34 protein-coding genes, 1 tRNA gene and 1 other annotated feature are annotated in these 41,493 nt (G+C 28.1%); of the genes, 28 read left to right on the forward strand and 7 right to left on the reverse strand.

Features of this window, described 5'->3' with window-relative positions; all coding sequences use genetic code 11:
- The first annotated feature begins 377 nt into the window (after positions 1–377).
- The 4 genes from ilvA to KGF38_RS17755 all read left to right on the forward strand — a co-directional run bounded on the left by ilvA (position 378) and on the right by KGF38_RS17755 (position 3,762).
- Positions 378–1,595, forward strand: a complete 1,218-nt coding sequence (ilvA, locus tag KGF38_RS17740) for a threonine ammonia-lyase (RefSeq protein ID WP_054271112.1) — start codon at positions 378–380, stop codon at positions 1,593–1,595.
- Between the two features lie 94 nt (positions 1,596–1,689).
- Positions 1,690–2,070: a RidA family protein gene (locus KGF38_RS17745; protein WP_003416451.1), complete on the forward strand. Its 381-nt coding sequence runs from the start codon at positions 1,690–1,692 to the stop codon at positions 2,068–2,070.
- A 167-nt stretch (positions 2,071–2,237) separates the two neighbouring features.
- Positions 2,238–2,996 (forward strand): helix-turn-helix domain-containing protein, encoded by a 759-nt coding sequence (locus tag KGF38_RS17750; RefSeq protein ID WP_074178458.1) that lies wholly within the window; start codon positions 2,238–2,240, stop codon positions 2,994–2,996.
- A gap of 46 nt (positions 2,997–3,042) precedes the next feature.
- Complete coding sequence (locus KGF38_RS17755; RefSeq protein WP_074178457.1) at positions 3,043–3,762, forward strand: transglutaminase-like domain-containing protein; 720 nt, start codon at positions 3,043–3,045, stop codon at positions 3,760–3,762.
- A gap of 137 nt (positions 3,763–3,899) precedes the next feature.
- Here KGF38_RS17755 and KGF38_RS17760 read toward each other — a convergent pair whose 3' ends face one another.
- Complete coding sequence (locus KGF38_RS17760; protein ID WP_074178456.1) at positions 3,900–5,300, reverse strand: MDR family MFS transporter; 1,401 nt, start codon at positions 5,298–5,300, stop codon at positions 3,900–3,902.
- A gap of 3 nt (positions 5,301–5,303) precedes the next feature.
- Positions 5,304–6,194, reverse strand: a complete 891-nt coding sequence (locus KGF38_RS17765; RefSeq protein ID WP_074178455.1) for a TetR/AcrR family transcriptional regulator — start codon at positions 6,192–6,194, stop codon at positions 5,304–5,306.
- Between the two features lie 278 nt (positions 6,195–6,472).
- Between KGF38_RS17765 and KGF38_RS17770 the strand changes: the two genes are divergently transcribed.
- Together KGF38_RS17770 and KGF38_RS17775 are read left to right on the forward strand one after the other, a co-directional pair.
- On the forward strand, positions 6,473–7,120 hold the full coding sequence (locus tag KGF38_RS17770; protein ID WP_054271107.1) for a D-alanyl-D-alanine carboxypeptidase family protein: 648 nt from the start codon (positions 6,473–6,475) through the stop codon (positions 7,118–7,120).
- 324 nt (positions 7,121–7,444) lie between these two features.
- Complete coding sequence (locus KGF38_RS17775; RefSeq protein WP_074178454.1) at positions 7,445–10,084, forward strand: cation-translocating P-type ATPase; 2,640 nt, start codon at positions 7,445–7,447, stop codon at positions 10,082–10,084.
- A gap of 51 nt (positions 10,085–10,135) precedes the next feature.
- Here the strand turns inward: KGF38_RS17775 and KGF38_RS17780 are convergent, their stop codons facing one another.
- A complete protein-coding gene (locus tag KGF38_RS17780) occupies positions 10,136–11,239 on the reverse strand; it encodes a pyridoxal phosphate-dependent aminotransferase (protein WP_074178453.1) in 1,104 nt (367 codons plus the stop codon).
- 359 nt (positions 11,240–11,598) lie between these two features.
- On the opposite strand from KGF38_RS17780, the gene KGF38_RS17785 reads away from it, so the two are divergent.
- From KGF38_RS17785 to KGF38_RS17795, 3 genes are all read left to right on the forward strand, one after another.
- A complete protein-coding gene (locus KGF38_RS17785; RefSeq protein ID WP_074178452.1) occupies positions 11,599–12,420 on the forward strand; it encodes a Cof-type HAD-IIB family hydrolase in 822 nt (273 codons plus the stop codon).
- 79 nt (positions 12,421–12,499) lie between these two features.
- Positions 12,500–12,710: a binding site (T-box leader), on the forward strand.
- A gap of 87 nt (positions 12,711–12,797) precedes the next feature.
- The gene (gene argH, locus KGF38_RS17790; RefSeq protein WP_074178451.1) at positions 12,798–14,114 is read left to right on the forward strand and encodes an argininosuccinate lyase; all 1,317 of its coding nucleotides are present in this window, start codon (positions 12,798–12,800) and stop codon (positions 14,112–14,114) included.
- A 251-nt stretch (positions 14,115–14,365) separates the two neighbouring features.
- Positions 14,366–14,704, forward strand: coding sequence for a DUF2325 domain-containing protein (locus KGF38_RS17795; protein WP_021385441.1), 339 nt, complete (start codon positions 14,366–14,368; stop codon positions 14,702–14,704).
- A 135-nt stretch (positions 14,705–14,839) separates the two neighbouring features.
- On the opposite strand, the gene KGF38_RS17800 is transcribed toward KGF38_RS17795, so the two are convergent.
- Positions 14,840–16,135 carry a D-alanyl-D-alanine carboxypeptidase family protein gene (locus KGF38_RS17800; protein WP_074178450.1) on the reverse strand — a complete coding sequence of 432 codons (1,296 nt, stop codon included), beginning with the start codon at positions 16,133–16,135 and terminating at the stop codon, positions 14,840–14,842.
- Between the two features lie 79 nt (positions 16,136–16,214).
- Here KGF38_RS17800 and KGF38_RS17805 point away from each other — a divergent pair, with 79 nt between their 5' ends.
- From KGF38_RS17805 to KGF38_RS17825, 5 genes are all read left to right on the forward strand, one after another.
- Positions 16,215–16,919 (forward strand): helix-hairpin-helix domain-containing protein, encoded by a 705-nt coding sequence (locus KGF38_RS17805; RefSeq protein ID WP_074178449.1) that lies wholly within the window; start codon positions 16,215–16,217, stop codon positions 16,917–16,919.
- Positions 16,920–17,010: 91 nt separating this feature from the next.
- Entirely contained in the window at positions 17,011–18,057 is a 1,047-nt protein-coding gene (gene selD, locus KGF38_RS17810; RefSeq protein ID WP_079739767.1) for a selenide, water dikinase SelD, read from the forward strand.
- 50 nt (positions 18,058–18,107) lie between these two features.
- Complete coding sequence (gene selA / locus KGF38_RS17815; RefSeq protein WP_214516480.1) at positions 18,108–19,487, forward strand: L-seryl-tRNA(Sec) selenium transferase; 1,380 nt, start codon at positions 18,108–18,110, stop codon at positions 19,485–19,487.
- A gap of 74 nt (positions 19,488–19,561) precedes the next feature.
- Positions 19,562–21,445: a selenocysteine-specific translation elongation factor gene (gene selB, locus KGF38_RS17820; RefSeq protein ID WP_054277214.1), complete on the forward strand. Its 1,884-nt coding sequence runs from the start codon at positions 19,562–19,564 to the stop codon at positions 21,443–21,445.
- A 105-nt stretch (positions 21,446–21,550) separates the two neighbouring features.
- Entirely contained in the window at positions 21,551–24,289 is a 2,739-nt protein-coding gene (locus KGF38_RS17825) for an ATP-binding protein (protein ID WP_074178446.1), read from the forward strand.
- Positions 24,290–24,407: 118 nt separating this feature from the next.
- On the opposite strand, the gene manA is transcribed toward KGF38_RS17825, so the two are convergent.
- On the reverse strand, positions 24,408–25,352 hold the full coding sequence (gene manA, locus KGF38_RS17830) for a mannose-6-phosphate isomerase, class I (RefSeq protein WP_054271097.1): 945 nt from the start codon (positions 25,350–25,352) through the stop codon (positions 24,408–24,410).
- Positions 25,353–25,524: 172 nt separating this feature from the next.
- Between manA and KGF38_RS17835 the strand changes: the two genes are divergently transcribed.
- The 7 genes from KGF38_RS17835 to KGF38_RS17865 all read left to right on the forward strand — a co-directional run bounded on the left by KGF38_RS17835 (position 25,525) and on the right by KGF38_RS17865 (position 33,400).
- Positions 25,525–26,886 carry a Sapep family Mn(2+)-dependent dipeptidase gene (locus tag KGF38_RS17835; protein ID WP_176702454.1) on the forward strand — a complete coding sequence of 454 codons (1,362 nt, stop codon included), beginning with the start codon at positions 25,525–25,527 and terminating at the stop codon, positions 26,884–26,886.
- An 87-nt stretch (positions 26,887–26,973) separates the two neighbouring features.
- The gene (locus tag KGF38_RS17840) at positions 26,974–28,863 is read left to right on the forward strand and encodes a BglG family transcription antiterminator (RefSeq protein ID WP_054271095.1); all 1,890 of its coding nucleotides are present in this window, start codon (positions 26,974–26,976) and stop codon (positions 28,861–28,863) included.
- Between the two features lie 14 nt (positions 28,864–28,877).
- Positions 28,878–29,333 (forward strand): PTS sugar transporter subunit IIA, encoded by a 456-nt coding sequence (locus tag KGF38_RS17845; RefSeq protein ID WP_074178444.1) that lies wholly within the window; start codon positions 28,878–28,880, stop codon positions 29,331–29,333.
- A gap of 58 nt (positions 29,334–29,391) precedes the next feature.
- Positions 29,392–29,709, forward strand: coding sequence for a PTS fructose transporter subunit IIB (locus KGF38_RS17850; protein ID WP_003416512.1), 318 nt, complete (start codon positions 29,392–29,394; stop codon positions 29,707–29,709).
- 24 nt (positions 29,710–29,733) lie between these two features.
- The gene (locus tag KGF38_RS17855) at positions 29,734–30,996 is read left to right on the forward strand and encodes a PTS fructose transporter subunit IIC (protein WP_054271093.1); all 1,263 of its coding nucleotides are present in this window, start codon (positions 29,734–29,736) and stop codon (positions 30,994–30,996) included.
- Positions 30,997–31,094: 98 nt separating this feature from the next.
- Positions 31,095–32,159: an aminopeptidase P family protein gene (locus KGF38_RS17860; protein ID WP_074178443.1), complete on the forward strand. Its 1,065-nt coding sequence runs from the start codon at positions 31,095–31,097 to the stop codon at positions 32,157–32,159.
- A 62-nt stretch (positions 32,160–32,221) separates the two neighbouring features.
- A complete protein-coding gene (locus tag KGF38_RS17865) occupies positions 32,222–33,400 on the forward strand; it encodes a MalY/PatB family protein (protein ID WP_074178442.1) in 1,179 nt (392 codons plus the stop codon).
- Positions 33,401–33,697: 297 nt separating this feature from the next.
- Here the strand turns inward: KGF38_RS17865 and KGF38_RS17870 are convergent, their stop codons facing one another.
- Positions 33,698–34,753: an FAD:protein FMN transferase gene (locus tag KGF38_RS17870; RefSeq protein ID WP_054271090.1), complete on the reverse strand. Its 1,056-nt coding sequence runs from the start codon at positions 34,751–34,753 to the stop codon at positions 33,698–33,700.
- 66 nt (positions 34,754–34,819) lie between these two features.
- Here KGF38_RS17870 and KGF38_RS17875 point away from each other — a divergent pair, with 66 nt between their 5' ends.
- The 5 genes from KGF38_RS17875 (at position 34,820) to KGF38_RS17895 (ending at position 38,189) form a co-directional block, all read left to right on the forward strand.
- Positions 34,820–35,191, forward strand: a complete 372-nt coding sequence (locus tag KGF38_RS17875; protein ID WP_054271089.1) for a NusG domain II-containing protein — start codon at positions 34,820–34,822, stop codon at positions 35,189–35,191.
- A gap of 36 nt (positions 35,192–35,227) precedes the next feature.
- Positions 35,228–35,902 (forward strand): uracil-DNA glycosylase, encoded by a 675-nt coding sequence (locus tag KGF38_RS17880; protein ID WP_021385356.1) that lies wholly within the window; start codon positions 35,228–35,230, stop codon positions 35,900–35,902.
- A gap of 249 nt (positions 35,903–36,151) precedes the next feature.
- Positions 36,152–36,991 (forward strand): G5 domain-containing protein, encoded by an 840-nt coding sequence (locus KGF38_RS17885; RefSeq protein WP_074178441.1) that lies wholly within the window; start codon positions 36,152–36,154, stop codon positions 36,989–36,991.
- A 241-nt stretch (positions 36,992–37,232) separates the two neighbouring features.
- Positions 37,233–37,329, forward strand: a tRNA-Sec gene (locus KGF38_RS17890).
- 152 nt (positions 37,330–37,481) lie between these two features.
- On the forward strand, positions 37,482–38,189 hold the full coding sequence (locus KGF38_RS17895; protein WP_074178440.1) for a ThiF family adenylyltransferase: 708 nt from the start codon (positions 37,482–37,484) through the stop codon (positions 38,187–38,189).
- Positions 38,190–38,311: 122 nt separating this feature from the next.
- Here KGF38_RS17895 and KGF38_RS17900 read toward each other — a convergent pair whose 3' ends face one another.
- Positions 38,312–39,148 (reverse strand): ComEC/Rec2 family competence protein, encoded by an 837-nt coding sequence (locus KGF38_RS17900; RefSeq protein ID WP_074178439.1) that lies wholly within the window; start codon positions 39,146–39,148, stop codon positions 38,312–38,314.
- 183 nt (positions 39,149–39,331) lie between these two features.
- Between KGF38_RS17900 and KGF38_RS17905 the strand changes: the two genes are divergently transcribed.
- Together KGF38_RS17905 and eis are read left to right on the forward strand one after the other, a co-directional pair.
- Positions 39,332–40,237, forward strand: a complete 906-nt coding sequence (locus KGF38_RS17905; RefSeq protein WP_054271085.1) for a DUF2156 domain-containing protein — start codon at positions 39,332–39,334, stop codon at positions 40,235–40,237.
- An 8-nt stretch (positions 40,238–40,245) separates the two neighbouring features.
- Positions 40,246–41,430, forward strand: coding sequence for an enhanced intracellular survival protein Eis (gene eis / locus KGF38_RS17910; RefSeq protein ID WP_074178438.1), 1,185 nt, complete (start codon positions 40,246–40,248; stop codon positions 41,428–41,430).
- Positions 41,431–41,493 lie beyond the last annotated feature (63 nt).

Raw genomic sequence — 41,493 nt, forward strand, 5'->3', positions numbered from 1 at the left:
GTAAAACTTTCTTTTAAATAGAAGTTGTTTAGTAATATATGTTTATTATTATTTTGTTAACTTTAATAAGATTAAAAAAAGCCAAAAAAATAGTTTGTAAGTAAATAAAATAATATAAAATACAAATTTTAATAAAAATAATAAAGAATACATTGTTATTTTGATAAAATTGTAAAATATATTTTTAAATTATCATTTAATGTAATTTAAACGAATTGAAGATATGTGTTTATTGTATTCAATTGTTGTATTTTTAGTTTTTTTGTGATTAATTAAAAAATTATAAAAATCGTTTACATGTTGATTTTTAAAAAAAAAAGATATAGAATTATATAGAAAGTAATAAACAAAAATTGGATTTACGGGAGTGGAATAAAATGATAAACGTTACCTTAACAGATGTGAAAGAAGCTAGAGAGACCATCAAAAACATAGTAAAAAGAACTGACTTACTTGAAAGTGTTAAACTTAGCGAAAAAACAGGAGCAAATGTGTTCTATAAATGTGAGAATCTTCAAAAAACAGGTTCTTTTAAATTAAGAGGAGCTTGTAACAAAATAGCGAGTTTAACAGATGAAGAAAAAGCAAATGGAGTTATAGCTTCAAGTGCAGGAAATCATGCTCAAGGTGTTGCATTAGGGGCAAAAATGACTGGTATAAAATCTACAATAGTAATGCCAGCAACTGCACCTTTAGCAAAAGTTAGTGCAACTAAAGGTTATGGAGCAGAAGTAGTTTTAAATGGTGCAGTTTATGATGATGCGTATGCAAAAGCTGTTGAAATACAAAAAGAAACAGGAGCAACTTTCTTACATCCATTCAATGATAAATATGTTATAGCAGGACAAGGAACTATATCTCTTGAGATTTTCGAACAATTAGACAATAAAGTTGATACTATATTATGCCCAGTTGGTGGAGGTGGAATCATCTCTGGTGTAGCTGTAGCTGCAAAAGCATTAAATCCTAATGTGAAAATAGTTGGTGTTCAAACTGCAAATATACCTTCAATGAAAGAATCAGTTAAAAATGGAAAAGTAACAACAGCATTTAATGATACTACAATAGCTGATGGTATAGCTGTTAAAACTCCAGGAGATTTAACTTTTGAAATAATAAACGAATTAGTTGATGAAATAGTTGTGGTTGAAGAAACAGAAATTGCAGAATCAATATTATTTATGATGGAAAGTCAAAAAATAGTTTCAGAAGGTGCTGGAGCTGTATGTACAGCTGCTATATTAAGTGGTAAGTATGTACCAGCAAAAGATGAAAATGTAGTTTGTATAATATCTGGTGGTAACATAGACATAAATACATTATATAGAATAATAGGTGTTGCTTTAGCTAAAGAAGGAAGAAGATATTCATTTAGTACAATTATGGAAGACAAGCCAGGAAACTTTGCTGAATTAACTAGAATAATAAGTGAGAATGGTGGAAACATTTTAAGTGCTAATCAAGGTAAATTATCAGCAGGAGAAGCTCTAGGAAAACAAAGTGCGGAATTTATACTAGAGACAATAGATTATGACCATATAGCTAAAATAAAGAAAGCTATAGAAGACAAAGGTTTTAAAATTATAGAATTATAGTAAAAAGTGTATATAATATACAAGAAAAATAGTATAATAGTGTATGAAGATACATTTTATATGTATCAGATTAACGAATTAGGAGGATTTTAAAATGAAACATGAAGTAATACATACTAATGATGCACCAGCAGCTTTAGGACCATACTCTCAAGCTATAAAAGCTGGAAACTTATTATTTGTATCTGGACAAGTTCCTCTTGTACCAGAGACTATGGAAGTAGTTGAAGGAGATGTACAAGCTCAAACTGCTCAATCTTTAAAAAATCTTAAAGCTATATTAGCTGAAAGTGGAGCTGATTTTTCAAATGTAGTTAAAACTACAGTATTTATAAAAGATATGAATGAATTTGGAGCTATAAACGAAGTTTATGCTGAATATTTTGGAGAAAATAAACCAGCAAGAGCTTGTGTAGAAGTTGCTAGATTACCAAAAGACGTTAAAGTTGAAATAGAAGTAATAGCTGTATTATAAGAATATATAATTTGGAACATGTAGCTATTAGATTAGGCATGAATTCTTGGGTATTTTTATCCTAAGGATTCATGCCTTTTTGCAGGTCTTTTATCAAAATGTATTCACAAATATAGGACAATCTATTAAAATAAAGAGTGATATTTTTAGAAGAAGGAAGTGATACAATGAACATTATAAATAAAATTTTTTGGCAAGAAGATAGAATTAGTATGATTACAAATCATTTAGAGGCAGATAAACATAGCCATTGGATGTTACAACTATTTATAGGGATAGAAGACAGCATTGAAATAACAGTCAATGAAAAATTAGTTAAATGTAATTGTATCGTAGTAGATAAAAATATCTCTCACTCATTTTCAGCAAGAAAAAAAGTTTATTATTCTGCTCTTATTGAACCTACATCTATATTTGCAGAACAGCTTACCTCAAAAATGAATGATTTTGGATATTGGATATGTGAAAAAGATGGATTAGATGAATTACGTCAACAAGGAACTTTTTTGATATATCAATCTAGTGAAGAACAGTATTTAAAGTTTATGAAAATGCTTAACAACTATTTGAATTTCCCTGAAACTATCAAATACTATGATGATAGAATTACAGAATTGCTTCAATTATTACATACTTGTAATTGTGATAATCATACGATTTCAAACTTTGCAGATAAAGTGGCACTATCAGCAAGTAGATTATCACATTTGTTTAAAGAGCAAATTGGGATACCTTTAAAAAGCTATATTTTACTTCATCAAATGGAGTGTGCTTTTGGAGAATTGCTTTCTGGAAAAAATGTTACTGAAGCTTCTATGATTGCTGGATTCGACACTCCATCACACCTTGCAGGAACAGTTAAGCGTATGATGGGAATGCCCGTTTCTTTATCTTTAAAAGATAGCGAGTTTTTGAAAGTATATTAAATATTCTCGTTATATAATGAAGTTGTATTAAGAAAGGGGATTTATTATGAATAAAGAATATTTAGAAGAAACAAAAATGCTAAACTATAGTGACCCACAACTTAAGTTCTTGGTATCACTTAAGAAGTGGTTAGATTTAGATGATTTTCATAAAATAAAATCTATTTATGAGTTTGTCCAAAATGATATTTTATTTGGCTATAATGCTTCTGATATGTTGAAGGCAACACAGGTACTAAATGAAGGTATGGGACAATGTAATACAAAAGCTACTCTTTTAATGGCATTATTGCGTTCAGTGAATATCCCTTGTAGGCTTCATGCTTTTAATGTAACAAAAGACTTTCAACGAGGCGCTACATCTAAATTGATTTCATTATTAGCACCAAAATATATTCTTCATACTTGGGTAGAGGTATTTTATCAAGATAAATGGATTGCTCTAGAGGGAGTAATAACTGATAAAAAATATTTAGAAGCAATTCAGAAGAAATTTATTAATCAGAATGGAACATTCAAAAAGTATGCAATAGCCACAAATGATTTGAAAAACACATCTATTGATTGGGATGGTAAAGATACTTTTATTCAAAAAGAAGCTATAGCATATGATTATGGTGTTTTTTCTTCACCAGATGTATTTTTCTCTACTCATTCACAACATCTATCAAAATTAAAAAACTTCATCTATGTGCATCTTATTAGAAAAATAATGACAAAAAATGTATGTAAGATTAGAAACAATTATTTTGGTAAAAATAACTGAGTGTTCAATGTATAGAGCCTATATAGGAAAATATAGCATAATTAAAAATATGATAATTAAAATAAATAAAAAGGAGTTATCACAGAGCAAACTTAAACTGTTCATGTGACAACTCCTTTTTTATTAACTTCTTTTTGTTAGCCTCTAATAATTTGACGTTCTTTTATAAAACATATAGAAATAACTAAACCAATAAATGCAAGAGTAGCAGCTGTTGAAAATGCAACATCCATTCCATGTATGTTAGACAGAATAGCTGAACTCATATGAGCTTTTTTTGTAGCAGATGTCATTATAGTAATAAGTACAGCAGAGCCTATAGCACCAGATATTTGTCTAAGTGTACTATTTATTGCTGTAGCATGAGATATAAGTTCCCTATCCAGAGTTTTAAGTCCCCAAGTAGTTAATGGCATTAGAACTAGTGAAATACCAATCATACGTATACAATACATTAATGATACATGAATTAAAGACGTATCTTTACCTAAAAAAGCAAAAGACAAAGTTCCTAAAAATAAACAGCCAGTTCCTAATATTGATAAAGCTTGAGGTCCATATTTATCTAAATGGCGACCTGCAATTGGATTTAATGCAACCATCAGTATAGCACCTGGCATCATTAAAGAACCTGAAACTAGTGCAGAAAAACCTCTTACAGATTGTATATATAGAGGAATCATTAATGTGGCAGACATCATTGAAGCATACACAATCATAATCAATACTGTAGAAATTAGGAATGGTTTGTTTTTGAAAACTCTTAACTCTAAAAATGGTTCTTTAGATTTTAATTGACGTAATGTAAATAATATTAATGATATAATTCCTATAATTATTGGTAAATATGTGGCAATATTAGTCCAGCCATAATTACCTTGATTAGTAAATCCAATCAATAAACCACCAAATCCTAGAGAAGATAGTATTATTGAAGGTATATCCAATTTTAGTTTTTGAGCTTCTCCAACATTTTTCAATAGAACAAATGAAAGTATAACATCTAATATAGCTATAGGTGAAAGAAGTAAAAATAAACTATGCCAACCAAATGAATCTACCAACCATCCAGATAAAGTTGGTCCTATAGCTGGAGCAAATCCTACTGTAATACCAACTAAACTCATAGCTGTACCACGTTTTTCAACAGGACATAAATAGAGTATAATGACCTGTAGTAGTGGCATTAAAGAACCAGAACCAACTGCTTGTAATACACGAGCAACTAGCATAGTTGAAAAGCTATTAGAAAAAAGTGCAATGACACATCCTAGGGAAAATATAGTCATTGATGTAATGAATAATTTTCTAGTACTAAACCTATTTATCAAGTAAGCTGTTGTAGGTACAATAATACCTGCAATAAGTAGATAAATTGTTGTTAACCACTGACCAACATCAGCAGTAATTTTAAAATCTGACATTATATTAGGTAATGCAGTTGATAATAATGTCTGGCTAAGAGAGCTTATAAAAGCACCAGTCATTACGATTGCTATTATTAAATTTCCTTTTTTGTTATTACTTTGGGTTTCCATGATTTATAACGTCTCCTTTTTTAATTGATTTTTAATACTGTTCAACAAAAGTACTTTTGGTCTCAAAATGTCTTCTTTTTCTAAGTATGTAATCATTGCATCCATGATTAAAGAATCATATTGTTGATTTTTTTCCTCAATATATAATTTTTTTGTTGCCTCTAGTAGCTTGGGGTTTTCAAGGAGTGAAGTATCCGTTTTTATTAGTTCCTCTATATCTTGTATCGTTTTAAAAAATAGCGATTTATTATGAATGGAAAAGTAGGCTTCATCTTCTTGTTCATATAAAAACATTGATTTTTCAATTAAAGGATTTAGATTATTAATATTTTCTACAACTAAATCTAAAATTTGTATAGTGAATTCAGCAATAAAGTATACATTCACTTCTCTTTTTTGTATGTGAATAATATACGTAAACTGATGAATTAGTGCATCCAATAAGAAAACTAAATCGAATATATTGTTTTCTATTTTATCCCCATAGTTATCGAATAAACTGAGTTTGTATTCATTCAATAAGTTAGCTCGAGTTTTTTTTTGTAATTTACTCGTAGTATTACGTTGCGCCTCAGAAAAGTTTTCTCTTATATAGGTGTTTATAGTAGTTCTAGAAAAAATATTTTCCCATACAGCAATTATCTTTCTTCTTAACTTCTCAGATGATGGAATATCCTTATTTTCATTAATGGAATGTATAATTTCCAAGAATTTTTCATCATAATAATTGATTATTTCGCAGATAAAAATTTCTTTAGTTTCAAAATGTTTATAAAAAGTAGCTTTAGACATTTTACATTCTTTTACAATATCTAGTATCGAAGTATTTTGAAAACCTTTCTGGTCAAAAATTCTTTGTGCAATAGTTATAATGAGTCTTTGTTTATCCGTCACTTTACTATCTCCCTTCATATAAAAATATAAAGTACTAAAGAGTACTTGAGAGTTTCTATAGATATATTATACACTATTTGGAAAAAAAATCAATATATGTACCATTAACCTGAGAATTTTGAAAAATTTGTTGTTGTTTTTAGTCATATAGAGAAGAAATTAAGAATTTCGTAAGAATACTTTAAATATATTGCAATAAATTAGTGGTATGATTATACTAAGAAAGAAAATGTCTTGAAATTTTTCTGTATCAAATACTAATTATGGAGGTGTAGTATATGAAAAAGAAAACTTGTATAGCCATAGTTTTTGCTCTATTTATAGTTTTTATAGGAATGTTTATTGATAGTTCTAGTGCAGGAAAGAAAATCATAACATCTGAATTAAGTAAATACAGGAAGGGCGTAAATGTATTATCAATAAATAATATTATAGTAGCAAATAAGGAGTATAGCTTACCTAAAGAATATTCTCCACAAGAAAGTAGTGAAGCAAAAGATGCTTTTTATAAAATGAATAAAGACGCTCAAAAGTCAGGTTTAAATTTAAAAGCTTTTAGTACATATAGAAGTTATGAATATCAAGATAAATTATTTAAGTCGTATGCAAAAGAACATGGTGAAAAAGAGGCAAATAGATTTTCAGCTAAGCCTGGAGAAAGTGAACATCAAACTGGACTTGCTTTTGATATTGGAGGAAATGACCAATCTAGTTGGGCAAATCAGAAGTTTAATAATACAAAAGAAGCTAAGTGGTTGTATGAAAATGCATATAAGTATGGTTTTATACTTAGATATCCAAAAGGCAAAGAGAATATAACTGGATATATGTATGAATCTTGGCATTATAGATATGTTGGAACTGAACATAGCAAAAACTTTGCAATGAATGATTTGACTTTAGAAGAATACTTACATTTAAATTAAATTATAGTTTGTTAAATTTAGGTTAAAATAAAAAATAAGCTAGACTATTAATTACATAAGGTGATATAATGTAAATACAATTTAAGATAACTACTCGAAGGGGAGTAGCTTACACGAAAGTGGTAATTAATCGTCAAGACAGTAGAAATACTCGGTTAATTAGCAAGGAATTCCTTGATAGCAAGACCTTCAAAATAAGCATTAAGTATGTTTGTTTTGGGGTCTTTTTTTATTCAAGGAATTTTTATTTAAAAAAATTTAAATTTCAAGTATACATAAGAGCCCCCAAACATAAAATAAATTTATTAAAGAGGAGGGCAACAAATGTCTTACAAAAGTACTTATCAAGAAGTAATTAAAAATTTAGACTCAAGCTTATCTGGTTTGAGCAAAGAAAAAGCAGAAGAGCTGTTAGAAAAAAATGGAGCTAATGAATTAAAAGAAGCAGATAAAGTTCCTACGTATAAGCTTTTCTTAGAAAGTTTTAAAGACCCACTAGTAATAATTCTATTAATAGCTGCTTTAGTACAAATATTTTTAGGTGAAACTGTAGAGTCTATAATAATTTTTGCAGTTATTATTATAAACTCAGTTTTAGGTGTCGTACAAACGAAAAAAGCAGAAAGTTCATTAGAAAGTTTAAAAAATTTATCTGCACCAAATGCAAAAGTAATAAGAGACAATAAAAAAATGACAATTCCAGCAAAAGATTTAGTAGTTGGAGATATTGTATTCTTAGAAGCTGGCGATTACATACCAGCAGATGGAAGACTTATAGAAGCACAATCTCTAAAGGTGGTAGAAGGTATGTTAACTGGAGAATCAGAGCCAGTTTTAAAGCATACAGAGCAAATAAGTGAAGATGTAAGCTTAGGCGACCAGAAAAATATGGTATTTAGTGGTGCTGTAGTTGTTTACGGTAGAGGTTCTTTTGTAGTAACTGGAGCAGGTATGAATACTGAAATGGGTAAAATAGCTGGCCTTTTGGAAAGTGCTGAAAATAAACTTACACCATTACAACAAAAAATAGAAGACTTTAGTAAAAAACTTGGTGTAGGTATTGTAATACTTGCTCTTTTAATATTTATAATTCAAGTGGCAAGAAATTACTTTATGGCTGGAAATGGTGAAATGACACAGATAATTCTCGATTCATTCATGTTCTCTGTAGCAGTGGCAGTAGCAGCTATACCAGAAGCTTTATCATCGATAGTAACTATCGTATTAGCTGTTGGAACAAACAGCATGGCAAAAAAACAAGCTATAATAAGAAAATTACCAGCAGTAGAAACTTTAGGTTCAACAAGTGTTATATGTACTGATAAAACAGGTACTCTTACGCAAAATAAAATGACAGTTGTTGATTATTATATGTATGGAACTAATAATGATGAGTTAAATAAAGAAAAGGTAAACTATTCTTATCATGCTAAATTATTGACTATGGTTTCCACACTTTGTAATGATTCTCATATAACTAGTGATGGTAAAGAAGTTGGTGACCCAACAGAAGTAGCATTGATAAATTATTCAAGTAAAAATGATTTAGATTATGATAAATTAAGAAGTAAGTATGTTAGAATCAATGAAATTCCATTTGACTCAGATAGAAAGCTTATGTCTACTGTAAATAGCATATATGGAGATTATATAATGTTTACAAAGGGTGCACCAGATATTGTATTTAGTAGATGTAAATATGCTTTAAAAAATGGTTCAAAAGTAGATATAACAGATGAGATAATAGAAGAATATAAGCATAAAAATGAAGAATTTTCAAATAGAGCACTTAGAGTATTAGCTTTCGCAATAAAAGATGTTCCAGAAGAAGGCTTTACACCTTCAATTGATGATGAACATGATATGACATTGGTTGGAATAATGGCAATGATAGACCCACCAAGAGAAGAAGTGATGGATGCTGTAAAAGAAGCAAAGAGTGCTGGGATAAAAACTGTTATGATAACTGGTGACCATAAAACAACAGCAGCGGCAATTGCAAAAGAAATTGGTATAATGGAAGATGGGGACTTAGCTCTTACTGGAAAAGAACTTGATGCTTTGAGTGAAGAAGAATTATATGAAAAATTGGAAAATATAAGTGTGTATGCCAGAGTATCACCAGAAAATAAAATTCGTATAGTAAAAGCGTGGCAACATAAAAACAATATAACTGCTATGACTGGTGATGGTGTAAATGATGCACCAGCATTGAAACAAGCAGATATAGGTATAGGTATGGGAAGTGGTACTGATGTAGCAAAAGATGCCTCTGCCATGGTACTAGTTGATGATAACTTTGCAAGTATAGTAAATGCTGTTGAAGTTGGTAGAACAGTATACAGCAATATAATAAAAGCAATTACTTATTTATTTGCAGGAAACTTAGGAGCTATAGTAGCTATATTGTTTGCAGTATTTGCAGGTTGGTCGAATCCATTTACAGCTTTACAACTTTTATTTATAAACTTAGTAAATGACTCTTTACCAGCAATTGCGTTGGGGTTTGAAAAGTCAGAAAAAAATATAATGGATAAACCTCCTAGACATCCAGATGAAAGTATACTAGCAGGAGGGACATTGAAGGCAGTAGCTATAAGAGGTTGTATAATAGGTGTAGTTACAATTATTGCACAATATATAGGATTACAAGTATCTCCAGAACTTGGAGTAGCTATGGCATTCTCAACATTGATATTAGCTAGAATAATGCAGACATTACCTGCACGTTCTAATAATCAAACCGTAATAAAGTTAGGTTTTTTTAGTAATAAGTATGTTATAGGAGCAGTTGTAATTTGTTTTGGACTTTACTCTTTAACGCTAATACCAGTATTAAGAGGCATATTCTCTATACCAGAAGTGTTTGGACTATATCAATTAGGAATTTGTCTAGGTCTAGCGTTGATTTCATCAATACTAATGGAGCTTAATAAGTTAATTAACAGAAATACAGTAAAATAATTTAAAAATTAAAGGGGCATATTGATTTTAACAATATGTCCCTTATATAATTTACTCTATATTATCGATTATTTGGAACGCTTTTATAACTTCAGGAAGTTCATTTTCTTCTGGCATTCTAAATCTTATAAAATTTTTATCAAGTCCAGTGAAGTCACTACCAGATATAACTCTTATTTTTAACTTTGCAAATTCTTGTTGTAAATCTATGTCTTTGTTTTTATGTTCAACTGTCATTATTGATACAGTATCATTAGTTTCAGCTATATTAAGGTTTTTCCAAGGAATTAATAATTGATTTTTTATAGCTTGTGTTTTTTCCTTTAATTCTTCTATAAATTGAACATCATCTAGTAAATTGGCTGCAATACTACGAGATATTTCAGATACTTCGTAAGGAGTAGAAATCTTTTTAATAGGGTCAACAAGTTCTTTTGGAAGAACTGCATATCCTGCTCTTAGTCCTGCTAAACCAAAACCTTTTGAAAATGTTTTTAAGACAATTACATTATCATAATTATTTAGAAGTTTTACAGCTGAATTTTCTTTTGGCATGTATTCACCATAAGCTTCATCTACCATAACTGCGATATTATATTTAGATGCTTCTTTTACTATATTTTCAATTGATGATAAAGGTATAATTTGTCCTGTAGGATTATTTGGATTGTCTATGTAAATTACTTTATATTCTGGATTTATTTTTTCAATAAATTCTTTTTCATTAAATTTGAAATTATCCTCTTTCTTTAAAAGAACATAATCATAAGTAGCGCCATGCATTTTTATATCTGTTTCATATTCAGAGAACTGAGGAGAATATCCTAAAACCTTATCTCCTTTTTCAATAAATAGTCTATTTAAAAGGTAAATAACATGTATAGAACCATCTGCCAAACAGATTCTATCAATATCTAATGTTATAAAGTCTTTCCAATAATCAACTATATTGTCTTTTAAGGCAATTGAATGAGGGTATCCTCTTATCATATCAAATTCTAAAGCATTAAAAGCTTCTACAGCTTTATTTGAGTAAGAAACTGTATTTATACCTTCACCACAGTCTATCTCAAATACATCTTCTGAATGCCCAGATTCTATTGCATAACTTTTTTTCAACTGCATTTCAATAGCTTTGTTAATTTTTAATTTCATAGTTCATCACTCCTTATTTAGTCAATAATAAATGTTACAAAAGTCGCTAGATTTAAAATATTTTGAAAATATATAACAGTAAAAAATGAATATAAATATTATAATAGCTCACTTTATTTAATATGATTATATATCATATATTGTAAAATTTCTAGCATTATAAGACTATAAATTGAAAATATTCAGAAAAATACTACAAGAAACGATTTATTTTTCTCTTAAAAGGGTTAAATGAATGTTATTAATTTTGTAAATTGAAATAGTTTAAGTAGAAAGTTATGATATAATTTAATAAGGGTAATTCTTTAGATTATATTAAGGAAATAGAGGTATACAATAAAAAGTTATGGAGTTGGATTATGGGATATAAATTAATTGTAACAGATATGGATGGAACTTTATTAGGAAATAATCATAAAGTTACAGATGAAAATAAAACTGCACTACAAGAAGTTATAGAGAGTGGTATTAATGTAACTTTAGCAACAGGAAGAGCCTTCGATTCAGCTAAATGCAATGTAGATTTTCTTAAAGAAGATATGCCAATAATAGCTTGTAATGGTTCATTGATAAGAGAGCAAAATGGAAATATAATATATTCAAATAAAATTGACACAACAACGTGTTTAAATATCTTAGATGTATTGGACAAATACGATATTTACTATCAGTGTAATAGTATAGATTCCATGCTTTCAAGAAAAATAGAGGGACGTGAGGACAAGTTAAGTATATTTTTAGGTAATGAGACAAAAGTAATTGTAAAAGACGATTTAAGAGAAGAAATCTTAAAAAATGATATACTAAAATTTGTAATCATAGAAGAAAAAAATCCGTCTATTTTAGATGATATAAGAAAAGAATTGATAAAGGTTCAAGGTATAAAGATAACTTCTTCATGGCCAAACAATATTGAAGTTATGAATGAAGGTGTTGATAAAGGCAATGCAGTTAAATTTTTAGCTGAAAAGATGAATATAGATAGAGAAGATATAATTGCATTTGGAGATAATTATAATGATATAGAGATGATAAAATTTGCTGGTCTTGGAATAGCTATGGGAAATGCAGAAGAATTAATTAAACAAGAAGCTGATTATGTTACAGATACCAATCAAGATAGTGGAGTTGCAAAGGCAATTTATAAATTCTTAGAGTTAAAAAAAACACTTAGCTCTTAAAAAAGGTATATACAGGAAAAAAGAGGTTGACTATTTTATTGATAGTAATTATAATACAAATAGATAAAACATAAAAAACTTAGATTCAGTGAAGAAGAGAGTAGGTATAAAGAAAATCTCAGCGAGTTAGGAATGGTGTGAGCCTAATGATAACACTTTATATTGAAAAGAGCTTTGGAGAATACTACTTGAAATTTAGTATGGTAGTAGGTAATCTCGCCTTAAGAGAATAGAGTGGGTAAACTTTGTTTATCAACTAGAGTGGTAACACGGAATATTTCGTCTCTTGGTCTTTTTGACCAAGAGATTTTTTAATTTTAACTTAGATGTAAATATTATAATTAAAATAAAAAAATTTAAAATATGAGGTGAAAGGTATGAAATTATGGGGTGGACGCTTTAGAAAAGCGGAAAATCAACTTATGGAAGAATTTAATAAATCTTTTGGTTATGATTGTGTACTGTATAAAAAGGATATTGAAGGAAGTATAGCACATGTTCATATGCAAGTAAAATGTGGTCTTTTAACAGAGGAAGAAGGAAAGACTATAACAGAAGGCTTAAAAGGAATCTTTGAAGATATAGAAAATGGAAAGTTAGCATTAGATGGAGAATATGAAGATATACATAGTTTTACTGAGATAAATTTAATTCAAAGAATTGGCGATGTTGGTAAGAAACTTCATACAGCACGTAGTAGAAATGACCAAGTTGCAGTTGATATGAGATTGTATGCTAAAGAAAAGGCAAATGATTTGGTAGATTTAATATCTGAATTTAAAGCAACTATAAAAGATGTTGCTGATAAAAATCCAGTGATGATGCCAGGTTATACTCATCTTCAAAGAGCACAAGTAGTAACATTTAAACATCATTTGATGGCGTATTATAGTATGTTTGATAGAGATGAGAAAAGAATAAAAAATGCTATAGAAATATTAGATGAATCACCTTTAGGTTGTGGAGCTTTGGCAGGAACTACACACGATATAGATAGAAATATAACTTGTGAACAATTAGGATTTAAAAAAGTAGTAGATAATTTTATGGATGGAGTAAGTGATAGAGATTATTTATTAGAGTTAATGAGTGATTTTTCAATTATAATGATGCACTTAAGTAGATTAAGTGAAGAGTTGATACTTTGGAGTTCTCAAGAATTTGGATTTGTTGAGATAGATGATTTATATACTACAGGAAGTAGTATAATGCCTCAAAAGAAAAATCCTGATGGAGCGGAACTTATAAGAGGAAAGACTGGAAGAGTATATGGAAATCTGTTTGGTCTTTTTACAGTAATGAAGGGTATACCATTAGCATATAATAAAGATATGCAAGAAGATAAAGAAGGTTTTTTTGATAGTGTACATACTATTGAAATGTGCATACAGATAATGGATAGAATGATAGCTACATTAAAAGTAAATGAAGACAAAATGAAACAAGCAGTAAAGAATGGCTTTTTAAATGCAACAGAAGTTGCTGACTACTTGGTTAAAAATAATGTTGCTTTTAGAGATGCACATGGAATAGTAGGAAGTATCGTTATATATTGTGAAGACAATAAAAAGGCAATAGAAGATTTAACATTAGAAGAATTACATAAGTTTTCAGATGCATTTAAGGAAGACATTTATGACTTTATCGACTATGAGAGTATATTAAATAAAGGAATAAAAAAGAATTTAAAATAATATATTAAATTTCAAAAAGCTGTAAATTTGGGTGATGACATTCAAATCTACAGCCTTTTTTATTTAAAAATTTATTGTATATAAAAGTAGTAAGTTTAAAAAGAGTAATATTGGAAATAAATATAAGTAAAAAAATTATTATTAAAATGATAATTAATATCAATAAGTATTGACAAATTTATTTCAAGATACTATTATATATAATATAAATAATAATGAAAATCAATATCAAATAAATGGGAGGAAATCTAATGAACTTATTAGTGATTGGTGGTCATGAAAGAATGGAAAAAGATTATATGGTTATGGCCAAGAAAAAAGGTTATAAGACAAAGGTATATACGACTATGTCTTCTAAATTAAATAATTCTATAGGAAAACCAGATGCAGTTGTTATACTCACATCAACAGTTTCACATAAGATGTCTAGAACGGTTGAGTCTCAAGCTAAAAAACAAGATATATTAATTGTAAGACATAAGAATAGTAGTAAGGTAGCATTTAATGAATGTCTAGATATGGTCGATGAATGTCTTGGAAATTGTTCAAAATGTAAACTTAATGATAAACAAAAACAGAAAAATACATAAATTTAAATTAAAGGTACTGTCATAGTATTTTATATTTAATAATCTTGAGAGCTTGTCTCAATAAATTAAATACATATTACTATAACAGTACCTATTTTATAAGAAGAAACAGATTTAATTTTTTTCTTATAATTACTATTTTTTTATATTTCTTTTGGATTTTTTTCTGTTATTTTTTTTATTTTTCTTCTTGATGATTGAAGCTATTATAAATAAAATTAAAAGTACTAAAATTCCTGCAACAATCTTAATTAAAGTCATTAAAGTATCATTACTAGTTATAAATGGAATACTACTGTCAAGGTTGTTTTTTGCAACTAGGTCTATACTATTTTCTAGCTTATCACCATTGTATATATTTAAAGTACCAACCTTAGCTCCTTTTTTTATAGGTAAATCAATTTTGTTTAGTTCTGTTTTAACATCATAGTTACTTTGAGATTCATTTTTTCCTAAAAATATCTTATAACTATTTTTTGGTTCATAAACTAATTCATGCTGTTTTGTAAATAATACTTTTTTAGTATCAGCATATTTTTCCTTATCAACAATAGTGGCACACTTAAAATTATCAAATCCATAATCAATCAAGATTCGTGAGTCTAAATATAAATCGGCATTAGTTGAGTTAAATACAGCAGAGATAACTCTTCTTTCATCTTTTACAGCACTAGATAAAAGACATTTACCAGCAGCATCAGTAAATCCAGTTTTTATACCATCAACTATATCATATTTTATATCTATAGGTTGACCTTTATATGTAATCTTAGCATGTGATGTCAAAAACTTATTAGTGTTTACAAAATATCTTTCATAAGGGTATGCTTTTGTAGCCTCAAATTTAAGTGATTTAGTCTTTACAATTTGTCTAAAAATATCATTATGCATGGCTTCTCTAGCTATAAGAGCCATATCATGAGCTGTAGTGTAGTGATTAGGGTCAGGCAATCCATGAGGATTATTAAAGTGAGTATTATTAGCTCCAATTTTTTTTGCCTCAGAATTCATAAGGTCAACGAATTTTTGTACATCTCCACCACCCACATATCTAGCTAATACAAAAGCGGCATCATTAGCAGAATGAACTAAAAGAGCATTTAGTAACTCTCTTACAGTAAAGGATTCTCCTTCTTTTAGATACATACTAGAACCATCTATTTGAGGTAGATTTTTAATCTCTATTACTTGATTTAAATCTTTAACCTTTTTTAGAACTATGCAAGCTGTCCATGCTTTAGTTGTTGAAGCTGGATAAAGTTTGGAATCTCCATCTTTATTGTATAATATTTTTCCAGTTTCATAGTCCATTAAAACTGCATGTTTGGCAACTATAGCTGGTTCATCATCTGCAAAAGAGATATTAGAACTTCCTAAAAATGAAGTGAATATCAATAAACAGATTAATAAAAGTGATAAATTTCTTTTCATTGTGAACCTCCAAATTTTAAATTCATCTTTTAGTATAGCATATATTTGTCAATAATTAAAAGAAAGGAGTGGTTAATATATGAAAAAAAAGGTAAAGTTTATTTCATTTTTTGTTTTCTGTTTTTTAATATTATCTTCAGTAATCGTTTATAAATCGAATATTTTTAACGATGATGTTTATGTTGTAAGTAAAAAAAATTCACTTAATGAAAAAAGACATAATGTAGACAACTCAATTAAAACTGAAGAGGATGGTCACAATAAAGTAGTCAAAGACATAGATAAAAGTGTTCAAAATAAAAAAATAACTATATACATAAGTGGAGCAGTAAATAGACCAGGTATTGTAACCATAGAAACAGATAAGAGACTTTATGATGCTGTAGAATTATTAGGAGGAACAACGAGTGAAGCCGATTTAAATGGAGTTAATTTATCTATAAAGCTAGAAGATGAGCAACATTACATAATACCTAAAATAGGGGAGATGGTATCTGTGACAAGTAATAATGATTCCAATGAACTAAATCAAAACGACGAATTAAAAAAAGAATCTAAAACCAAAAATAATAAAAATGCATCTAAAGAAGAAAAAACAAACATAAATGTAGCAACAATAGAAGAACTAGATTCTCTTCCTGGAGTTGGAGAAGCTACTGCTAATAAAATTTTACAGTATAGAGAAGAAAATGGGCAATTTAATTCAATCGAGGACGTAAAAAATGTAAATGGTATTGGAGATAAAAAATATGAAAATATAAAAGATTTAATTTGTGTAGACTAAAATATAATACAAAACTTACTTATAGATATGGTATTATAAATATGTATGTATATGTGTGTATATGTGGAAATTTAGTAAAGGAGGCACTTTTATGAAAAAAGAACAAAAAAAACTTACAGAGATGACAACAGCAGGTGGTTGAGCTGCTAAAATAGGGCCAGAGGTTCTGGCATCAGTTTTATCTCAATTACCTAAAAATGATAATATAGAAAACCTATTAGTAGGATTAGATACAGCAGATGATGCTGCTGTTTATAAATTAAATGATGATATGGCACTTATTCAGACCTTGGATTTCTTTACACCAATGGTAGATGACCCGTATGTATTTGGACAAATTGCCGCATCAAATTCTCTATCAGATGTATATGCTATGGGAGGCAAACCTTTGGTTGCAATGAATATTGTTTGTTTCCCATCATGCCATGATATGGATGTGCTTGCAGAAATATTAAAAGGTGGATTTGATAAAGTAAAAGAAAGTGGAGCACTTTTAGTTGGAGGACATACTGTAGATGACAAGGAGCCTAAGTATGGTCTTTCAGTTTCTGGAATTGTAAATCCAGATAAAGTTTTATCAAATGCTACTGCAAAGCCTGGCGATAAGTTAATTATAACAAAACCAATTGGAGTAGGTGTATTAAATACTGCTATGAAAGAAGGTATGGTAGAACAACACATAGCAGATAAAGTAGTAGAAATAATGATACATTTAAATAAATACGCAGCAATGAGTTTTGATAAATTTGATGTAAATTCAGTTACAGATATAACAGGGTTTGGTTTACTTGGTCATACCTTAGAAATGGCTAAAGCTTCTGAAGTAAGTATTGAAATTGAATCAAACCATGTACCAATTATTGAAGGTGCAATAGAAATGGCACAAATGGGAATTATACCTGCTGGCATGTACAAAAACATGCATTATGTATCTAAAGATGTAGAAGTTGTAGGTGATGTGGAAGTAGCAGTTCAAGATATTTTATACGACCCACAAACATCAGGAGGATTATTAATTTCTGTAAAAGAAGAACTTGCAGAGGAACTTGTGAAAGATATGAAATTAAATGGAGCGATAGAAGCAAAAATTATAGGTTCTGTAGTTCCAAAAGGGGAAAAATATATTACCGTTTTATAAAATATTATAGAGAAAGAGTGATTGTTTTGAGCAAAAGAGAATTATTTGCAATGTTACCTTCAGTTGATGAAGTATTAAGTGATAATAGAATTGTAGAAATAATAAATGAATATCCAAGAAGCTTAGTTTTAGAATCTGTTAGAGAAGTAATCGATTTTAAAAGACAGTTTATATTAAGATTGAAAGAAGATGTGTCAAATTCTGTAACAATAGAGTTTGATGAAATAATAGAATCTGCGATAGACAGAGTTAAATTAAATTATTCACTATCATTAAAAAAGGTTATAAATGCAACTGGTACAGTTGTTCACACAAATTTAGGGAGGTCTTTGCTTAGTGAAGATATAAAAGATGAACTATGGTGTGCCGCTTCAAGATATTCAAACTTAGAATATGATTTGGACAATGGAGAAAGAGGTTCAAGATATTCTCATTTAACTAGCACAATAAAAAGGCTTACAGGCGCAGAAGATGTACTAGTTGTAAATAATAATGCAGCAGCAGTACTTCTTGTACTTAGCACAATGGCTAAAGGAGGAGAAGCAATCGTATCTCGTGGAGAATTAGTTGAGGTAGGTGGCTCATTTAGAATTCCAAGTATAATGGCTCTTAGTGGTGCAGAACTTGTTGAAGTTGGTTCAACTAATAAAACTCATTTAAAAGATTATAAAGAGGCAATTACAGAAGATACAAACGTATTAATGAAAGTTCATACAAGTAACTATAGGATTATGGGATTCACAGAGAGTGTTTCTATAGAAGAGTTAGTTAATTTAGGTAAAAAATATAAATTACCTGTAATAGAAGACTTAGGAAGTGGAGTATTTATAGACTTATCAAAATATGGGTTATCTTATGAACCAACTGTATTAGATTCTATACGACAAGGTGCAGATGTAGTAACATTTAGTGGAGATAAGATGCTTGGAGGTCCACAAGCAGGGATTATAGTTGGCAAAAAAGAATATATAGAAAAAATGAAGAAAAATCAGCTTACTAGAGCTCTTAGGGTTGATAAACTTACAATATGTGCTCTTGAAGCAACATTGAGAATGTATTTAGATGAAACAAAGGCAATAGAAAGTATACCAACTTTAAAAATGTTAACATATAAAATAGAAGAATTAGAAGCAAAAGCAAATAGGCTATTTGAAAAAATAACTGCATTAAATTTGAATGCAATTATAAATATAGAAGATGGATTTTCACAAGTGGGAGGAGGGTCTATGCCTCTTGAAACTATAAGTACAAAGGTAGTAACAATAACTCCTGAACATATGAATGTGTCAGCTTTAGAAAAGAAGTTAAGACTTAGTGAAGCTCATATAATAGCTAGAGTATACGATAATAAATATGTATTAGATGTAAGAACTATATTTGATGATGAGTTTGATGTAATAGTTGAAGAATTAAGAAAAGCCTTTAATTAAATAAATCTGAGGTAATATTAATATTAAATTTAATTTGTAATTAGAAGTATTGAAGTTTTGATAGGGGGCAAAAAATGAAAAATGTAGTAATTGGAACAGCAGGTCATATTGACCACGGAAAAACAACTCTTATAAAAGCATTGACTGGAAGAGAAACTGATACATTAGATGAAGAAAAAAAGAGAGGTATTTCAATAAATTTAGGATTTACTTATTTTGATTTACCAAATAAGAAAAGAGCTGGTATTGTAGATGTACCAGGACATGAGAAGTTTATAAAAAACATGTTGGCTGGAGCATCTGGTCTTGATATTGTATTACTTGTTGTAGCAGCAGACGAAGGAGTTATGCCACAAACAGTTGAGCATTTAGATATTTTAAGTTTTTTAAATATAAAAAATGGAATAGTGGTTCTAACTAAGTCTGATACTGTAGACGAAGAATTTAGAGAATTGGTAAAAGAAGACATTTGTGAGAAAATAAAAGGAACTTTTCTTGAAAACGCAGAAATAATTGAAGTTGATTCTGTATCTAAAAAAGGTATAGATACCCTTATTGAAAAAATAGATAAAATGAGTGATGATATAGAAGATAAAAACGAAAATTCTCCATCAAGACTTAATATAGACAGAGTATTTTCAATAAAAGGATTTGGTACTGTAATAACAGGAACTTTAATAGAAGGAAAGATAAGTATAGAAGATGATTTGGTTATATATCCACAAGTATTAAAAACAAAGATAAGAAGTATACAAGTTCATGGAGAAAATAAAGACACAGCTTATGCAGGGCAAAGAACAGCAATCAATATATCAAATGTAAAAGTTGAAGATATAAATAGAGGAGATGTTTTGGCTGCACCAAATTCATTAGAAGAATCAATGATGCTAGATGTGAAATTATCACTGGTAAATCATTTGGACAAAGGGTTAAAACATTGGGATAGATTAAGACTGTATCATGGCACTAGAGAAATACTTTGTAGAGCAGTTCCATTAGATAAAGAGTTAATCGAAAGTGGAGAGAGTGGTTATGTTCAGTTAAGACTTGAAGAAAGTATAGTGTCCAAAAAAGGTGACACCTTTGTAGTTAGACGATATTCTCCAATGGAAACTATTGGTGGAGGTGTAATAATCGACCCATCTCCTAAAAAACATAAGAGATTTGATGAAAAGGTTATAGAAGCATTAAAAATAAAAGAAAAAGGCGAACTTAAAGATATAATAGAAGAATATCTAAAAAGAAACCTAAAAAATTATCCAAATATAAAAGAAATAATGAGTTATAGTGGTGCCCATGAAGAGCATGTAAAAAAAGCTCTTGAAACACTTATATCAGAAAGTAAAGTATTTATTATAGGTAATATGTATATGCATATAAATCAATATAATAAATTAAAAGAAAATATAGTAAATCTTTTAAATGAATACCATAAGAAATATAGATTGAGAAAAGGAATATTAAAAGAAGAAGTAAGGTCTAAAATAGAAAGTAATTTTAAGACTAGAGAAATGGATATTTTGTTAGAAAGATTATCTACAGAAAATATCATAAAAATAGAAAATAATATAGTATCCCTATTTGATTTTGAGGTTGTTTTAAATGACAAACAAAAAGAAATAGCAAAAAAGATAGAAAAAAGATTAAAATCATGTGGAGTTTCTTCGATATTGACAATAGATGAAGTTTCTGAAGGAAATAATAACTATGCTGAAGTATTAGAGTCAATGATAGGTAATAAGGTAGAGAAATTAGATGATTTGTATATAATGGACAAAGGTATTTATGAAAATGCAAAGAAGACCTTAATAAATTATATAAAAGAGAATAAAGAAATAACACTAGGAGAATACAGAGATTTGATTGATTCTAGTAGAAAAAATTGTATGATTATACTGGAAAACTTCGATAGAAACAAGATAACTAAGAGAGTAGAAAACAAAAGAATTTTGTTTTAGCGGAAAATGTCTGTTTTTGCTTTGAGGTATAAAGAAGGAATTATAATGTCGAGTATCGTATAAATTAATTAGTATAAAATATTAATTAAGAGGAAGTGTAAAGTATTGAAGAATATAATACCTGATGTAAATCCAGATATAAAAGAAAGAGAAGACATGAGCCTTTTATTTATAATAATGGGCTCAGTACTTTTATTATTTATTATAAAAGATATAGATAAATATGAAACTTTATTACATGCAATATATGCTACATTTTTAATAGCTACAGGAATGGTTATATTTAATACAACTAAGTTTAAAGTAGATTCATTTTCTACATTTTTAGGACTGATTTTTATAGCTACTGGGGCATTAGAATGTGTATATTTATTTAATTGCTTGGGAATTAGAACAGAGTCTGTGATTAAGACTAATATCACAATATCAGCAATAACCGACTTATTTCCTATACTTGGTGTATACTTAAGTTTTAAATTTGTTAGGGATAATAAACAAATCAACTCTAGTGTAGTTTTATTCATAGCAAGTGTTACTTTAACTGTAGCATCTTTATTCATAATATCTAGAATGTTTAATTCTCTAGAAAATGATGCATTACAATATGCTTTAGGAGTTATAACATCTGTATTCATGATAATTACTGCTATTGTAAGTGGAATTGAATTAAATTCAAGTTCAAATGAAAGCAAATGGGAATACAATGAAAAAAAGTTTTTTAATAGAATAATAATAATAATAATCTTATCAAGGGCTCCAAATTTATTACATATGGTGATTGTTGATAGGCATATAGAGGAGATATTATCTCAGATAATAATAAATGTAGCCTTATATTATTTATATAATTACATAGTATCTAAGAATATTAAGAAAACAGCATTAGAATTGCATGATACAAATGAAGAGTTAACAATAAAAACGGAGAGCTTAAAAGAAAAAAACAAAAAACTAATTTATGAAACAGAAAAGATAGAGGAGCTTAAAGGGATACTTATAAAAAGAGAATCTAGACTCCAATCTACTTTGGATGTTGCAGTAAATAGCATAGTTGTGTTTAGTAAAGATGGAGTAATTACATATGCAAACAAGAGTTTTAGAAATATTTTTGGAGATTATAAAGAACAGGATAAATTAGGTGATAAAATAAAAAATTTCCACGATTTAATAGATAGTATTCATTCTGTATTTGACAATGAAAAGAATGTGGAAAAGTTTATTAATACTAGTGATAATAAGGTTTATCAAGCTATATTTGCTCCTTTAATTATTACTTCACAAATAGAAGGGGTATTATGTGTATTAAAAGATAAGACTAAGAAAAAGGAATATGAACGTAAACTTATTGAAGCCAATAAGAGAAGTAGAGATTTTTTAGAAAGTGTTGGAGATGGTATAGTAGTACTCGAAGGTAGTAATAAAATATATGTGAATAATGCATGTAGAGAAATTTTTAAAAATAATTTGGAAAGTATTGATTTTTCTTCAATATGTAAAGGCAAAGAAAGTGCAGAAAAAAGGTATTTAATAAATGGTGAGGTAAAGTATGTTGAAATGAGTTTTTCTCAGTATACTAATGCAGGTACAGATAAAACTATTATTGTGATACGTGATACTACTTCTCGAAAAATATCTCAAATAAAACTTGAAGAAAGTCAATCATCTTATTCAAGGTTTATAGATATATTACCTGATGGGATATGTTTACTAAAAGATGACTTGAGTGTAAACTATGCAAATAAGTCATTTTTAGATATGCTAGCTTTTACAAATATAGATGATATAAAAGATTCTAACATTAGGTTATTAATGAATGCAAATACTGAAGAAAAAATGAAATTTACTGATAATATGTCTAAGGTTTTAAATGAGAATAGGAGTATATCTTTACTAGAGTATGAGTTGATAAATAGTTATGATGATATAGTAGAAGTAGAATTAAGTGCATTACCTTTTGCTATATATAATACTAGATACATAATGCTTATTATAAAAGACTTGGCACATAAAAAATATTCAGAACAAGCAGAAAAAGAACTGCTTGAAAGATTTAAAACAGATAAAATAAAAACTGAGTTTTTTGCAAATATGTCTCATGAGTTAAAAACTCCACTAAATGTTATATCAAGTTCAAATCAATTAGTAGACTCTTTCTATAGAAGTGAAAAGATAAAAGATTACAATAATAATATTAAATCTCATGTAGATTTAGTGAGACAAAGTTCTTATAGGCTTCAAAGACTAATAAATAATATTATAGATTTAACAAAGATGGAGTCTGGATTCTATACATTAAAACTTGCAAAATACAATATTGTATCTGTAATAGAAGACCTATTTATGAATATAGAAGAGTATACAAGTAGAAAAGATATAAAGATTCTGTTTGATACAGAACTTGAAGAAATTAATGTCTATATAGACAAGGTTGAAATTGAGAGAATTATATTGAATCTATTGTCAAACTGCATTAAGTTTACTGACAATGGAGGATGGATATATGTAAATATTTATTATAAAATAGATAAAGTAATCATAAGTGTAAAGGATACAGGAGTTGGAATCCCTCAAGATAAACTGGAATTGATTTTTGAAGAATTTTCACAAGTTGATAAGACTTTATCTAGAAATACTGAAGGAAGTGGAATAGGGCTTGCTATAGTTAAGAATCTAGTAAGTCTTCATGGTGGAGATATAGAAGTAATAAGTGAAGTAAACAAAGGAACAGAATTCTTGATTTCACTTCCAATGAAGAGTTTTAATAGTGAACATTATACAGAAGACAAGAGAATCTATAATATTGAAGAAAAAATAAAAATAGAATTTTCTGATATATATTATTAAAGACTCTTATAAGCAAATTCTAAATCAAAATACTATATGTTTTAGTAAGTATTTTATAAAAAATAGGCTATCATAAATTAAGCTATTATGATAGCCTATTTTTAGTTATATTTTGTATCTAAATATGAGAGCATATAATCTCCAAATTACCTTCAAAGCTAAAATCTCCAAAGTTATTTGGTAATATAAAATGCATACCCTTTTTTAAATCATATTCTACCGAATTGTGTATTAGTTTTCCATTGCCTTCCAATACGCTATATAAGGAAAAAGGTGTATCGTGTGTAAAATTACATTTTCCAAAGATATCTAATTTATAAACGCTAAAAAATTCATTTGATACAAATGTTGTACATTTAAAGTCTGATGTTGATACAGTTTTATAATCAGTATCAAGATTTATATGAGGAACATTCGTAACATCTATGGATTTTTGAACATGAAGTTCACGTTTGTTGCCTGAATTATCAGTTCTATCATAATCATATACTCTATAAGTAGTGTCTGAATTTTGTTGAGTTTCTAAAATTAATGTACCTTTGCATATGGCATGTATAGTACCACTAGGAACATAGAAAAAATCTCCTTTTTTTATATTAACCTTTCTAAGCAGTTTGTCCCATTCATTATTCTTTATCATATCTACAAATTCTTTATGAGATTTTGCATTATGACCTATTATAATTTCTGCATCATCAGAACAATCTATTACATACCAACACTCTGTTTTTCCTAATTCTCCACCTTCATTTTTCTTTGCATATTCATCATTTGGATGAACTTGAACGGATAAATTATCATTTGCATCTAATATTTTTGTAAGCAAAGGAAATTTATCTCCAGGTGTATTTCCAAATAATTCTCTGTTTTTGTCCCACAATTCAGATAGACTTTTGCCTTTGTATTCTCCATTTTCTATTAAGCAATCTCCATTTTTATGAGAACTTATAGCCCAACATTCACCAGTTGTTGGCGAAGTTATTTCATAATTAAATTTATCTTTAAGTGCAGTACCACCCCATATTCTATCCATAAAAATAGGTTTTAAAAATAATGGTTCCATAATTTTGTTCCTCCTATGATATTAAATTTATCCTACAAATAATTATATATAAATAGATTATAAAATCAATAGTAAAAAAGTTTTGTCCCTTGAAATGACATAAAGTATAAGGAGTTATCAAATAAGATAAACTATGATATATAATATAAAGTTCTAAATTGGAGTGATAATTATGGAATTATTTAAAGAAGAAAGTAAAAAGTATGAAAAAGAATTTTTAAAACTGTTGAAAGAATGGGTGAGCATACCGTCATTTTATGATGACAAAACTGTATCTGAAGATATGCCTTTTGGAAAAGGAGTCTATGATGCATTAAATTGGTTTGAAAATCTAGGTAGAGAAAACAATTTCAAGGTCAAAAATATAGATAATCATGCTGTTCAAATTGAATATGGAGATGGAAAAGAATTTGTAGATATATTTGGACACTGTGATGTTGTAAATCCAGGAGAAGGATGGGATAGTGAGCCATTTAAATTAAATATTATAGGAGATAAATTGGTTGCTAGAGGGGTATCAGATAATAAAGGCCCTATGATAGTAAATTTTTTAGCATTAAAAATGATAAAAAATCTAAATATTGATTTAAAAAGAAAGGTTAGATTAATTGCTGGGGGAAATGAAGAAAGTGGATTTAGATGTATAAAGCATTATTATAGCAAAGAGCCTTATGGTATATGTGGATTTACTCCAGATGCTAAGTTTCCTGTACTAAATGGAGAAAAAGGTGGGGCAACAATAAAGTTAATTTCAGAGATAGAGGATAAGTCTTTATACATAAGTGGTGGAATAGAGTTTAACACAATACCAGATAAAGTATATATAAAAAATATGAAAAATTTGGGTAAAGATAATATATGCTGTGATTTTAATAATACTTCAATAAGTTATAATAATGGAGATTATGTTATACATGGCAAAGGTGGACATTCATCTAAGCCTGAGAAAGCAATCAATCCTATACTAGGTGCAATTAAATTTTTATCAGAAAATATTGATGAAGATTGGACAAAAAGTTTGGATAAGTTAATAAATCAAGATAATACAGATGGAAGATTATTTGGTTTAGATATTGAAGGAAAATGTGGGATTTTATCGATGGTTCCAACAATAATAAACATAATAGATGGAAAATTAGAATTAATTTTAAGTGTCAGATATCCAGAAGTATTAACAGTTGAGGAAATAATAAAAAAATTTAATTTGTATATGAAGACAAATAATATTAATAAATTCGAGATTATTGGGGAAAATTTAAAGCAAGCAAATTATATAGATAGAAATTCAAAGATTGTAAAAACTTTGCATGATATATATATAAAGTACTCTGGAGATTTAAAAAATGATGTTAGGGTAACTAGTGCAGGAAGTTATGCTTCTGAAATGAATAATTCAGTAATATTTGGTTGTGAATTTCCTGATGGTAGTTTTGGAAATATCCATAGTGCAAATGAATTTGCTAGCTTAGATAGATTTATAACTTCAATAGCCATATATGCAGAGGCGATAGTTGAATTATGCAATAATATATAAATACAAAATGTCCCTTATATAGACATATTATATATACAATTAAAATTTTACTTGATATATAATTGAAATCAAAGAGAAGGTGATACAATGATAACTAAGAAACATGCAGTAATAGTAAAAAGTTTAAGCAATAAAGACGGATATATGACATCAAATGAATTAGCTATCAAATTGGATGTGTCTACAAAAACTATTAAAAGATATATAGCAGATTTAAATAGTATTTTAAGCAAGTATGATTTGGTAATAGATTCTTCTAGAGGTATAGGATATAAGCTAAGTGGCTCTAAAAGCAATATAGCAAGAGCTGTTAAAGAAGCAAATAAATATATTGATGGTTTTTTAGATGACTCTGAAGAATCAAGAATGTCAAATATAATATGTATGCTTATTAATAGAAATTATATGAGTATAGAAGCAATGGCAGAAGAATTAAATCTAAGTATAGCTGCTATAAACAAATTGTCCAGTAAGCTTAAAAGAAAACTTGAAAAGTATGACTTAGTTATAAAATCTAAACCTTACTATGGAAGCTATATACATGGTGAAGAAATTAATATAAGACAATTGATTACTGACTATGCAATAAAACTGGATGAAAAAAGTAAAATCAAGGTGCTTTTAGATGACATTAGTGAAAACGATATACACTGTATAGAAAGTATTTTAGAAAAACATTTAAGAGAGAAAGATACAATAATTTCAGATAAAGATTTTAATCTTCTGCTTTCAAAGATAATTGTTTCTGTGTTTAGAAGTAAGAGAGGACATAGTAACAATATAAATCTAATAGATACAAGTTATAGATTTCATAATTACTCTTTTATAGAAAGCTTAATGAAAGAAATATCTGATAAGGTTGGATTTAAACTTATTGAAGATGAAGTGATTTATATTTCAAATTACTCTGGTGTAATCGCATATAAAGGTACACAAGGAAGAAAAAATACAAGTGAAATTGAGGAACGAATAAATAATGTTATAAATAGTGCACTTCAAGATATATTACTTATTTCTGGAAGTGATTATACGAAAGATGAAGAGTTTATGGTTTCAATATCTGACCATATAAAGAGATTTTTAAATAGGGCTAAAGCTAATATAAAATCTAATAATCCTCTGCTTCATCAGATAAAAGAAAAGTTCCCAATAGCTTTTAATTTAGCTGTGTTTTTATCAAACAAACTAGAAACTGAGTTTAATTTAAAACTTGATGAAGATGAACTTGGATATATAGCTATTCATTTTGCTGCTTCAAATGAAAGAATGAAAAAAAATACTAGTAAGAAGATTTGTATAGTCTGCCATTATGGGATAGGAACAGGTCAACTTATTTCTGAAAAATTAAAGCAAAATATAAGTGACTTAAACGTTGTAGGTGTTTATCCAGTTAGATATCTTGATATGGCTATAAGCCAAGATGTTGATTTAATAGTGTCTACTGTTGAATTAAAAGGTTATGAAAAACCTGTCTTGTATATCGAAAATATATTTGATGATAGCTTAATTGAAAACGTAAATAAAGCATTTTACGAAAAAGAGGAAAGAAGAAAGATAATAAGTAATATGTTTGATGAAAAAGCTTTTTTTAGTATAAAGGCTAGTACGAAAGAAGAAGTTATACTTTCTCTTTCAAACAAACTAAAAGAAAGAGATTTTATAGAAGAAAGCTCAATAGAAAGCATAATAGACAGAGAAAATATCTCATCAACTGAGATAGGAAATCTAGTAGCAATACCTCACACAATTGTGAAGGGAGATAAAAAATCTATAATAGGAGTTGGTATACTTGAAAATCCAATAGTTTGGGATAAACAAGAAGTTCAACTAGTATTTATGGTATTTTTTAACACTAAAGAAAAACATAATTTTTCAATATTTAAATACCTTTATAATTTTATAAAAGATGAAGGTGGAGTAAGAGGAATTATTAAAATATGTGACTTTAATAAATTAATGGCACTGATAGGTAATTAAGGAGGAAATTAATAATGGAAACAAACATATTTAACACAGAATATGTATTTTTAAATGTTGATACTAAGTCTAAGATTGAGGTTTTAAAATTTATAGCAAAAAAAGCTAAAGAATTAAACTTAACAGATGACGAAAATTTAGTATATGAAGGGTTAATGGCTAGGGAAGAACAATTTACTACAAATTTAGGTGAATCTATCGCAATACCTCATACTAAAAATGATGCAATTGAAAATCCAGCAGTAGTAGTATTGAAATTTACTGATGATGTTGTTTGGAATGAAGATGAAGATAAGGTTAAATTGGCAATAAGCTTACTTATGCCAGGAAAAAGTAAAGAGAATATTCATCTTAAATTATTATCATCTCTTTCAAGAAAATTAATAAATAAAGACTTTAAAGATTCTCTTTTAAAGAGTGATAATGTTGAAGAAATATCTAAATTAATAAATGAAGCTTTGGGTTTATAATTAAACGCTAAGGCTAAAATAAAACAAATAATTAATTGAAAAGTAGGAGGAATTTAAAATGAATAAAAAATTAGTAGCATTATGCGCTTGTCCAATGGGACTAGCTCACACTTTCATGGCAGCAGAGGCAATAGAACAAGCTGCAAAGGCACTAGGTTATGAAGCTAAAGTTGAAACTCAAGGTGCAGATGGTGTACAAAATGAGTTAACAAGAGATGATATATTAGGTGCAACTATGATAATACATGCAGTAGCAATAACTCCAGAAGGCATGGAAAGATTTGATGGTTGTGAAGTATATGAAGTTGAGTTACAAGAAGCTATAAAAAATGCAGAAGGTGTTATAAAAGAAATCGAAGAAGATTTAGGAATATAATAAATTTATTGTGGAGGAAATAGAATGGCAATTAAGAAAAAAGTTATAAACAGTTCAGGTGCTTCTACAACAGGAGGAAACAATGTAGGAAAACCTACTCCATCTAATCCAACTCAATCAAAGGGGAATGGAAAATGGAAGGAAATAAGTAAACATATAATGACAGGTATATCATATATGATACCAGTTTTAGTAATGGGTGGACTTATAGGAGCCTTATCTCAATTAATACCATATGCCATATTAGGACTTGACCCATCTGTAGGTATAGTTGATGCTATGAATTCAGGTGATTTTACAGGGTTTAAACTTACTCTTTTAAATATGGCACAATTAATGTCAAATTTCGGATTTACTTTGTTTGGATTTGCAATACCACTATTTGCAGCATTTTGTGCAAATTCTATAGGTGGAAAAACAGCTTTAATTGCAGGTTTTATAGGTGGATATATAGCTAATAAACCTGTAGGTGTGCCACAATTTGTGGATGGTCAATGGACTGAAGTTGTTCCAGTTGCATCAGGATTCTTAGGTGCGATATTAATAGCATTCATAATAGGATACTTTGTAAAATGGTTAAATAAATCTATAAAAGTTTCTCATAACTGGTTAGCTTTTAAGACAACATTTTTAATACCACTAATAGCATCATTAACTTGTATGATATTGATGATATTTATAATAACTCCAATTGGTGGTTTAATTAATGAAAGTATGAAAAACTTCTTAACAGCAGCAGGAGCAGCTGGAGAGTATGTATATGCAACAGCTTTAGCAGCAGCTACAGCATTTGACTTAGGTGGACCAATAAATAAAGCAGCAGGATTCGTTGCACTTGGTTTAACTACAGAGAATGTACTACCAATAACGGCAAGAACAATAGCTATAGTTGTTCCTCCAATTGGATTAGGATTAACAACTTTATTAGATAAAAGATTAGTAGGAAGAAGAGTATATGATAGACAATTCTATCAAGCAGGAAAGACTTCTATATTCCTATCATTTATGGGTATATCTGAGGGAGCAATACCATTTGCACTTGAAAGACCAGGTTTTGTTATACCTTTAAACATAGTGGGAAGTGTAATAGGAGCTATTACAGGTATAGTTCTAGGTGCAATTCAATGGTTCCCAGAGTCAGCTATATGGGCATGGCCTCTAGTTGATAACTTGTTTGGGTATATCATAGGTATAGCAGTTGGTGCTATATTCATAGCTGTAGGAAATATATTCTATAGAAATAAATTAATAAAAGATGGTAAACTTGTTGTGGATTATATAGACTAACATTTAAGTTTATTTATGATAACTTTGGCTGGTAATATTGTTTTAATTAATATTACCAGCCTTACCTATATATTAATTAAAGGTGGTGGATAAAAAATATGAGTAAAATAGAAAAAATAAGAAAGTATTTAGAAGAATATGATATAGAAGGTATTCTTATTAATAGTTCTACCAATAAATTTTACATTGGGAATCTATTTAGTTCATCAGGTTATGTTTTTATAACTAAAAGGAAACAATATATAATAGTAGATTTTAGATACTTTGAAGAAATCAAAAGAAAATCAAATTTATTTGATGTCATCTTAATGGATAAAAACAGAACCTACTTTGATATAGTCAATGAAATTTGCGAAAATCAAAATATAAAAGAAATTGGATTTGAAGGAAGCGAAGTATCTTTTGATTCATACAAGAATATGAGTCAAAGGTTAAGTGTAACTTTAAAATCGGTTGATTTATCTACTTTAAGAAAAGAAAAAGACGATGATGAAATAAAATATATAAAAAAAGCTTGTGAAATAGTCGATGCTACATTTTATCATATAATTGATTTTATAAAAGTTGGCATGACTGAAAAACAAGTGGAAAATGAAATTGTTAGATTTATAAAAGAGTTGGGTGGTCAAAAAGAGTCTTTTGATACTATAGTAGCATCTGGATTGAGAGGAGCATTGCCTCATGGAAAAGCCAGTGAAAAAATTATAGAGTATGGAGATTTTGTTACTTTTGATTTTGGTGCTAAATACAATAATTATTGTTCTGATATTACTAGAACTATATGTATGGGTACTGTAAATAAAGAGTTACAAGAAATATATAATATAGTAAAAGAAGCTAATGAAGAGTGTATAAAGGTTTTAAAACCAGGTATGACTACTGGTGAAATAGATAAAGTTGCAAGAGATATAATTGGTTCCTATGGATATACTGATAACTTTGGTCATAATTTAGGTCATGGTGTAGGGATTATGGTTCATGAATATCCTGCATTAGCTCCTGAATCAAAAGAAGTATTAAAGGAAGGTATGATTATAACTATAGAGCCAGGAATATATATACCAAATCTTGGGGGAGTAAGAATAGAAGATGATGTACTTATAACACAAGATGGATGTATGAGGTTGACTACATCTACTAAAGATTTAATAGTTGTAAATTAAAAATGAATTAGACAAATATTTTATAATAAGTAAGATAATTAGAAAAGAAGAGGTAAATTTAAATGTATAATTTTGATGATAGACCAGATAGAGTAAGTGAAAAGTGTAGAAAATGGGATTTAAATATTATAAGAGATAAGTTTGGAGATATTAGAGAAGATTTTGTACCAATGTGGATTGCTGATATGGATTTTAAAATACCAACAGAAATAGAAAATAAATTTATTGAAGCTGTAAAAAGAGGTGTGTTTGGATATACATACTGCTATGATGAATTTTATGATTCAGTTATCAGATGGCAAAATGATATGCATAAGGTAAAGGTAGAAAGAGAATGGATTACATTGACTTATGGAACTGTATCGACACTTCACTATGTAGTACAAGCTTTTTGTCAAAAGGGGGATAGTATAATATTAAATACACCAGTTTATGACCCTTTTGAATCATCAGCCAAAAAGCAAGGTGTAAATATAGTTTGTAATACATTAGATATTATAAATGATAGATATTATATAAACTTTGATAAATTAGAAGCTCAAATTAAAGAAAATAAACCTAAGTTAATGATGTTTTGTACACCACATAATCCATCTGGAAGAATATGGTCAATTGAGGAGATGGAAAAAGTAGCAACCATATGTAAAGAAAACAATGTTATTTTGGTTGCAGATGAAGTACATGCAGAACATATTCATTATGGTGAATTTAATTCAATACTTAAAATTGAAAAAGAGCTTTTAGAAAATGTTATTCTATTGACATCACCAAATAAAGGGTTTAATCTTGGAGGATTAAAGACTTCTTACTCAATCGTTATAAATAAGGATATAAGAGAGATATTCAGAGATAAACTAAAACAAAACTCTATAACTTCTCCAAATGTGTTTGGAATTATAGGATTGATAAGTGCTTATAATGAATGTCGTGAGTGGTTGAGTGGTGTAAACAAATATATAAAATCAAATTATGAACTTTTAGAAGCTTGGGTAGAAAAATATGATAATATAAAATTGATGAAGATGGAGTCGTCTTATTTGGCGTGGATGGATATAAGTGGGCTAGGAATAAGCGCGAGTGAATTTACTGATAAACTGGCTATTGATACAGGAGTATTATTGGAGGATGGAAGCCATTTTGTAAAAGATGGTGAGAATTATGTTAGAATAAACTTAGGAACTCAAAAAGAAAATGTGGTTGAAGCTTTAAATAGGATGGATTTATTTTTAAAGTCTTTATAAAATAATTCTAAAAAACAAGATAAGTAAGTTTTGTTTCAATAATTATAATATTGTTCCAGCGATTATGTATTAAAAAATATGATGAAGAAAATTTTATATAGTAAAATATAAATTGTTTGTAATAATTACTAGAATGTTATGAAAAGCACCTTTAATATAATAAGGTGCTTTTTTTATTGTTGTTAAAGTCTTAAGTTTTATCTTTGTCAGTATAATTTATTTCTTATAACATGGTTTATGTAGATTTGTTTTAGATAAGTATATATACCTATGGTAAGTATTTAGAGTATGAGTTTACTATTTATTTAGTTTTTCAATAGAAAAAGCTTTGTCAGTAAGTTTGAAGTTATCTTTTATACCATCAGTTAAGTATACTTTTTTATCCTTAGTTATAAATATAGCATCTACATTATCAATACTATTAATTAAATTCATACCTTTTTCAAGTCCAAGTCCAAATGTAGAAGTAGATAAAGCATCACAATTAATAGATTTATCAGATATTATTGTTACACTACTTAAGCTATTTTCAAAAGGATAACCTGTAAATGGATTTAACATGTGATGATATATTTTGCCATCCTTTTCTATAAATCTTTCATAAATTCCAGATGTAACAACAGATTTGTTTGTGGTTTCTATATTTCCTATAGATTCTCCATTTTTACTAGTTGGGTCTTGAATGCCGATTTTAAAAGGCTTATCATTTTTACCATTTTCTAAAGTAAATATATTGCCTCCTAAATTAACTAAACCTTTTTGTACACCTTCTGATTTTAAATAGGACACTATTTTATCAGCAGCATATCCTTTAGCTATTGCGCCTAAATCAATTTTCATGTTTTCTTTGGTCAATTTTATAGATTTATTTTTTTCATCTAATACAATGTTTTTATAATCAATTAGAGGCAAAAGCTCTTTTATTTCAGAATCACTTGGAACTTTAGCTTTATCTGTTCCAATTGCCCATAAGTTTGATACTGGACCAACTGTTATGTCAAAATATCCACTTGATAGTTTGGAATATTGTATTGCCTCTTTTACAACGAAAAACGTATCATCTGAAACTTTGACAAAATTCTTTCCAGCATTATCATTTATTTTAGAAACATCACTGCCTGGTATATGAGTGCTCATTTTATTATCAATATATCTTAAAATTGAATCACATTCATTTAAGATTTTATCACTTTTGGATTCTTTTATATTAAATACAGTAACTTCATTTACTGTACCAAGGTAATAGCTAGTTTTACTATATTTAGTATTCTGGCTTGAACTCCTAAAAAATGAAAATAAAATTAATGCTAAAATCAATATCACAAAAATAAATGTGATTTTTTTCTTATTCATGGTATATTCCTCCTATGAAATTGTGTTATTATTTTATTATAACATAATTTCATAGGAGGACAAAAAATGAAGAAAAAAGACATTCTTCTTATTTTAGGCATTTTAGTTGTTATTACAGCATGTTATGGAATAATAAATGTTATAAATTCTAAAAATGCTGGAAATATTGAGATTTATGTAGATAATAAATTGTATAAAACTGTTCCAATAGATGCCAAAGAAGAATTTAAAATAGAGAATAGAGGGGGGTATAATATAGTAAAGATTCATGATAAAGGGGTAGAAATAGTAGATGCTTCATGTCCTGACAAGGTTTGTGTACATACTGGTTTTATAAATAAACCAAGTCAAAGCATAGTTTGTATACCTAATAGAGTTAGCATAAAAATAAATACAAATGAAAAGGATGATAATCAAGAAGATATAATTTCTAAATAAAATAATAAAAATAATTGAAAGGAATTGGTGATAAATATGGTTAACTTAGAAAATGATTGGAATGAATTATTGAAAGAAGAATTTGAAAAAGATTACTACTTAAATTTAAGAAAATTTCTTATAGAAGAGTATAAAACACGTCAAATATTCCCGAATATGCATAATATATATGAAGCTTTGAAACATACTTCATATAAAGATACAAAAGTTTTGATACTGGGACAAGACCCCTATCATGGAGATAATCAAGCTCATGGTTTAGCTTTTTCAGTTCAACCACAAGTGAAAACTCCACCATCGTTATTAAATATGTATAAAGAATTAAAAGAAGATTTAGGGTGTTTTATACCTAACAATGGATATTTGATGCCTTGGGCAGACCAAGGAGTATTACTTTTAAATACTGCTCTTACTGTTAGAGCACATGAAGCTAATTCTCATAAAAATAAAGGATGGGAAATTTTCACAGATAGAGTAATCTCTATTTTAAGCGAACGTGAAGACCCAGTTATTTTCGTATTATGGGGAAGTAATGCACGTAAAAAAGTAGAATTGATTGATACAAGTAAGCATTATATTTTAGAAGCACCTCATCCAAGTCCATTATCAGCAAGTAAAGGTTTTTTTGGATGTAAACACTTCTCTAAGATAAATGAAATTCTTGAAAAGTTAGGAAAAGAACCTATCAATTGGCAAATAGAAAATATATAAAATTAAAAGGTAACAAAATGATAACAAAACAACAATAAACAATGACATTGTTGTAACTTATAGAAATATGTTTGAATAGTTGAAAATACTATGCATACATATTTCTATTTTTTTGTCAAGTTGACAACTCTTTAAAAAATAGTTACAATTTAGTTACACAAAAAACACAAACAAAAAAAGAAATTTACAAAGCAGAATTTTATGAAGCAAAATATATAGTGTAAAAAAATTTGAGGGAGGAAAGTTTATATGAATTTTAAAAAATTGAGTAATGCTAAAGTCTCGGTAATGGCGGTTGTTTTATCAGTTGGGATATTATCAGGGTACTCTGCACTTAATAAACAAGTAACATTAGTAGTAAAGGGAGAAGAAAGAACTATATCAACATTTAGTTCTAATGTAGGAGAACTTTTAAAATCTCAAAACATTAGCTATGATGCAAATGATATAGTTACTTTAGATGAAAACTCAAAGTTATCTAATGGAGATAAAATAGAAGTAATTGATGTAAAAGAAAAAACAGTTGTAGAAACTAAAGACATTCCATTTGAAGTTACAGTTGTTGAAGATGGTTCCTTATCAAAGGGAGACTCTGAAGTTAAAGAAGAAGGAAAATCTGGGAAAAGTGAATTAATATATAAAGAAACTTATCACAATGGAAAGAAAGTAGAAAAGGAATTTGTGAAAAAGGTTGTTAAAGCTGAGCCTGTAAACAAAGTTGTAAGCAAAGGAACAAAAGTAGAGATGCAAGTAGCTTCATCAAGGGGAGAAAACTCAAGAAGAATGGCTTCATCATCATCTAGTAATAGTAGTAGTAACAATGGTAAAAATATGAGAGTAGTAGCAACTGCATATACTGGTCATAGTATAACTGCTACAGGAACAAAGCCTAAGTGGGGAACGATAGCTGTAGACCCTAAGGTTATACCATATGGAACTAAGGTTTATATACCTCAATTTGACATGGTATTTACTGCTGAAGACTGTGGTGGAGCAATAAAAGGAAATAAAATTGATATATTTATGAATGACTCAAAGACAGTTTATAACTGGGGAAGAAAAACTATAGATATACGTATATTAAAATAATTAGATAATTTATATTTATACTGGAAATTATATTTTAATTAATATAGAGAGGAGCTCTTTATATATACATAAAATATAATTTCCAGTTTTTAATTTTAAGCACATAATAAAAAGTAAATTTTAACCATGTATAGATAAAAGCTATTTAAATTATAACTTACTATCAAATAAATCTATAAAAATTGTTGCAAAGAGTCAAAATATATGATATTATAGATTTCGTTGAGAAGCATTTCACTATGGGAGTGGATGGGTGCCGGTGTGCCCTCTAGTCTTCAAAACTAGTATGAGGGGTTAAGAGCCTCTTAGGTGGGTTCGATTCCCACGCATTCCCGCCAGTATGTAAAAGGTATCTTTTAATATTAAAAGATACCTTTTTAAATTTATTTTAAGATAATTTAGTTTTAATGATATATAATATCTGAGTATTATATAATGTATATTTTATAATACTATTATTGTTTAGATAAAAATCTAGGAGAGTGAAAAGATGGAAAATAATTTTACAACGAGAACTAGTTTTCTAGTTGGAGATGATGGAATAGAAAAACTTAAGAGTTCAAATGTAATAGTATTTGGAATCGGAGGAGTTGGTAGTTTTACTGTTGAGGCTCTAGCAAGGGCTGGAGTTGGTAATCTTACTATTGTGGATTTTGATGATGTAGATATAACTAATATAAATAGACAAATACCAGCTTTACATTCAACTGTAGGAAAGTATAAAGTAGATGTAATGGAAGATAGAATCTTGGATATAAATCCTAATATCAATATAAAAAAAATAAGAAGCCTTTACAATAAAGATACTAGTGATGAAATATTGGCTGAAAGATATGATTATGTTGTGGATGCAATAGATATGGTAAGCTCTAAAATACATCTAATTGAAACCTGTGAAAAAAAAGGCTTAAAAATAATAAGTTCTATGGGTATGGGAAATAAATTAGACCCAACTAAAATAGTCGTTACTGATATACACAAAACAAGTACTTGTCCTTTAGCTAAAGTTATGAGGAAAGAACTTAGAGATAGAGGCATTAAAAAATTAAAAGTAGTATATTCAACTGAACAACCAATAGAACTTAAAAAGAAAGTAATGAATGGGAGAAAAGTAACACCAGGTAGTGTATCATTCGTACCGTCTGTAGGAGGGCTAATAATTGCATCTGTAATAGTGAATGAATTATTAGAACAATAAGTTTAAATATTTTGATTTATAAGGTTTAAATACGTATTTTAAAGGCTAAAAGTATCAATGTAAAACTATTTTATATTGATACTTTTAGCCTAATTATATTATGCAGTTATAGTTTTATTTTTTTATGTATCTATCTCATATTTATGTTTTGTAAATATAATTTCTCCATCACTATAAAAAACAATATCACCTATTTTATCTGTTCTATAAATCGATACATGGTTTTGTTTCAAATTATTGAGAACTTCTTTATGAGGATGACCATATTGATTTTTATATCCACATGATATAGCAGCTATATCTGGATTAATTCTTTTTATAAATTCTAAAGATGATGATGAATTACTTCCATGGTGACCTATTTTTATAAAATTAATATTGTCCAGTTCAAAAGAATGTAAGATTTCTTTTTCAATTGATTCTTCTGCATCACCCATAAATAAAAATGAGTTATTATTAAAAGTTAGTTCAAAAACTATTGAATTTAAATTTGATTCTTCTTGTATATATGATGGACTTAATACATATATATTTATATTGTTATCGATATTTAAAATATCATCCTTATAGAGATATTTAATAGAGAGGTTTTTGTCAGTACAAGAATTTATTAGATTTTGATAAGATTCACTACTTGTTGATTGTTCAGTCATATATATAGAACTTACATTAAATTTTTTTACGACATTATCAAGACTTCCTATATGGTCTGAATCTGGATGTGTCGCTATTATTATATCAATAGTTTTTATTTTTTTATGTTTCAAATAACTAGTAACTATATTTCCGCTATCTTCATCACCTCCATCAATTAATATATTTTTATTTGTAGGTGTTTGTACTAAAATACTATCACCTTGTCCCACATCTATCATATGTATAGATAGTAGAGATTTTTTGTCACAACCGCTTAAAAGTGATATTATAATAAGTATTAATAAAAAAATTTTATTTCTCAATAAAAAAATCACTCCAGTCATTACATGTTTATATAAATTTATGATGGGTAATATAAGATATATATGACTTATTATATTTTATATTTTAAACAATATAAATGAAATTAATACCAAAATAAAATTGGAGTTTTTATAGATATAAAATTTAAAAAAATTAAGCAATAAAAAAGGTAGGAGGATTTTATGTTTTTCAGAGATATTGAACTAAATTCAAAAAAGGAGCTAGACCCATATTTTGATTTAGTAGATTATGAAGCTTGTGAGTACTGTTTTAGTACTTTATATATGTGGCAACATGTTTATAAGACAGGATATTATATAGGAGAAGATTTTGCTGTTTTAGTTGGTGAATACGAAGGGGATAGTTTCTCAATATTACCACTAGCTAAAAGAGAAAAACTTCCAGAAGTTGTAGATTTTGTACTTGAATATTTTTCTAAAAATAATAAAAAGATATACTTAAGAGGTATTACTACTGAAGTAGTAGAATTTTTAAAAGAAAAGTATCCAAATAGATTTGAGTATATAGAAGAAAGAGATTTATTTGACTATATCTATGATGCAGAAAGTTTAAGAACTCTAGCTGGTAAGAAGAACCAGAAAAAGAGAAATCATATAAATTATTTCTTAAAAGAATATGCAGGTAGATATGAAGTTAAATTATTAGATAAAGAAAACTTCAATGAATGTTTAGTATTAATGAAAGAATGGGAAAGTAATAAGGAAGAAAATGATGAATTTGATGAAAGTATGGATGATGAATTGATAGGTATCAAAAAGATATTTAACCATTATGACGTACTAAAAGATAGAGTAAAAGTGTTTGGTGTTTATGTGGATGGAAAATTAGAAGCATTCAGTATAGGAGAGCTTTTAAACAAAAATATGGCACTTATTCATATAGAAAAAGCTAATCCTGATATAAGAGGTCTATATCCATTTATAAACCAACAATTTTTAGTAAATGAATTTAAAGATGTTGAATTTGTAAATAGAGAAGAAGATTTAGGTATTGAAGGTCTAAGAAAGGCTAAACTTTCTTACCATCCTTGTAGATTTGTTGAAAAGTACAGTGTTAGGGAGGCTTAGTAGGCTATATGGAGATTAGGTATGCTAAAGAGGAAGAAATAGAAAGTATAAAAGAAATTTGGAGTTATTGTTTTAATGATAGTGATAGTTTTATGAAGTTCTATTTTGAGGATAAGTATAAATATGAAAATACTGTAGTAGCTTTAGATGAAGGAAAAGTTGTTTCCTCTCTTCAGCTAAATCAGTATAAGTTAATACTAAATAATAAGGTATACAATACATCGTATGTAGTAGGGGTTTCCACACTTCCAGAAGGAAGAGGAACTGGATATATGAGTAAAGTTATTAAATTTACTTTAAATGAATTGTATAAAAAAGGACAATTAGTTTCTATATTGATGCCAATCGATTATAGACTTTATAGAAGATTTGGGTATGAACACTGTTATGACCAGATTGAATATACACTTAATACAGATGACTTAAAAAATTTTAAGTCAAGTGGAAAGATGATAAAAGCTGATGTATCACAAATTGATGATTTAATACAAATAGATAGAGCTTTTTTAAATGAGGTTAATGGTAATGTGTTAAAAGATGAACATTATTATGAAAACTTATTTAAAGAAATTCAAAGTGAAGATGGGCTTTTATACATTCATGAAGGTAATGAAAAAGATGGGTATATAGTTTATTTTCTTCAAGGAGACAAAATGTTTGTTAGAGAGTTATTTTATAAGAATATAGATGCTCTTAAATCAATGCTTAAATTTATATATAATCACAATACTCAATGTAAGATAGCTACTATATCTGCTCCTATAATAGACAAAATAAGATTTATATTAGACAACCCTAAAGATTGTGAGATAAAAATAAAACCTTTTATGATGGGAAGAGTTATAAATGTAAAGAAATTTATAGAGGATATAGTTGTGGATAAGGATATTAGTGGTTCGATTAATTTATTAATAGAAGACAAGTTTATAGATGAAAATAATGGTTTATTTAAAGTTTCTATAAAGAATCATAAGGTATCTATAGAAAAATTAGATAAAAAAGCCATAGAAGAGTCTCAAGAAGGCTTTGATATTAAATTAGATATAAATGCCTTAACACAGCTAGCATTTTCGTATATAGATGTAGAGGAAGCTATTTTCTTAAATAATCTGGAAGGTGTTTCAAAAGAAACAATAGAAATACTTAAGTGTATTTTTTCTAAAAAAAATAACTATATAAATGAATATATATAAAAAGAATACGCCAAAAGATTTTCAAAGTCTTTTGGCGTATTCTTTTTATATAATAATTTATAT

This window comes from Clostridioides sp. ZZV14-6387, assembly GCF_020657835.1.
GTDB lineage: Bacteria > Bacillota > Clostridia > Peptostreptococcales > Peptostreptococcaceae > Clostridioides > Clostridioides difficile_A.

What these genes read in the sequence shown, in the direction of transcription:
- KGF38_RS17905 (WP_054271085.1), top strand. Translation starts at nt 39,332, where the DNA reads ATGTTTTTCAGAGATATTGAACTAAATTCAAAAAAGGAGCTAGACCCA.
- KGF38_RS17805 (WP_074178449.1), top strand. Translation starts at nt 16,215, where the DNA reads ATGAAAAAAAAGGTAAAGTTTATTTCATTTTTTGTTTTCTGTTTTTTA.
- KGF38_RS17845 (WP_074178444.1), top strand. Translation starts at nt 28,878, where the DNA reads ATGGAAACAAACATATTTAACACAGAATATGTATTTTTAAATGTTGAT.
- KGF38_RS17755 (WP_074178457.1), top strand. Translation starts at nt 3,043, where the DNA reads ATGAATAAAGAATATTTAGAAGAAACAAAAATGCTAAACTATAGTGAC.
- selA (WP_214516480.1), top strand. Translation starts at nt 18,108, where the DNA reads ATGTTACCTTCAGTTGATGAAGTATTAAGTGATAATAGAATTGTAGAA.
- KGF38_RS17865 (WP_074178442.1), top strand. Translation starts at nt 32,222, where the DNA reads ATGTATAATTTTGATGATAGACCAGATAGAGTAAGTGAAAAGTGTAGA.
- KGF38_RS17745 (WP_003416451.1), top strand. Translation starts at nt 1,690, where the DNA reads ATGAAACATGAAGTAATACATACTAATGATGCACCAGCAGCTTTAGGA.
- KGF38_RS17775 (WP_074178454.1), top strand. Translation starts at nt 7,445, where the DNA reads ATGTCTTACAAAAGTACTTATCAAGAAGTAATTAAAAATTTAGACTCA.
- eis (WP_074178438.1), top strand. Translation starts at nt 40,246, where the DNA reads ATGGAGATTAGGTATGCTAAAGAGGAAGAAATAGAAAGTATAAAAGAA.
- KGF38_RS17760 (WP_074178456.1), bottom strand. Translation starts at nt 5,300, where the DNA reads ATGGAAACCCAAAGTAATAACAAAAAAGGAAATTTAATAATAGCAATC.
- KGF38_RS17835 (WP_176702454.1), top strand. Translation starts at nt 25,525, where the DNA reads ATGGAATTATTTAAAGAAGAAAGTAAAAAGTATGAAAAAGAATTTTTA.
- manA (WP_054271097.1), bottom strand. Translation starts at nt 25,352, where the DNA reads ATGGAACCATTATTTTTAAAACCTATTTTTATGGATAGAATATGGGGT.
- ilvA (WP_054271112.1), top strand. Translation starts at nt 378, where the DNA reads ATGATAAACGTTACCTTAACAGATGTGAAAGAAGCTAGAGAGACCATC.
- KGF38_RS17785 (WP_074178452.1), top strand. Translation starts at nt 11,599, where the DNA reads ATGGGATATAAATTAATTGTAACAGATATGGATGGAACTTTATTAGGA.
- KGF38_RS17780 (WP_074178453.1), bottom strand. Translation starts at nt 11,239, where the DNA reads ATGAAATTAAAAATTAACAAAGCTATTGAAATGCAGTTGAAAAAAAGT.
- KGF38_RS17870 (WP_054271090.1), bottom strand. Translation starts at nt 34,753, where the DNA reads ATGAATAAGAAAAAAATCACATTTATTTTTGTGATATTGATTTTAGCA.
- KGF38_RS17795 (WP_021385441.1), top strand. Translation starts at nt 14,366, where the DNA reads ATGAACTTATTAGTGATTGGTGGTCATGAAAGAATGGAAAAAGATTAT.
- argH (WP_074178451.1), top strand. Translation starts at nt 12,798, where the DNA reads ATGAAATTATGGGGTGGACGCTTTAGAAAAGCGGAAAATCAACTTATG.
- KGF38_RS17800 (WP_074178450.1), bottom strand. Translation starts at nt 16,135, where the DNA reads ATGAAAAGAAATTTATCACTTTTATTAATCTGTTTATTGATATTCACT.
- KGF38_RS17770 (WP_054271107.1), top strand. Translation starts at nt 6,473, where the DNA reads ATGAAAAAGAAAACTTGTATAGCCATAGTTTTTGCTCTATTTATAGTT.
- selB (WP_054277214.1), top strand. Translation starts at nt 19,562, where the DNA reads ATGAAAAATGTAGTAATTGGAACAGCAGGTCATATTGACCACGGAAAA.
- KGF38_RS17750 (WP_074178458.1), top strand. Translation starts at nt 2,238, where the DNA reads ATGAACATTATAAATAAAATTTTTTGGCAAGAAGATAGAATTAGTATG.
- KGF38_RS17840 (WP_054271095.1), top strand. Translation starts at nt 26,974, where the DNA reads ATGATAACTAAGAAACATGCAGTAATAGTAAAAAGTTTAAGCAATAAA.
- KGF38_RS17850 (WP_003416512.1), top strand. Translation starts at nt 29,392, where the DNA reads ATGAATAAAAAATTAGTAGCATTATGCGCTTGTCCAATGGGACTAGCT.
- KGF38_RS17855 (WP_054271093.1), top strand. Translation starts at nt 29,734, where the DNA reads ATGGCAATTAAGAAAAAAGTTATAAACAGTTCAGGTGCTTCTACAACA.
- KGF38_RS17895 (WP_074178440.1), top strand. Translation starts at nt 37,482, where the DNA reads ATGGAAAATAATTTTACAACGAGAACTAGTTTTCTAGTTGGAGATGAT.
- KGF38_RS17885 (WP_074178441.1), top strand. Translation starts at nt 36,152, where the DNA reads ATGAATTTTAAAAAATTGAGTAATGCTAAAGTCTCGGTAATGGCGGTT.
- KGF38_RS17875 (WP_054271089.1), top strand. Translation starts at nt 34,820, where the DNA reads ATGAAGAAAAAAGACATTCTTCTTATTTTAGGCATTTTAGTTGTTATT.
- KGF38_RS17880 (WP_021385356.1), top strand. Translation starts at nt 35,228, where the DNA reads ATGGTTAACTTAGAAAATGATTGGAATGAATTATTGAAAGAAGAATTT.
- KGF38_RS17860 (WP_074178443.1), top strand. Translation starts at nt 31,095, where the DNA reads ATGAGTAAAATAGAAAAAATAAGAAAGTATTTAGAAGAATATGATATA.